The 57093-nt window shown below is 60.5% G+C and carries 55 protein-coding genes (2 of these 55 cut by a window edge); 13 read left to right on the top strand and 42 right to left on the bottom strand.

All coding sequences use genetic code 11. From position 1 onward, the window contains the following. The 3 genes in view from V1286_RS03855 to V1286_RS03845 are tightly spaced (at most 50 nt apart) and all read right to left on the bottom strand, a layout consistent with a single transcriptional unit that may run on beyond the window. On the bottom strand, positions 1 to 149 hold the 5' portion of the coding sequence (locus tag V1286_RS03855; RefSeq protein ID WP_334477696.1) for an acyl-CoA dehydrogenase family protein. 1033 nt of this gene lie to the left of the window's left edge; the window shows 149 of its 1182 coding nt (coding positions 1–149); it begins with the start codon at positions 147 to 149; the stop codon falls past the left edge of the window. 15 nt (positions 150 to 164) lie between these two features. Further along, entirely contained in the window at positions 165 to 902 is a 738-nt protein-coding gene (locus V1286_RS03850; protein WP_334477695.1) for an SDR family oxidoreductase, read from the bottom strand. Positions 903 to 952: 50 nt separating this feature from the next. Next, positions 953 to 1138, bottom strand: coding sequence for a hypothetical protein (locus tag V1286_RS03845; RefSeq protein ID WP_334477693.1), 186 nt, complete (start codon positions 1136 to 1138; stop codon positions 953 to 955). 235 nt (positions 1139 to 1373) lie between these two features. Here V1286_RS03845 and V1286_RS03840 point away from each other — a divergent pair, with 235 nt between their 5' ends. Continuing rightward, on the top strand, positions 1374 to 2117 hold the full coding sequence (locus V1286_RS03840; protein ID WP_334477692.1) for an SDR family NAD(P)-dependent oxidoreductase: 744 nt from the start codon (positions 1374 to 1376) through the stop codon (positions 2115 to 2117). Position 2118: 1 nt separating this feature from the next. Then, entirely contained in the window at positions 2119 to 2796 is a 678-nt protein-coding gene (locus V1286_RS03835) for a glutathione S-transferase family protein (protein WP_334477690.1), read from the top strand. 35 nt (positions 2797 to 2831) lie between these two features. Here V1286_RS03835 and V1286_RS03830 read toward each other — a convergent pair whose 3' ends face one another. Together V1286_RS03830 and V1286_RS03825 are read right to left on the bottom strand one after the other, a co-directional pair. Then, positions 2832 to 4031 (bottom strand): CaiB/BaiF CoA transferase family protein, encoded by a 1200-nt coding sequence (locus tag V1286_RS03830; RefSeq protein ID WP_334477688.1) that lies wholly within the window; start codon positions 4029 to 4031, stop codon positions 2832 to 2834. 80 nt (positions 4032 to 4111) lie between these two features. After that, complete coding sequence (locus tag V1286_RS03825) at positions 4112 to 4744, bottom strand: 2-hydroxychromene-2-carboxylate isomerase (protein WP_334477686.1); 633 nt, start codon at positions 4742 to 4744, stop codon at positions 4112 to 4114. A gap of 242 nt (positions 4745 to 4986) precedes the next feature. Here V1286_RS03825 and V1286_RS03820 point away from each other — a divergent pair, with 242 nt between their 5' ends. Then, the gene (locus V1286_RS03820; RefSeq protein ID WP_334477685.1) at positions 4987 to 5499 is read left to right on the top strand and encodes a winged helix-turn-helix transcriptional regulator; all 513 of its coding nucleotides are present in this window, start codon (positions 4987 to 4989) and stop codon (positions 5497 to 5499) included. Between the two features lie 129 nt (positions 5500 to 5628). Here V1286_RS03820 and V1286_RS03815 read toward each other — a convergent pair whose 3' ends face one another. The 4 genes from V1286_RS03815 to V1286_RS03800 all read right to left on the bottom strand — a co-directional run bounded on the left by V1286_RS03815 (position 5629) and on the right by V1286_RS03800 (position 13345). Beyond that, the gene (locus V1286_RS03815; RefSeq protein WP_334477684.1) at positions 5629 to 7431 is read right to left on the bottom strand and encodes an AMP-binding protein; all 1803 of its coding nucleotides are present in this window, start codon (positions 7429 to 7431) and stop codon (positions 5629 to 5631) included. A gap of 147 nt (positions 7432 to 7578) precedes the next feature. Continuing rightward, positions 7579 to 8778 (bottom strand): ABC transporter substrate-binding protein, encoded by a 1200-nt coding sequence (locus V1286_RS03810; protein ID WP_334477683.1) that lies wholly within the window; start codon positions 8776 to 8778, stop codon positions 7579 to 7581. 344 nt (positions 8779 to 9122) lie between these two features. After that, positions 9123 to 12233 (bottom strand): efflux RND transporter permease subunit, encoded by a 3111-nt coding sequence (locus V1286_RS03805; protein ID WP_334477682.1) that lies wholly within the window; start codon positions 12231 to 12233, stop codon positions 9123 to 9125. Next, positions 12233 to 13345: an efflux RND transporter periplasmic adaptor subunit gene (locus tag V1286_RS03800; RefSeq protein ID WP_334489523.1), complete on the bottom strand. Its 1113-nt coding sequence runs from the start codon at positions 13343 to 13345 to the stop codon at positions 12233 to 12235. Before V1286_RS03800 ends, V1286_RS03805 begins: the two co-directional genes overlap by 1 nt. A 216-nt stretch (positions 13346 to 13561) precedes the next feature. Here V1286_RS03800 and V1286_RS03795 point away from each other — a divergent pair, with 216 nt between their 5' ends. From V1286_RS03795 to fabF, 3 genes are all read left to right on the top strand, one after another. Continuing rightward, positions 13562 to 14140, top strand: a complete 579-nt coding sequence (locus V1286_RS03795; RefSeq protein ID WP_334477680.1) for a TetR/AcrR family transcriptional regulator — start codon at positions 13562 to 13564, stop codon at positions 14138 to 14140. A gap of 34 nt (positions 14141 to 14174) precedes the next feature. Then, positions 14175 to 15026, top strand: coding sequence for an alpha/beta fold hydrolase (locus V1286_RS03790; protein WP_334477678.1), 852 nt, complete (start codon positions 14175 to 14177; stop codon positions 15024 to 15026). Between the two features lie 227 nt (positions 15027 to 15253). Beyond that, positions 15254 to 16510, top strand: coding sequence for a beta-ketoacyl-ACP synthase II (gene fabF / locus V1286_RS03785; RefSeq protein ID WP_334477676.1), 1257 nt, complete (start codon positions 15254 to 15256; stop codon positions 16508 to 16510). Positions 16511 to 16738: 228 nt separating this feature from the next. On the opposite strand, the gene V1286_RS03780 is transcribed toward fabF, so the two are convergent. The 7 genes from V1286_RS03780 to V1286_RS03750 form a co-directional block, all read right to left on the bottom strand. Continuing rightward, positions 16739 to 17062, bottom strand: a complete 324-nt coding sequence (locus V1286_RS03780) for a DUF2149 domain-containing protein (RefSeq protein WP_247831473.1) — start codon at positions 17060 to 17062, stop codon at positions 16739 to 16741. Further along, positions 17062 to 17577, bottom strand: coding sequence for a MotA/TolQ/ExbB proton channel family protein (locus V1286_RS03775; protein ID WP_334477674.1), 516 nt, complete (start codon positions 17575 to 17577; stop codon positions 17062 to 17064). The genes V1286_RS03780 and V1286_RS03775 overlap by 1 nt, the downstream gene beginning before the upstream one ends. Further along, complete coding sequence (gene cobN / locus V1286_RS03770) at positions 17538 to 21422, bottom strand: cobaltochelatase subunit CobN (protein WP_334477672.1); 3885 nt, start codon at positions 21420 to 21422, stop codon at positions 17538 to 17540. Before cobN ends, V1286_RS03775 begins: the two co-directional genes overlap by 40 nt. Before the next feature lie 34 nt (positions 21423 to 21456). Beyond that, the gene (locus V1286_RS03765; protein WP_334477670.1) at positions 21457 to 23538 is read right to left on the bottom strand and encodes a TonB-dependent receptor family protein; all 2082 of its coding nucleotides are present in this window, start codon (positions 23536 to 23538) and stop codon (positions 21457 to 21459) included. Positions 23539 to 23987: 449 nt separating this feature from the next. Then, the gene (locus tag V1286_RS03760) at positions 23988 to 24350 is read right to left on the bottom strand and encodes a glutathione S-transferase N-terminal domain-containing protein (protein WP_334477668.1); all 363 of its coding nucleotides are present in this window, start codon (positions 24348 to 24350) and stop codon (positions 23988 to 23990) included. Continuing rightward, on the bottom strand, positions 24347 to 24772 hold the full coding sequence (locus tag V1286_RS03755; RefSeq protein ID WP_334477667.1) for a GlcG/HbpS family heme-binding protein: 426 nt from the start codon (positions 24770 to 24772) through the stop codon (positions 24347 to 24349). Before V1286_RS03755 ends, V1286_RS03760 begins: the two co-directional genes overlap by 4 nt. 130 nt (positions 24773 to 24902) lie before the next feature. After that, positions 24903 to 25247: a M20/M25/M40 family metallo-hydrolase gene (locus V1286_RS03750; RefSeq protein WP_334477665.1), complete on the bottom strand. Its 345-nt coding sequence runs from the start codon at positions 25245 to 25247 to the stop codon at positions 24903 to 24905. A gap of 287 nt (positions 25248 to 25534) precedes the next feature. On the opposite strand from V1286_RS03750, the gene V1286_RS03745 reads away from it, so the two are divergent. Next, a complete protein-coding gene (locus V1286_RS03745) occupies positions 25535 to 26188 on the top strand; it encodes a DUF1028 domain-containing protein (protein WP_334477663.1) in 654 nt (217 codons plus the stop codon). An 11-nt stretch (positions 26189 to 26199) separates the two neighbouring features. Here the strand turns inward: V1286_RS03745 and V1286_RS03740 are convergent, their stop codons facing one another. The 8 genes from V1286_RS03740 to V1286_RS03705 all read right to left on the bottom strand — a co-directional run bounded on the left by V1286_RS03740 (position 26200) and on the right by V1286_RS03705 (position 32668). Further along, a complete protein-coding gene (locus V1286_RS03740; RefSeq protein WP_334477662.1) occupies positions 26200 to 26460 on the bottom strand; it encodes a TOBE domain-containing protein in 261 nt (86 codons plus the stop codon). Positions 26461 to 26479: 19 nt separating this feature from the next. Continuing rightward, positions 26480 to 27349, bottom strand: coding sequence for an ABC transporter ATP-binding protein (locus tag V1286_RS03735; RefSeq protein ID WP_334477660.1), 870 nt, complete (start codon positions 27347 to 27349; stop codon positions 26480 to 26482). Beyond that, on the bottom strand, positions 27333 to 28148 hold the full coding sequence (locus tag V1286_RS03730) for an ABC transporter permease (RefSeq protein WP_334477658.1): 816 nt from the start codon (positions 28146 to 28148) through the stop codon (positions 27333 to 27335). Before V1286_RS03730 ends, V1286_RS03735 begins: the two co-directional genes overlap by 17 nt. Then, positions 28145 to 28999: an ABC transporter permease gene (locus tag V1286_RS03725; RefSeq protein ID WP_334477657.1), complete on the bottom strand. Its 855-nt coding sequence runs from the start codon at positions 28997 to 28999 to the stop codon at positions 28145 to 28147. The genes V1286_RS03730 and V1286_RS03725 overlap by 4 nt, the downstream gene beginning before the upstream one ends. 77 nt (positions 29000 to 29076) lie before the next feature. Beyond that, positions 29077 to 30102 (bottom strand): ABC transporter substrate-binding protein, encoded by a 1026-nt coding sequence (locus V1286_RS03720; RefSeq protein ID WP_334477656.1) that lies wholly within the window; start codon positions 30100 to 30102, stop codon positions 29077 to 29079. Positions 30103 to 30291: 189 nt separating this feature from the next. Then, the gene (locus V1286_RS03715; RefSeq protein WP_108517129.1) at positions 30292 to 30702 is read right to left on the bottom strand and encodes a RidA family protein; all 411 of its coding nucleotides are present in this window, start codon (positions 30700 to 30702) and stop codon (positions 30292 to 30294) included. An 11-nt stretch (positions 30703 to 30713) separates the two neighbouring features. Beyond that, positions 30714 to 31217 carry a flavin reductase family protein gene (locus V1286_RS03710; protein WP_334477655.1) on the bottom strand — a complete coding sequence of 168 codons (504 nt, stop codon included), beginning with the start codon at positions 31215 to 31217 and terminating at the stop codon, positions 30714 to 30716. Then, a complete protein-coding gene (locus V1286_RS03705; protein ID WP_334477653.1) occupies positions 31214 to 32668 on the bottom strand; it encodes a 4-hydroxyphenylacetate 3-hydroxylase family protein in 1455 nt (484 codons plus the stop codon). Before V1286_RS03705 ends, V1286_RS03710 begins: the two co-directional genes overlap by 4 nt. Before the next feature lie 91 nt (positions 32669 to 32759). Here V1286_RS03705 and V1286_RS03700 point away from each other — a divergent pair, with 91 nt between their 5' ends. After that, positions 32760 to 33707, top strand: a complete 948-nt coding sequence (locus V1286_RS03700; protein WP_334477652.1) for a LysR family transcriptional regulator — start codon at positions 32760 to 32762, stop codon at positions 33705 to 33707. On the opposite strand, the gene V1286_RS03695 is transcribed toward V1286_RS03700, so the two are convergent. From V1286_RS03695 to V1286_RS03620, 16 genes are all read right to left on the bottom strand, one after another. Continuing rightward, positions 33675 to 34604: a 2-hydroxyacid dehydrogenase gene (locus V1286_RS03695; RefSeq protein WP_334477651.1), complete on the bottom strand. Its 930-nt coding sequence runs from the start codon at positions 34602 to 34604 to the stop codon at positions 33675 to 33677. The two genes, V1286_RS03700 and V1286_RS03695, sit on opposite strands and share 33 nt — an antisense overlap. Beyond that, complete coding sequence (locus V1286_RS03690) at positions 34601 to 35056, bottom strand: type II 3-dehydroquinate dehydratase (protein ID WP_334477650.1); 456 nt, start codon at positions 35054 to 35056, stop codon at positions 34601 to 34603. The genes V1286_RS03695 and V1286_RS03690 overlap by 4 nt, the downstream gene beginning before the upstream one ends. A 693-nt stretch (positions 35057 to 35749) precedes the next feature. After that, on the bottom strand, positions 35750 to 36574 hold the full coding sequence (locus V1286_RS03685) for a VOC family protein (RefSeq protein ID WP_334477649.1): 825 nt from the start codon (positions 36572 to 36574) through the stop codon (positions 35750 to 35752). Next, positions 36552 to 37268 (bottom strand): aspartate/glutamate racemase family protein, encoded by a 717-nt coding sequence (locus tag V1286_RS03680; protein WP_334477647.1) that lies wholly within the window; start codon positions 37266 to 37268, stop codon positions 36552 to 36554. Before V1286_RS03680 ends, V1286_RS03685 begins: the two co-directional genes overlap by 23 nt. Then, complete coding sequence (locus V1286_RS03675; RefSeq protein ID WP_334477646.1) at positions 37265 to 38629, bottom strand: MmgE/PrpD family protein; 1365 nt, start codon at positions 38627 to 38629, stop codon at positions 37265 to 37267. The genes V1286_RS03680 and V1286_RS03675 overlap by 4 nt, the downstream gene beginning before the upstream one ends. Next, a complete protein-coding gene (locus V1286_RS03670; protein ID WP_334477645.1) occupies positions 38626 to 39603 on the bottom strand; it encodes a Bug family tripartite tricarboxylate transporter substrate binding protein in 978 nt (325 codons plus the stop codon). The genes V1286_RS03675 and V1286_RS03670 overlap by 4 nt, the downstream gene beginning before the upstream one ends. Before the next feature lie 72 nt (positions 39604 to 39675). Next, positions 39676 to 40674: an AraC family transcriptional regulator gene (locus V1286_RS03665; protein WP_334477644.1), complete on the bottom strand. Its 999-nt coding sequence runs from the start codon at positions 40672 to 40674 to the stop codon at positions 39676 to 39678. A 597-nt stretch (positions 40675 to 41271) separates the two neighbouring features. Further along, positions 41272 to 42123: a sugar phosphate isomerase/epimerase family protein gene (locus V1286_RS03660; protein ID WP_334477643.1), complete on the bottom strand. Its 852-nt coding sequence runs from the start codon at positions 42121 to 42123 to the stop codon at positions 41272 to 41274. A gap of 56 nt (positions 42124 to 42179) precedes the next feature. Beyond that, positions 42180 to 42926 (bottom strand): type 1 glutamine amidotransferase domain-containing protein, encoded by a 747-nt coding sequence (locus V1286_RS03655; RefSeq protein WP_334477642.1) that lies wholly within the window; start codon positions 42924 to 42926, stop codon positions 42180 to 42182. Positions 42927 to 43068: 142 nt separating this feature from the next. Then, positions 43069 to 43518, bottom strand: coding sequence for a hypothetical protein (locus tag V1286_RS03650; RefSeq protein WP_334477640.1), 450 nt, complete (start codon positions 43516 to 43518; stop codon positions 43069 to 43071). Beyond that, complete coding sequence (locus V1286_RS03645; protein ID WP_334477638.1) at positions 43515 to 44603, bottom strand: ABC transporter ATP-binding protein; 1089 nt, start codon at positions 44601 to 44603, stop codon at positions 43515 to 43517. The genes V1286_RS03650 and V1286_RS03645 overlap by 4 nt, the downstream gene beginning before the upstream one ends. A 2-nt stretch (positions 44604 to 44605) precedes the next feature. Further along, the gene (locus V1286_RS03640; protein WP_334477636.1) at positions 44606 to 45550 is read right to left on the bottom strand and encodes a carbohydrate ABC transporter permease; all 945 of its coding nucleotides are present in this window, start codon (positions 45548 to 45550) and stop codon (positions 44606 to 44608) included. A 3-nt stretch (positions 45551 to 45553) separates the two neighbouring features. Beyond that, entirely contained in the window at positions 45554 to 46624 is a 1071-nt protein-coding gene (locus tag V1286_RS03635; protein ID WP_334477635.1) for a carbohydrate ABC transporter permease, read from the bottom strand. 161 nt (positions 46625 to 46785) lie between these two features. After that, complete coding sequence (locus tag V1286_RS03630) at positions 46786 to 48216, bottom strand: ABC transporter substrate-binding protein (RefSeq protein ID WP_334477633.1); 1431 nt, start codon at positions 48214 to 48216, stop codon at positions 46786 to 46788. A 48-nt stretch (positions 48217 to 48264) separates the two neighbouring features. After that, complete coding sequence (locus tag V1286_RS03625) at positions 48265 to 49356, bottom strand: ABC transporter ATP-binding protein (RefSeq protein ID WP_334477631.1); 1092 nt, start codon at positions 49354 to 49356, stop codon at positions 48265 to 48267. A gap of 176 nt (positions 49357 to 49532) precedes the next feature. Next, a complete protein-coding gene (locus V1286_RS03620) occupies positions 49533 to 50225 on the bottom strand; it encodes a GntR family transcriptional regulator (protein WP_334477630.1) in 693 nt (230 codons plus the stop codon). A gap of 130 nt (positions 50226 to 50355) precedes the next feature. On the opposite strand from V1286_RS03620, the gene V1286_RS03615 reads away from it, so the two are divergent. The 5 genes from V1286_RS03615 (at position 50356) to V1286_RS03595 (ending at position 55837) form a co-directional block, all read left to right on the top strand. Further along, positions 50356 to 50769: a hypothetical protein gene (locus V1286_RS03615; RefSeq protein WP_334477629.1), complete on the top strand. Its 414-nt coding sequence runs from the start codon at positions 50356 to 50358 to the stop codon at positions 50767 to 50769. Next, positions 50766 to 51992: an iron-containing alcohol dehydrogenase gene (locus tag V1286_RS03610; RefSeq protein ID WP_334477628.1), complete on the top strand. Its 1227-nt coding sequence runs from the start codon at positions 50766 to 50768 to the stop codon at positions 51990 to 51992. The genes V1286_RS03615 and V1286_RS03610 overlap by 4 nt, the downstream gene beginning before the upstream one ends. A 23-nt stretch (positions 51993 to 52015) precedes the next feature. Beyond that, a complete protein-coding gene (locus tag V1286_RS03605) occupies positions 52016 to 53497 on the top strand; it encodes an NAD-dependent succinate-semialdehyde dehydrogenase (protein WP_417021236.1) in 1482 nt (493 codons plus the stop codon). 130 nt (positions 53498 to 53627) lie between these two features. After that, a complete protein-coding gene (locus V1286_RS03600) occupies positions 53628 to 54701 on the top strand; it encodes a sugar phosphate isomerase/epimerase family protein (RefSeq protein ID WP_334477626.1) in 1074 nt (357 codons plus the stop codon). Continuing rightward, complete coding sequence (locus V1286_RS03595) at positions 54698 to 55837, top strand: Gfo/Idh/MocA family protein (RefSeq protein WP_334477625.1); 1140 nt, start codon at positions 54698 to 54700, stop codon at positions 55835 to 55837. Before V1286_RS03600 ends, V1286_RS03595 begins: the two co-directional genes overlap by 4 nt. 131 nt (positions 55838 to 55968) lie before the next feature. Here V1286_RS03595 and dhaK read toward each other — a convergent pair whose 3' ends face one another. Further along, positions 55969 to 56958: a dihydroxyacetone kinase subunit DhaK gene (gene dhaK / locus V1286_RS03590; RefSeq protein WP_334477624.1), complete on the bottom strand. Its 990-nt coding sequence runs from the start codon at positions 56956 to 56958 to the stop codon at positions 55969 to 55971. A gap of 43 nt (positions 56959 to 57001) precedes the next feature. Further along, a protein-coding gene (locus tag V1286_RS03585; protein WP_334477622.1) for a hypothetical protein crosses the window boundary here: on the bottom strand, positions 57002 to 57093 show its 3' portion. 340 nt of this gene lie beyond the right edge of the window; only the last 92 of its 432 coding nucleotides appear in the window; its start codon lies off the right edge, out of view — the gene reads right to left on this strand; the stop codon is at positions 57002 to 57004.

Genomic DNA, 57093 nt, shown 5'->3' with positions numbered 1-57093 from the left:
TGCAGGATGCGGTGCCAGAGCAGCGACTGCTCCTTGGTCAAATCGGTCTCGGGGTTTGGAACGCGCATTTCCTGCGGATAGTTCTCCGCAATAAAGGCGCGCACCTCGTCACGAAACGCAGCATCTTCGCTGGAAAGATCGAGTTCCATCGTGAGAGGCTCCCGCTACCACTTCTCGCCGAAGGGACGAATCTCCAGTTCAAAGGTCCAAGCGCTTTTGGGCTGCTGATAGAGCAGCCAATAGGATTCTGCGACCGAGGATGGCGGCATCAACGCATCGGGGTCGTCCAGCGCGGTCGGGCCGAGCGCCTCGATCCGCCGCTGGCGCACCCATTCGGTATCGACGCCGGAATCAATGATGAGGTGGGCCACGTGGATGTTCTTGGGCCCCAGTTCGCGGGCGGTTGCCTGTGCGACGGCTCGCAGCCCGAACTTTGCGCTGGCGAAAGCCGCATAGCCGATTCCGCCGCGCAGGCTTGCCGTTGCTCCGGTGAAGAAGATATTGCCTTTGCCCCGGGGCAGCATCAGCCGGGCCGCTTCCCGGCCGGCGAGAAAGCCGGAATAGCAGGCCATTTCCCAGACCTTGCGGAACACGCGCTCGGTGGTTTCCAGAATCGGGAAGTTGACGTTGGCGCCGACGTTGAAGATGCAGACCTCGAGCGGTGCGTGCTTGTCGGCATCTCCAAGGAAGGAGATGATCTCCTCTTCCTTGCGCGCATCGAGCGAACGCGCGTGAATTTCGCCGCCCGCCTTCTCGATCTCCTTGACGAGCGGCTCGAGCTTGGCGCCGTTGCGGCGCCCGGCAAACACCGTGAAGCCCTCCGAGGCGAACTTCTTTGCGATCTCGCCACCGATAAAGTCCCCGGCACCGATCACGGCCACGGTTGCGTTTCTCTTTTGCAAAGGCGTTCTCCCGGTCAGGTTAAGTTAGTTCGTCGCTGGAATCTCGCCGCCTACCTGGCGGCAGCTCGGTCGCGATGCAAACAGGCCGCGATCTCATGCTCGCGTATCTTGCCGGTTCTCGACCAGCGCGATCCGGTCGGGGCTTCGGCAGCCTGTCTTGCCGTTACTTTATGGCTGCGGCCCGGCAAGCCGACAGCAATCTCGTCGAGATTGATCGCTTCCGAAAGCTCCGCCACGACCGACCTCCCGACCAAAGCATGCCCATTTCTGCAACGCGGCACATTCGTCGTTACCTAACGTTCTTTTTTAGAACTCGTCAATCACTAATTCATCATCCCTGTTTGATGAGGTCCCGAAAGGGGCAACTTGGCTGCCCTATTCAACCGCGCAGAATTGAAAACCCCCGTTTACAAGGCATCGATCCGACGCTACGTTAAAAGTATCAAATAGGAACTTAAAGGGAGCAATGTGATGGTGGAGCGCCGCGGCGTAGCGATACTTGTGGGCGCCGGCGACGCCATCGGCGCGGCCGTCGCCAGGCGTTTTGCGAAGGGCGGCTATACGGTTTGCATCTGCAGACGTGATGCGTCCAAGTCGCAGGGACTTGTGGGCGAGCTGAGGGCTGCGGGGCATAACATTCACGCGTTCAGTGTCGATGCCCGCCAGGAAAAAGAGGTCCAAGGCATATTCGCGCGAATCGAGAAAGAGTTCGGACCCATCGAGGTCTGCCTCTTCAACGCGGGATCGAACGTCAACAAGCCATTGCTGGAGACAACCGAGAAGCTGTTCTTCAAGGCCTGGGAATTGGCCTGCTATGGCGGCTTCCTGGTCGGACGTGAGGCTGCGCGCGTCATGCTTCCGCGCGGACACGGCACCATCTTCTTTACGGGTGCGACGGCCAGCGTGCGTGGCGGCCAGGGGTTTGCGGCCTTTTCATCGGCGAAGTTCGGACTTCGAGCAGTGGCCCAGGCGATGGCGCGCGAGCTGGGGCCGAAGAACATCCACGTCGTACATCTCCTGATCGACGCCGGCGTGGACAGCGAGGCCATTCACCAGCGCATGAAAGCAGCGAAAGGGATCGAGGCAAGCGAAATTCCCCCAGACAGCCTGACCAAGACATCTTCCATTGCCGAAGCCTACTGGTTCACCCATCGGCAAAGCAGGGATGGCTGGACCCACGAGCTCGATCTCCGTCCCTCTATGGAGAAGTGGTGACATGAACGCGACACCAAACCTGACCCTGTGGGGCGTTGGGACAAGCCGCACTGTTCGTCCGCATTGGGCCATGCACGAACTGGGCTTGGCCTACGAGACAAAGCCCATCGGGCCGCGAACGGGCGAGACCAAGACCGCTGAATACACCAAGCTCAACCCGCGCCAGAAGATTCCGCTTCTTCAGGACGGCGACTTCTGCATCGGCGAGAGCGCCGCGATCGTTGCCTACCTGTCGCGAATGTATTCCACGAAGGAATGCTCGCTGATTCCTGAAACCACCCGCGACTATGCCGCATGGCTGGAGTGGTGTTTCTTTATCGTCGCGGAGCTGGACTCAACCAGCCTTTACGTGATGCGCCGCCATCGGGCCGACGCGCTCGGTCCGATCTACGGTATTGCGCCCGAGGTCGTTGCCCAGGCCGGCGAATATTTCCGCCAGCAGTTGCGCCATGTCGAAGTCGCGCTCGCAGACGGACGGCAATTCCTCATGGGCGACAGGTTTACTAGCGCTGACATCCTGCTCACGACCTGCCTTGAGTGGGCCGTCGCCTATGGCGTCGGCATTTGCGACAATGCGCAGCCCTATCTCGAACGCATCAAGAAACGGGACGCCTATCAGCAAGCCGTCGCGGCGAACGTCCCGATGGCACCGATCACGCCTGTGCCGGCGAAAGCTTAGAAACCGACCACCCCCTCGCGCGGGACGGATTGGCGTCAGACCGCCACGCGCACGCTGCGTTCGGCGATCATCTTGTCGATGGCGCTATCGTCGTAGCCCAGTTCGCGCAACACGTTGAGCGAGTGCTCGCCAACCCGGGGAGCAGGCCCGCCGATCGCGGCTTCATTGATCTCAAAGCGGGCCGCCGGCTTGGGCTGCCGCACTCGCCCGACCTTCGGCTGATCGAATTCCGCGATTATGCCGCGCGCGATCACCTGTTCATTGTGGATGATTTCGCCCCGTCGCAGGATCGGCGCGCACGGCACGTCGGCAGCATCGAGGCGCTCCAGCCATTCGGCGGTCGTGTGCAGGCTGATGTATTCCGCCATCTTGTTGATGCGGGCCGTGGCATTGACCGAACGCGCCGATGGCGTCGCAAAGCGGGGATCCTTGGCAAGCTCGGGATCGCCAGAGGCCCGGCAAAAGCCCTGCCATTCGGAATCCGAAATGGTACCGGCCGTGATGTAGCCATCGCTGGTCTTGAACACGAGATCCGGCCGGTCGTTGGGATCGGCGGCGGTGGCCTCGGCTCCTACCACCGTGTACTGCATCATGCCTTCCGGCCACAGGTAGGAAATCATCGCATCCAGCATCGCGACCTGAATATGATCGCCCTGCCCGGTTTTCTCGCGGGCGTAGAGCGCCGCCGCCACCGCCTGTGCGGTGAACACGGCCGTGGTCTTGTCGCAAACGATGGTGCGGATCATCTGCGGACGGTTGGTGACCGGCTGCGACTGGATATCGGCGAAGCCGGACAGGCCCTGAATGATCGGGTCATAGACGCGCTTCTTCACGTACGGGCCGGTATCGCCGACGCCGCTGATCGAGACGTAGATCAGGCGCGGATGCCGCTGCCGCAACTCTTCTACACCGAGTCCGAGGCGCTCCATGGTGCCGGGCCGGAAGTTCTGTACCAGCACATCAGTCCGCGAGACCAGCTTGGCGAGCACATCGCGGCCAGCCGCGCTCTTGACGTCGATCGACAGCGAACGCTTGCCGCGGTTCGAAGAGATGAACAGCGCGGAGAACTCGCCGTCCTTGTCGATGGTGGCACGGCTGCGGCGGGTGATGTCGCCGCCGATCGGCTCGATCTTCAGGACGTCGGCGCCCTGATCGGCCAGAAACATGGTGGCGAACGGGCCCGACACAACGCCAGTCAAATCGAGGACACGAACACCGCTAAGCGGGCCAGGCATGGGAATTCTCCCTCAGTTTACTTTTGCTTTGGGTCCGAGAGATTTGGCTTTCGCCACTTAACCCGGGACAGTCGCCGCTGTCAGGCCGTCTTGGGAACAGGTTGCCTGATCTGTTCGACGATCGACTCCTCGACGTCACGAAGCTGATCCTTGCCGAAGAACATTTCCTTTCCAACGAAGAAAGTCGGCGAGCCGAATGCTCCCCGGCTGACTGCATCGTTGGTCAGGTCGATCAGCCTCTTCTTGACATCATCCTGTTGTGCGCGCGCGGTCAACCGGTCGATATCGATCCCCGAGGAGATGAATGCGTTCCGGAAGATTTCGAGGTCGTCCATCTTCTTCGGCTCTTCCCACATATGATGGTAGGCGGCGCGGAAATAGGGCTCGAACACGCCCTCGAACTGGGCGGCGACGGCGCCACGCATCAGCATCAGCGTATTGACCGGAAAGAAGGGATTCTGACGGAATTTCGTGACGTTGTGGCGTCGGATAAACCGTTGGGTCTCGAGTGCCTGGTATTCCGGCTTGTTCTTGATGCCGCGAAGCGATTCGAACGGCGACATGTTGCCGGTCGCCTTGTAGATGCCGCCGAGCAAAACCGGGACATACTCGAACTTCACGCCGGTACGCCGCTCGATCCCCGGAATGGCAACTTCCGCCAGATAGGCGTTGGGGCTGCCGAAATCGAACTGGAATTCTACCTTCAGGGGCATGTCGGCTTCTCCCGGAGCGCGCATTGGATGATCAGGTTTGATGTAGAATAGCCGAATTCCGGCTGCCGCCCACCTTTACAGTTCTAAAAACGAACTGTCAAACTTTTGCGAATTTCTGCTGATTTTTGCGTCCCCAATAGGGGATTGTTTGGAGCTGAGTACCTATCTAGAATGGTAGCAAAGCGGAGGTTCCCTGGACGATTCGAGCGGAATCGGGCGCCGGATGACTGGAGAGCAGGAAAATGCGATGGGATGCCCTTGAAGAAGAACCGTGTTCGATGGCCCGCACCATCGGCGTGATCGGTGACCGTTGGACCCTCCTTATTCTGCGCGAATGCTTCCTGCGCACCCGCCGCTTCGAAGGATTTCAGTCCGCGCTCGGGATTACACGGCATTTGCTCGCCGAACGGCTGAAGAAACTGGTCCGGCAAGGCGTGCTGCGCCGCATTCCCTATCAGGAATCGCCCAAGCGGCATGAATATATTCTCACCCAGAAAGGACTCGATCTCTATCCGATCATGATGGCGATTGTGCATTGGGGCGACACGCACATGGTCGACGAACGCGGGCGACCTTTGCTGCACCAGCACCGCAAATGCGGCAAGGACTTCGATCCGGTCATGGTGTGCTCCGAATGCGGCGAGCCGCTTTCGGCCAAGGAGGTTCATACCCACCCCGGCCCCGGTGCCCGAAGCACCCCGGCGGCAAAGGTGCCAGAGAAGCCGAAGGCAAAGCCGCGCCGCCAAGTCGCTTGAGGTGGCCGCTCACCCGGCTGCTGCATCGAAGGTCTCGCTCGGTAGATCGCACCGCGAGCGAAATGTCCGCAGGCGCCACCTGGCGAACACGAGATGTCCGGCAACGGTCGCGGACGGTTGAACTCGCCCTCAGATCTGGATCACATCTCGATTTGCTTCGTTGCAGTAGAGACGTTCCACCTGGTCAGAGCGATGTTTCAGCACAGCACGTTGATTGACGTAGGCCTTGTCGGTGATTTCTCCTGCCGCCAATGACGGCGGATCCTTTAGCAGGGAGAACGAACAAATTAATTCGCTGCTTCCAACAGTTTCGTTGTATTCCTGAAAACGATCCTTCAGAAATTGAATCACGAAAGGGTCGCAGGTCAAATCCGCGGCTGGCGCCTTGGAAATCCGCGCTGCCTCGGTCGGGTTCAGCCAGCAGAGCAGCGCGCACGATTCACGATTTTCCCCCGCGACGACAATGTCCAGCAATACGCCGCGCGTTGCCGCCAAAATCGCCGCACGCATATTCCCGATCGAGACCCATGTGCCGTTCGCGAGCTTGAAGTTCTCGGAAATTCTGCCTGTAAAGCGCAGCCCAAGCTCCGGCTTCTGAGGATCCAGAAACGAGACGGTGTCGCCGATGCGATAGAAGCCTTCCTCATCGAAGGCCTTTTCCGTCAAATCCGGCCTTCCGAGATAACCTGGAGTAACGTTGGGTCCCTTGACCCTTGCTTCGTAAGTATCGGAAACAGGGATCAGTTTTAGCCGCAGACCGGGTGCGGGAAGACCGATCTCGCCCGGCTGGTCGGTCGCCCAATGGGTCGTACTGATTGTCGGGGCCGTTTCGGTGGTGCCGTAGCCTGACATGACCGGAATTCGCCGGCCGGTGATCGACGATGTCAGCCGATTGAGCTTTTCAAGCGTGCCCTGCGAGATTGCAGCCCCGGCATAGCTCAATCGATCCAGCCGCTTGAACACGCTGGCGCCAAGATCGAGGTCGTTCTCGATCGCGTCACACAAGAGATTATAGCCGGCAGGCACGTTGAACATGGCAGTCGGCGAAATCTCCTTGAGATTCGCGATCGTCTTGTGGAAGAGCTGAGGCAGCGGCCGGCCATCGTCGATGTAGAGCGTCCCGCCATTCTTGAGAATGCTGTGAAGTATTACGTTACTGCCCATCGTATGATGCCAGGGCAGCCACTCAACCTGTACCGGTGCGTCCGGGGGAGACACCAGCAGACTCCCCATTTGCAGGGAGCTCGCCATCATGCGGTGCGTGTTGAGCACGCCTTTGGGGAAGCCGGTCGAACCGGACGTGAAGAGAATCTTTGCGACGTCATCGCAAGATACCGCACGTGATGCACCCGCGAAACTTTCACTCTCCGTTCGCGTTGTCAGTGCGCCGAAAGGCACGGTGTCCGGCGCCCCATCGACACTGATCCAGGTTGCGGCTGCCAGTTCGGGAATCGAGCGCCCCGCGGAAAAGTCGCGTCCGCTCTGGACGAAAACGAACTTCGGGCGCAGCGCTTCCGCGATATCCTGGAGACGAGCCAGCCCGCCGGGCATCAGCGTGTAGTTTGGCGATATCGGCGCCAGGATTACCCCCATCGACATCGCGGCAAACGAGATCACCGCGTTCTCAATCGAGTTTCCTGAAAGTACCGCCAGCTTGTCAGCCGGCTTTGCGCCCATATCGATCAGGCTTTGGCCGACCGCCTGAACCTGCAACCATGCTTCGCTATAGGTGATCTCGTCCCACCCCCCATTCGCATTGCGTTGCGCGAGAAAAATTCTATCCGGAACGGAACCTGCCCAGCTCGGAAGAAAATCCGTGATGCGCCAGTCACACTTCCCCAATTCGAGGGGCGAGCTCAACACGAGCGTTCCGTCGGTTCGACACTCGATGGAAAGCTCCCTCGCCGCGAACGTCAGTGCCTTCGTCGACATCGAAAACGACCTCCTGAATTGCTGTGATGGTCCGATGAGCGCGCGAGACGCGGTTCAACCCTGATGCCCATCGCTGCTGTGCCCGGCCGGACCGGTCGGCAGTTCGCCCCGGCTAACTACCGCGCCCGTCGCTTCGCTAATGCGAGGTCACTCGGACCTGGCGTCCAGCACTTCCCCGAAGCCTTCCCAACTTGTGCCCGTCCATCGCTGCAACCGCATCTGCGTCCAGATCATGTTCTCGGTGTCGCTTGTGTTGACCTTGATGCCGGGCAGTGCCGTTGGAACGACGAAATCCTTCAGGTTCTTGGCCTGCACCAGAATATTTTTGCGAGACAGGTCGTTGCCGCACTGCTTCAGAATCTGCTCGAGCAGGATGCCTTGCTGATAGCCGGTCAGATAGCTGCCATTGGTGATATCGACACCCGGCAAATACTTGTCCAGAAATGACCGGTAGGCCTGCATGGCAGGGTCGTCTTTCCAGGTCGGATCCAGAATATCCTTGTTGGTCGTGCCAACAATCGCGCCGACCGATTTGTCGAGGCCGGCCGGTGCGAGCGTGCCTCCGACAGACCCGGATGGGAAATTGAGGATTACGGTCGCCTTCCAGCCGATCACCGCGGCTTGCCGGATGGCCTGGGCTGCGAACTTCGGCGTGCCGGCGATCACAAGAGCGTCGGCACCGGAACTCTTCAGGTTGACGACCTGGGAATCAACCGTCGGTTCGGTGACCTCATAGGAAGCAGTCACGACCTTTCGGTCGAAATCCTTTCCGAGAAACGCCTTGAAGGCGCTGACATAGTCTTTGCCAAGGTCGTCGTTCTGATAGAGGATCGCATACTTGGCGTTTGGCAGTGCCTTCGTCAGATACTTTGCATAGATTTTGCCTTCGGTGTCGTAACTGACAAGACCTGTCGTGGTCATCGGGTAATTGGCGACGTCCGTGAACTTGGATGACCCGCTGATAATTGCGATGCTAGGCACCCCTTTCGACCGCAGGTATTTTGCCGTAGCCGAGATGCCCGGGGTGCCGAGCTGGCCGAACATGAACGACACTTCATCGCTCTCGACCAGTTTGCGAACGTGCTCAACCGCCTTGGGAGGGCTGTATGCATCGTCGTATGCGATGTAGTTGATCTTGCGTCCGTTAATGCCGCCGCGGTCGTTCACCAACTGAATGTAGGCGATAAGCCCCTTCCCTACGAGACCGATCGATGACGCCGGTCCGCTGAAGGGAAAAACGCCGCCGACCTTAATCTCCGTCGCTGAAATCCCGGGCTCTTCAGCCGCGAATGCAGGCCCGCTCAAAAGTAAAGCCAGAGCCGCCACGGCCTTCCATTTCATCAACATTGCTCGTCCTCCCAAACGCGCACCTTCCGGGGTACGTCGCTGCTGCAGCCTACAGTTCTTTTTCAGAACTCGTCAAGCGCTTTAGATTATCGCTCCCCGGCCCGCTCGCGCGGTCTCGCGGGTGCGGGCTGAAACTTAAGAGTTAAACTATTCCGGAGAATCTGCGTCTTGCGGGCCATCGCCGCCACATGGAGACCACGCGCGATCGCACGCCGAATGCCAGCCAGGCAAGTCACGGAACACCGTCTCGGCCAGCGCGCACATCCATTCTGTTATCGAACTAACTTTGACGCATCTGGGAGCTGGTGGGCGAGAACCAGAGGTGTCTCGTCCGCCAACAGGCCCTACTCGGCGGCCATTGCTGTTCGCAATTCCGGTTCCGCCGTCGAATCCTCGTGGCTCTCATCTTCAGTCGGCTTGATCCGAAACCACGCGGCATAAAGCGCAGGAAGGAACAGCAGGATCAGCACCGTGCCGACCGCCGTGCCGCCGATCAGCGTATAGGCCATCGATCCCCAGAAGACGGAGTGAGTGAGAGGGATGAAGGCCAGCACGGCGGCAAGTGCGGTCAGGATCACTGGCCTCGTGCGTTGCACCGTGGCCTCGATGACGGCGTGATAGTCATCAAGGCCGGCAGCACGGTTCTCCTTGATTTGTTCGGTCAGGATCAGAGTATTGCGCATCAGGATGCCCGCCAGTCCTATCAGGCCCAGAATGGCGTTGAATCCGAAGGGCTGGTTAAAGGCGAGCAACATCGGCACGACGCCGACGAGGCCAAGCGGTGCCGTTAGCATGACCATGGCCATCGTCGAGAACGATCGCACCTGCAGCATGATGACGATCAGCATGGCGGCGATCATGGCGGGAAAGACCGTCGCCAACGCGTCATTGGCCTTGGTTGCCTCCTCGATCGATCCGCCCAATTCGATGCGATAGCCGGCCGGAAGCGATGCGATCAGCGGCCGAAGGGCTGTCTTGATCTCCTTGGAGACCTCTGGAGGCTGGGTCGCCTCATTGATGTCCGAGCGAATCGTCACGACGGGTGTGCGATCGCGGCGCTTCATAATCGGCTCTTCCAGACGGATTTCCGAATGGCCGATCTGGTCGAGCGGAATCGGGCGGCCGTCCCGGCTCATCAGTGAGAAATCCGCCAAACGCGTCGGATCCAGCCGCTCGCCGCCGGCGCTGCGTGCCACGATGGGGACATTGCGGATGTCCTCGCGGACCTGCGTAACGGCGATGCCCGTGAGGAGGAACTGCAGCTGCCGGCCCACCTCCGATGGCGAAAGGCCGATGAGGTTCAGTCGATCCTGATCCGGGATGAAGCGGAGCACGGGTGTGCGATTGCCCCAATCGCGGTTCGCTTGCCGCACATCGGGAACGCCACGCATGATATCGAGGGCTTTTTCAGATATGGCGTACAATTGCGCAGGATCAGGACCCATGACGCGAAACTCGACCGGGAACGGCGTGTAGGGGCCGAACACGAGCTGAGTGACGCGCACATTGGCCTCAGGTGCAAGCCCATTTGACACCGCCTGTCGCAGACGGTGCTTCAAAGTCTCGCGCGCCTCCGCGTCCGGCGTGAGCACGACGATCTTGGCGAAGGCCGGATCGGGCAGCTCCGGCGCCATCGCGAAGAAAAAGCGAGGAGCGCCCTGACCGACATAGCTCGTGACGATCTTGGCCTCCGACTGGTGGTCCAGCCAGTGCTCGAGCTTCTCGACTGTGGCGGTCGTCGTCTCGATGCTGGTGCCTTCCGGCAGGCGAACCTCCACCAGCACTTCGGGGCGGTCGGACGTCGGGAAGAACTGCTGCTTGACGGCGCCCATGCCGACGACCGAAAGCGCGAAAGCGATGGCGACGATGCCGCTGGTCACGAACTTGTGGCGCACGGCGAAGGTGATGAGGCTTCGCAGGCGCCGATAGTTCGGTGTGCCGTAGATCGCGTGGTGACCGCCTTCGACCGGCTTGATCGCGGGCAGCATCTTGACGCCAAGGTAGGGCGTGAAGATCACCGCGACGATCCAGGAGACGATGAGGGCGAACCCCACGACCCAGAAGATGTTGCCGGCGTATTCGCCGGCCGTCGAGCGCGCGAAGCCCACCGGCAGGAACCCGGCGACTGTCACGAGCGTGCCCGACAACATTGGCGCCGCTGTGTGGCTCCACGCGTAGGCCGCCGCCTTGATGCGGTCCATGCCCTCTTCCATTTTCACCACCATCACCTCGATGGCGATGATGGCGTCGTCCACGAGAAGACCAAGCGCCAAGATGAGGGCGCCGAGCGTGATGCGGTCGAAGAACCGACCGGTTTCCAGCATGATGAGGAACACGACGGCAAGCGTCAGAGGGACGGCAGCCGCCACGACGATGCCGACGCGCCAGCCGAGGCTGAGCAGGCTCACCAGCAGCACCACGCCGAGCGCCATCGCAAACTTCATCATGAATTCGTCAACCGCCGAGGTGATGTTGACGGCCTGGTCGCTGACTTTGGCCAGACTCATCCCGAGCGGCAGCGTCCGGGCGATAGCTGCGGACCTCTCCTCCAGCGCCTTGCCGAGCGCGAGGCCATCCCAGCCCTCTTGCATAACCGCCGCGAGCATGACGGAGGGCTCACCCTGGTGGCGGATGAGGTAGGTGGGAGGATCCTCGTAGCCGCGGCGGACTTCGGCGATGTCGGAGAGTTTCAGCGTCCTCCCCGCAGCGACGATCGGCGTGTCGGCGATTGCCTGAACGCTGTCATAAGCGCCGTCGACCCGGATGAAGACCTGCGGCCCCTTGGTGTCGATCGAGCCTGCCGGCGTGACGGTGTTCTGCCGCTGCAAGGCGGCAACAATGTCCTGTGCCGACACGCCGAGGGTTGCCAGTTTGGCATAGGAAAATTCGATGAATATCTGTTCGGGACGTTCACCGAGGATGTTGATCTTCTTGACGCCGGGCACGTGCAGGAGATCCTGGCGAATAGTCTCGGCTTGCCTGGCGAGTTCCCGCATCGGCATGCCCTTCGCCTTGAGGGCATAAAGGGCGAAGCTCACGTCGGAGTATTCGTCGTTGACGAACGGGCCGAGCACACCAGAGGGCAGCTTGCGCGCTTCATCCGCAAGCTTCTTGCGGGCCTGATAGAACTCCTCCTGCACGCTGGATGGCGGTGTGCTGTCCTTCAGCGTAACCGTCATGTACGCATAACCTGGCCGTGTGGTCGTCTCCACCCGGTCGTACCAGGTCAGCTCCTGAATCCGCTTCTCCAAGGGTTCGGCGACCTGGTCCTGCATCTCGCGCGCCGTCGCGCCTGGCCATACCGTCGTGACCGTCAGGGTCTTGATGGTGAAGGACGGGTCCTCCGCACGCCCGAGCATGAGGAAGGCGTAGGCGCCTGCGGCCGCCAGCAGGACGATGAAGAACAGGGTGACCGCCCGTTCGCGAACGGCGATCGCGGAAAGATTGAGGCTCATCAGTTGCTCCCGCTTTCAGAGGCAGTTCTGACGCGCGCACCCTCGTGCAGGAGATGAGCGCCAAGGGAAACAATCGAGTCACCAGAGCTCAATCCAGAAATCACGGCGGTTTCGTCGCTCACCCGAACAAGTTTGACCGGCTGAAAGCGTACGGTTGAGGTGGCGCTATTCAGGACCCACACACCGGTCTTCCGGCCGTCATCGAGCACGGCTCCCAGCGGCACCTGAACTTCCGGCTGAATAGCCTGGCTTGCGAGCCGAATGGTTACCGTCGCGCCAAGCGGTGCTGCCGCGGCCTCACCGTCGAGCACGTAACGGGCCTCATAGGTACGGGTCTGAGCATCGGCGGAATCCGACAACTGCCGCAGATGCGCCGTATAGCGTCGCCCATCGGCCGCCCCATACACGCTGGCCTCAGCCACGGAGCCGATTGCGGGCCGGATCGTTTCGGGAAGCGCGACCACAGCTTCGCGGGGACCGGCCTTTGCGATCCGAACGACTGTCTGGCCGGCAGAGACGACCTGTCCGGGCTCGCCAAGCGTTTCAACCACCGTTCCGTCCGCATCCGCGACGAGGACCGAGTAGGTCGCCTCATTCTCGGCGACCCGCGCATCAGCTTCGGCGGTGGCGAGTTGCGCCTCGGCCGTGTCCAACGCGGCCTTCGCTTGCTCGTAGCGCTGTCGCGAAGCCCATCCGTTGCTGACCAGTTTGGCGTATCGCTGTTCATCCGCATCGGTCTGAACGACAGATGCACGCGCCGCTGCAACGGCATTGCGCTTTGCCGTGACCGCAAGGCGAAGGTCGGTTTCGTCGATCCGCATCAGCGGCTCACCGGCTTTGACCTGCTGACCGCTATTAACAAGCCGTTCCACGATCTTGCCGGCGACGCGAAACCCGAGGTTGCTCTGCACCCTCGCCCCGATGATGCCCGTGAAACCGCGTTCGGATCCATTCACCCGCGCTGCCGTCGCCAGTCTGACCATCGGCGGTTCCTGCCTCGGGTCACGCGCCGCGGAAGCTTCTTGGGCGGGAATAGCAAGAGTAGCGAAGACGGCCGCTCCGGACGCCGCGATCAGGACACCTGCCAAGACCAAAAGTCTGCTCTTTCTCATTGCCATCTCCAAGCCACTTAGATTTCATTCGAACTCTATAACCACATTAGAGTTCGATCGCAATCTAAATTGGAGCGCTGACGAAAACGTGATCCCGCGAAATAGGCCACTTCGACCTCCGGGGGGCCTCAGATTCCGCCATGCCCCACTTGATAGATTGCGTTCGAACTCTATCTGAGTTATAGAGTTCGACCAAAATCCAAATGGAGGTCCAAGATGCGGGTGAGTCGCATTCAAGCCGCGGAGAACCGCCAAACCGTGATCAATGTGGCGAGTCGCCTCTTCAGGGAGCGCGGCTTTGATGGCATCGGGCTCAAGGATCTGATGAAGGCGGCCGGCCTAACCCAAGGTGCCTTCTACAAGCAGTTCGCCTCAAAAGAGGATCTGGCGGTAGAGGCGTCCAAGCGCGCATTGGAGAGTGCTTCCGGCCGATGGTCGGATGCGGCCGAGAAAAATCCTGATGATCCGCTCGGCGCGGTGATTGCGTTTTACCTCAGTGGTGACCATCGCGAAGAAAAGATGGACGGCTGCCCGATTGTGGCGCTCGGCGCGGATGCCGCCAGACAGGGATCCGACGTGAAGGCGGCATTCGAAGCCGGAATCAAGGCGCATCTCGAAGTGCTCGGCCGGTTCATTGCCGAGACCGGCGGCGAGGAGTCCAGTGGCAAGGCCATGGCCATTCTCACGACGATGGTCGGTGCGGTGACGCTATCGCGAGTGGTCAACGATCCGGATTTGGCTCGGGCGATTCTGGATGCAGCAGTCAAACAGGTCCGAGAAGCCGCCGCCGCTTGAAAGATCGCGCCCCTCAAAGCACAGGAGAGATCGAATGCTTAGCGTGACAAAAGCCAAACCAAGTTTGCTCAAAATATCGGATACGCTTAGCCTGCGTTTCCAAAAGATCGGCAGCGGGCCTCCGCTACTTCTCATACATACGATCCGGACGCAGCTCGAATATTTCCGCAGTCTGGCGCCCCTGCTCGCGGGATCGCACACGGTGTACGCCATTGACCTCCCAGGCCACGGACACTCACCAATAGATCCAGGTGCGAGCTTCGACGAACCCTACTTCAGGCAGGCCGTCATTCGCTTCATCGAGGAGCTAAACCTCTCGGCCGTCACGGTTGTTGGCGAGTCGATCGGCGGGACATTGGCCCTTACAGTGTCGGCGTCGCTTCCGCAGCGGGTGAAACGGGTCTATGCGATCAACCCCTACGACTACGAGACCCGCTACGGGGACGGCATTCGACGCGGCAACTGGTTCGCGAATTTTATCATCGGAAGTTTGCAGATCCCGGTGCTCGGCGCGATAAATGCATCGCTCGAAAACAAGATGGTCCTCGGCAAGATCATGGGCGGCGGATATCACGACCCGCGCAAACTGCCGACCGATTTGCTAGCCGAGTTCGATGAAGTAGCTCACCGCCCGGGATACAAGCGGATCGCACGCAAAGTGCTGGCAGGCTGGCGATCCTGGAGCAAGGCACGCGATTACTATCGGCAAATCTCGGCGCCTGTGACCCTCATTTATGGCGATAGCGATTGGTCTCGGCCAAATGAACGCGAACGCACACGGTCGCTGATTCCTGCCTCGCAGATGGTTACGCTCAAGAATACCGGCCACTTCTCAGCTGTTGAAAATCCGTCGGAGCTGGCCCGCGTGATAATGGAGACAGAATGACCGCAATGATCAGCACAAGAGTGTGCCATCACGTTCAAGCCCCTGAGAGCTTGAATCACCGGGCTGAAGTCCAGGCATAATGATCCGCGCGGCGAATACATGTTTGAGCTGGAATAGCGTGTTGCGAACGTCGTTCGTCCCTGAACGGATGTTCGACAAGAGCCTTCGCAAGCAGATGAGATTGCCGGCTTAACCGGTCGCCAAGCCGAATTCGAAAGTCACTGATCATGCGTCGCGTCGTCGTTACTGGATTGGGATTGGTATCACCGCTGGGTTGCGGCAGCGAATTGGCATGGTCCCGGCTGCTCTCGGCCCGCTCAGGACTTGCCGCACTCCCGGAGTGGGCGGCCACCCTTCCCGCACGAGTTGCCGGAATCGTCCCAATGAAAGCCGACGACCCGTACGGTGGTTTCGATCCGGATATGATCGTTGCCCCCAAAGATCAACGAAGGATGGATCGCTTCATCCTGTTCGCACTGGCCGCCACGGCCGAGGCCATAGCGCAAGCGGCATGGACGCCTTCCGACGCACACTCGCTCGAGCGCACGGCGACCGTGATCGCATCGGGCATCGGAGGCTTTCCCGCCATCGTCGAGGCGGTTCGCACCACCGATCAGCGCGGAGTTAAGCGCCTCTCGCCCTTCACCGTGCCGTCCTTTCTGGCAAATCTCGCGGCCGGTCATATCTCCATCCGCTACGGCTTCAAGGGTCCCATCGGTACGCCGGTTACCGCTTGCGCTGCGAGCGTGCAGGCGATCGGCGATGCCGCACGCCTCATCCGAACCGAAGAAGCGGACGTTGCAATTTGCGGTGGCTCGGAAGCCTGCATCGATCTCGTGAGCCTCGGCGGCTTCGCCGCCGCCCGTGCCCTTTCGACGAGCTTCAACGAAACGCCGGCGCGAGCGTCCCGGCCCTTTGATCGCGACCGCGACGGCTTCGTCATGGGCGAAGGTGCCGGTATCCTCGTCATTGAAGAGTTGGAACACGCGATCCGCCGCGGCGCCGAGCCGATCGCCGAAATCGTCGGCTATGGGACGACCGCTGATGCCTACCACATCACGTCAGGGCCCGAGGACGGCGACGGCGCGCGACGTGCGATGGAAGGCGCCTTGAGGCAGGCCGGCCTCAAGCCCGGCGACATCCAGCATCTCAACGCCCATTCAACTTCGACGCCAGTCGGCGACGTTTCCGAACTGGAAGCGATCAAATCCGTGTTCGGCCGCGACCGAAAAATTGCCGTGAGCGCCACCAAATCAGCGACCGGTCATCTGCTCGGCGCAGCCGGGGGAGCGGAAGCGATCTTCACGATCCTCGCGTTACGCGACCAGGTCGCGCCGCCCACTCTCAATCTTGAGAATAGCGACGCGGCCGCCGAAGGCGTCGACCTCGTCTCTCGTGAGGCCAGGCGCATGACGATAGAGCATGCGATTTCGAATGGATTCGGCTTCGGAGGCGTCAACGCCAGCATCATCTTTCGACGTTAGCAATGAAGAACTGCCGGTAGCTCCACGCCAACGCCCCTTTCGAACGCTTGGGACGAGTATCTTTCGCATCGCTTGCCTGTCGGTCGGCCACTCGCTCATTCCATATCGCTCATTTCGCGAATTGAATCTCCGACAAGTGATCGGCGCAAATTTGTAGCTTGCCTCGTTCAAGGGCAGCTATCGAGCAATGCGCCGCGGACGCGTGGCCAGACTGGATGCCTCCCCGCCTCAACGCATGTCATCCTTACCTTCCGGTACATAAATCATACGGCCATCCGGCAGCCGGTAGGTGATGCCGGCGCGGATGCCCTCGCCCTCGCCGATGGAGCCGTTGGTTTGGTAGCGGGTCAGCTCGCGACCCTCCTTCACAGTTATCTTCATGTCGGCCTTGCCAGGGTTCTCGACGACAACGACGCTCTGGTTCGAGAACGGATTGAGCGGATTGCGGACGATGATAATCATCAGCATCGCCACGACGACGAGAAAGACGTCGATCAGGTTGACCAGCGAGAGGATCGGATCGTCGCTTTCGCCCTCTTCAAGGAAACGCATTAAGACATTCCCTTCTCGCGCTCGAAAGCACGCAACTCCTCGAGCAGCCAGCGGCGGCGCACCGTCAGGATAAAATAGGTTATGGAGGCGCTGATGAGCGCCAGGATGACCGCAGAGAAGGCCACCACGAAATTCTCGCCGACGCCTCGCGCATCGTTCCGCGTCAGCGCCAGCAGCGCAGGCCCCATCGGGATCATGGTCGCGACAAGTCCGAGCATGGGCGCACTTCGGGACACCACGCGCAGCCATTCCAGCCGCCGGAGAATCCAGATTTCGAGATCGTCGCTGACGGCGTTCGTCTTGCTCTGGTGCGCCGCAAGCTGCGACCGGTAAGTGCCGCGCCACCGTTGCCACGCTTCCATGACGAACGCGCCCAGCGCGACCAAGGCGTAAAGCAGCGCGCTGACGATCAAGACTAGAACGGGAAAGAGGAAGAGCTTCGCGATCTCATAAAGAGCGGATTCAAACGTCGACATCAGGCATTTCCTAAAGCTGCCAAGCTGTTCCGGCGCCATTGCACGTAGAGGCCTGCGCCGAAGCAAGCCAGCATCATGAGAAGCGCCATAGCACTGTGCCACCATGATCGGCTCTCCCCGGCCCCGGCGACGACCGGCTCAAGTACAGGACCGGTCACGGTCTGTGGGGGATTGATCTCGGCCTGCTTGGCAGCGGCCGGCGGCGGTTGTTGTGACGGGCGCGCGATACCAAACCCGGCCCCCATCTGGTCGACGAAGGCTTTTGTCGGCTTCTCGCCCATGAGGACATTCTTCTGGGCCAACTCGTCGACGCGCGCGACCAACTCGCGGCGAGTGTGTTCCGGTGCATCCCAATAGCCTTTCCGAATAGCTTCGATCATGCGTTCTATGATCTGGAGCTGCGCCGTCGGATTGTGTTGTTCAAACCACGCTCCGAGCTTGAGATCGCGAATGTCGCGTATGAACGTGTCGTGTACGGTTTGCCATTGATCGGCGCGCACCATAGTGGGGTCGACGACTTGCCAACCCCAGAGATTGTTCACGGCATTGAGGATTTCGAGCGTGCCGGCATAGCCTTCTTTCTGCATCGTCGAGATCCAGTGCGGGTTGAAATACCGCGAACGGGTTTCATCGGAGAGAAAACGTGCCGCCGATGTGATGCGCGTGGTCTTTTCGCGAAGGTCCGCGATGTAGAGCGACGGTGAAGCGCCATCGAGGTGCCGGATCGCCAGCGACAAGCCACCGAGAAATTCGAACGGATGGTCTGTCGCGAGAATGCCGTGCAGTTTGGAGGAACGCGACAGAACGGCGGCCTGAACGCCTTTGAGCTGCTCGGCGAACAGGTTGGTTTCCCCATCTCCACGGATGCCCCAGAGCTTCGAGCCGTAGGCGTATTGCGTGCGGCCAAGAAACGCTTCGGCGAGGCTTGAATCCTTCTCCCACGACGCCGATTTCAACACGGCCTCCGGCAGGCCCGTGCCGTAGTCGCCCATGGCGTTGCTGAACATGCGCAGCCTGGCCAGTTGAAGCGCCCGTTCCCTGGGCTGGCCTTGAGCGACCAGGCGCTCAGCCGATGCGCGGGTGTTCTGGAACAAGGGATTGTCGCCCTCGTCGAGTTGCGCGAGCTGTTCGATCGCGTCCGCCAGCTTCCGCATGAAACTGTCAAACTGGTCGCGATAGACGCTGGTGATCTGCATCACGACGTCAATGCGCGGACGTCCGAGCTCCTGCCGCGGGATGATGGCGAGCGCCGTCAGGCGGCCACCGCTATTCCAGACCGGCCTGAGCCCAAGCGCGTGAAGTATCTGGCTCTCGACGATGCCGAGATGCCGCATCGTCTCGGAGCCCCACATGCTGAAGGCGAGTTTGCGCGGTGTCTCGCCTTGGTGATCCTTGCGATAGGCTTCGATTAGCTGCTGCAAGGCTTTCGCCCCGGCTTCGTGGGCCACACGGGTCGGCACCTTGTCAGGCTCGAAGGCAAACAGGTTGCGTCCGCTTGCCATATCGGGATTGCGGATTGGGTCGCCGCCCGCACCGGGAGGAACAAAGCCGCCGCCAAGCGCCAGGAGGAGTCCTTCGATCTCCCCGGGATGCTGAAGATTGAGATCGAGGCCGACCGCTCGTTTGATGGCGTCGGCAAGCTCCGGGTCGGCGAGGGTTTCGACCGGCACCCCTTCGCGAAGGTGGCGGCGGAGGAGCTTGTAAGGCGCGCTATCTTGCAGCGCCTTGAAGTCGACGGCGAAAAACTCTTCAGGCTCCGTGCCGAGCTTTTTGTAGAAGGGCTGCCCGAGTTGCTGCATGACCGTCGAAAGACGCTCATCCGGCGAAGACGGCTCGCCGAAGGTGTGAAGCCCGAGCGGCATGGCGTGTTGGGCCAATTCGTGCAGATGATCGTGTAGTTCCGACAGGAATTTCGGGAAGTCACCGTCGACGGCTTTCTCGTCCCAGCCCATGTCGCGATGATAGTTATGTTTGACGACGGCCTTTCGGATGTCTTCGCCGGTCTGCTCTTTCACCGCGCCGTTCTCGAGCTGCATGAATTCGTGGATCTTCGTATGCAGGTCGCGCAGCTCGTCATAGAGGCCAGCGGGCGCGAAGGCCGGCGTCTGGTGACTGACCGTGACGGCGCGGCCGCGGCGTTTGGCCTGGATGGCTTCGGCAACATTGTCTTGAATGTAGGGATAGATCACCGGCATGTTGCCGACGGCCAGCATGGGATAATCGTGAACCGAAAGACCGCGATCTTTCCCGGGTGTCCATTCCTGCGTTCCATGAGTACCGAGATGGATAAGCGCGTCCGCGCCCAGCGTCTCTCGCACATAGAGATACGTCGCGAGATAGGCGTGATCGGGCGGCTGCTTCGTGTCGTGATAATTTTCGCCTGGCCTTCCGCCGCGCGGCGGCTGCGGCATGATGGTGAGCTTCCCCATCTCGAAGCGCGGAATGACGAACTGCTCTTCGCCCCCGATATCGCGCACGGCGGAGTGCTGCTCGGGCTCTCCCCATTTTGCCAAGAGCTCTGATTTCCGCTGTGCGGGCAGCGCGTCCAGCCACGAACGGTAGGCTCGAACGGGCAACGTTCCGGTCAACCCACGCTCGCGCAAGGCATCCAGGGTCTCGGGCCGGTAGTAGCCTGCCAGCATGGCTTGCCCGGCTTCGATCAAATCGGCCTCACTTGTCGGTTTGACGGCATAACCCGCCTTCGCAAGCGCAGCCGTTACCTTCTCAAGGCTCCTTGGAATATTGAGGTTGGAGGCGGAGAAGTTCTTCTCTCCCGGCGGGTAGTTCCAGAACATGGCCGCGAGCTTCTTTTGATCAGCCGGCGTGTGACGCAGGGCGACAAGCCGTTCGAGTTTGCCGAGAAGCGCTTCGATCTGCTTTTGAATGGGAGCGGGCTCGCCATTGTGTAGCGCGTCGACCACCAGCGGATCGCTCGCACCCCATCCTTCGGGAACGGCAAGGAACGCTGCGACGAGCGGCGCGGCCATGCCGCTTTCGGCACGATCCCACGCGTCAGCGTCGCCTTCGCGGTAATTTACGACCTGGACGACGGGAATTCCGAGCTTGAGGAATTCCGCACTGCGCGCTGAGCCGTTTTGCATGTGGGTTGCGATGACAAGCGTGTCGGCCTTTGCGGGGACGAGCAGCTTTTCCAGTCCTTGCGGGTCGGCCGCCTCGAACCAGAACGCCATCGGCACCAATCCGCGACTCTCACTCTGGCGGATCATCGCATCGACGACTTTCGTTTCCATGTTCGCGATCAAGCCCGGATAGATCGCGATACCGATACGCCCTTTGGGTCTGGTGACCCGGCCTTCTGCCCAACGCAGGTAATCTGCGACGGACATAAAGGCCGCAGGCGCATCGGGGTGATAAATGCCGGTCGAAGGAAGAGGGGTCGGCGACGCAATATGCGTAGGATCGCGGCCATCGCGTAAGGCGGCCCAGAATTCGAAAAGCGCTTTGAGATTGTCCTCCCCGCCGTGGCTGTAATAGGCCATCAGGCGACGCGCGATCAGCGGGGGGAGATTGCCGAAGGCCGGAGGTCCTCCACCGACCCGTATCCACGGTACCGTCGTGTCTTTCAATGCTGAGCCGACGCTTTCCTGGACGCGCGCCAGGTCCATCGGGCGCGGCGTGTCGAGAATGACCAGACCCGCGCCGCCGATCCAATCGGCGGGCGAACCCGGTGTGCGGGCGACAAAGACACTTTCCAGCGTCAGTCCCTGCGCCCCCGCGAAACCCGCCAGTTTGTCGAGCTTTCCGGGAAGCACAAAGTCATCGGTGATGATGCGCACCACGTTCGTGCGTGCTGAAGCGTTCGGACGTACATCCTGCGAAAAGGCCTCTCCCGCCCCGGCGACGAGGACAAAGGCCAGGAGCAACGCTGAAGCGAAATGGCGTCCCACGGGAATACCCTCAATAGAAACGCTTGGTGAAGCCTGCGTAGAAGGCGCGACCGGTGCCCGGATAAACCGACGGTGTTCCGGCGGCGATGTCTGCTGCCCGCAAGCTCGGTGTGAAGTCGCCCACATAGGCCACATCGGTGAGATTGCGTGCCTCGAACCATAGCGTGAGCGAATTATCGGGCGCTTTCCATCCCAGCTTCGCGCCATAGAGCGCATAAGCCGGCACGATGAAGGCATTGCCGCCCGAATTGTCGAAGGTGGTGTAGCGCTCACCGATGTAGCGGATGTTGCCCGATACATAGAATCCGGAGGGGTGACGGTAGCCTAATTCGCCGAAGGCCTGTTGCTTCGGAATGACGGGAAGCGCGCTGCTCCCGAACAGCGCATCATTGTCGAAACGGAAGTGGTTGAAGTTGTAGACGGCATTCAGGAAGACGTGGTCGCCGGGATTGAAGACATCCACGAACGGGCGGGTGCGGAAAGCTGTCTCGATCCCGTCGTGGATGGTGCGGTCGGCGTTGAAGGCCGCCTGACTTCCCGAGAGGCCGCAAGCGTATTGTCCGTTCACTTGCGCTCGCTGGCCGGGGGTCAGGCGGGAAAGCGGGATGAGGCCAAGCGCGCATTGCGACAGAATCTCGTCGCGCAGCTGCATGTGATAGAGTGTTACGTCGTAATTGAAGCGGTCCCACCCGCCGCGCACACCGACCTCCGTCGTCCACGCTTTCTGCATGCGAAGCCGATCCGTCAGGGCGAGTTGCACCTTCGGATTGTTGAATCCGTTCACGGTCTGCTCGATGCCGAGCAGCGAGAAGATGTCACCGCTGTTAGGCACCTCGGTGCTTCGCGAGATATTGCCGTAAAGGAAATGGTTGGAGAGGTACTCCCAGTTTGCGCCAAACTTCGGATTGACGGCCTCAAATTCGCGATCGTAGTTGCGGCGGCCGTTCGAACTGCCCGGGCCAAACAGGCCACCGGCGATGACAGGACCGCTGTACTCGTCCTTCAGCGTGCGATTGGTCCAGAAGGCCTGCAAACCGGTGAAGAGGCGCACGCGCGGCAAGACTTCGAGTGCTGCTTCCGCGTAACTTTCGTGCAGCCATGACGTGAAGGCGTCGTTGTAGACGAGCGCGGCCTTCTGATTGCCCGACGATCCGGGCACCCACTGGAAGTCCCGATATCGGGCGGTTTCATAGGTCGGGCGGTAGCCAGCAACCAACTCCAGCGGCTTGCCGGCGATTTCCCCCTTCTGTTCCAGGCGGAACGAGACACCATGATCCTTCCACGCCACATCGACGATGCCGGCGCGCGGCGACGGCAGATGATCGAAGGCTGTTGCGATGTAGTACGGCGCGATCTCGAAGGACGTCGATCCGACCCGAAACACGGTCTTGTTGACTATGCGGGCGTAATCGAAATCGGCGCGCAAATTGTAAGGGAACGACGTGTTGCCGGGGTCGTATCCGCTTTGGCGATAGGTCGACAGTTGATTGAGTGGAATACTGGTCGGCAATTCCTGCTTGTTGCTTCCGATCGCAACATAGGTGCGGCTGTCGACGATGTCGTTGGGACGCCAGCCAATGTTGCCGCTGAAGCGCTTCGAATCGTTCTGAGAAAAGTACTCGTATCCCCTGTTGTGATAGGCGTTCGTCTGAAGATAGTAGTCGAAATTGTCTTTGGCTCCACCGTATTCAAGCTGGCCCTGCAGATTTCCGTAGCTTCCGAACGCGCCGGAGATCGCTGCACCTGGAGCAGTGAGGCCCGTCTTGGAGACGAGATTGATCGCGCCGCCGGTGGCGAGCGCGCCATAGCGCAGGCTGTTCGCGCCACGATAGACCTCGATGTAATCCGCCGCCTTGAGATCGAAGATCGACGGTGTATTGCCGCTTTCGATGCGGCCTAGCGGTACGCCGTCGATGAAGGCGCGCACGCCGCGACCGCTGCGCGGGCCCGTTTGCGACGAGTCACTGCCACGCATCGAAATCGTGCCCTGCCCGTTTTCGCCCTTGTCGGTGACATAGACTCCAGGCGTTTGCTCGAGCGCTTCGCGAATGTCCGCCTGATTGCCGGGGTCCTGTCGTGTAACGGAAACCACCGCCTCGGCGCCCGGCCTGCGCAGGAAGCGCTCGCGCTGGGCTTCGAAAGGGGCCGGATTGTTCGGGATCTCACCCCGCGGAATTGGCAGTGCGGAGTCAGCCGCGCGGCCGGCGGGGCGGCTGCGAGCCGCAGTCGTCGGGGGCGCGGGACGTCGCGCGGGCGCCTGTACGGTGATCGTCTCAAGAAGAACAGTATTTGCGGGGGGAGCGGCCGCCTCTTGTGCCTGAATGGAACCGGCACCAAAACCCACCAAATGTGCAACCAAACCCGCACTAAATCGACCCGCCCGCCCGTTTTTTGGCCGACGCCCCCTCAAATCGCCCCACAACTTCAAGATCAGTCCCCAGCATTGTAATGTTATAACATAACGTTCCTGTATCGGGCGACGATGTCAAGGTCAACGTACATTGTTACACATCAGGGAGTGGGACGATGGGCTATGAAGGTCTAGGAAGCATCGCGCGGTATAGCGCGTGAGCAGCGCAGCATCGAGCAGGCCGTCACCGAGGGCCTGCTCGGTGAGAACCTGCCAGCGCTCCGGCCCGCGGGAAACAGCGCGCCATGCGCGAGATCGTCAAGATATTCACAGATCACACGGCTATCGAACAGCAAGGCACCGTCCGCGAGCTTAGCCGCCGGTACCTTCGCCAGCGGGTTGAAGGCTGCGATGCGTTCGTCACGCTTCAACGGATGTGCCGCACTCGGCAGTTTGACGATACGGTCGGCAATGCCGAGCTCAATCGCACAGGCCATGACTTTGCGGACATAAGGCGACGTCGGCGCATAGAACAGTTCGATCTTGTCACTCATGGCTTCTGATCCTCCGCTTCGATGGCCGCCAGCGCCGCGCGCGCTACTTCGACATCTTGCGCGCCGGTGCCCGACCCGACGCCGACCGCTCCGACGCATTGGCCTGCAATCACGATCGGCAGTCCGCCTTCGAGGTTGGTGAACCGGCCTCCACCCGCGATGGCAAGTTTGATCTCGTTGGTTGGATCGAGCCGCGAAGTCGGTTGACGGTGCGACGCGGCAGTGACGGCCTTAGACATCGATGTTTCGCGCGACAGCAATTTGGCGCCGTCCATCCAAACAAAAGCCAGAAGATTGCCGCCGTCGTCGACGATCGTGATGTTCTGTGCCACACTCAGCTCTTCCGCTTTGGCTATGGCACCAGCCAGCGCCTTGAGCGCACCCTCGTGTGTCAGTTTGAGAGACGGGTTAGTCGTCGCCATTGGACAGCTCCAGTATCGAAGTGCAGCGCTTGAATTCGACGTTGCCGCTCACGAGGTAGCACCGGCCGGCAGTAGCAGGACTTTGCCGATATTCTCATTGGCTTCCAGAATGCGATGGGCTTGCGGCGCGTCACTGAGTGGTAACTGGCGCCAGATCGGGGGGCCTCACCGCACCGGACGCGACCAGTGGCAGCACCTCGGCACGGAGTGCAACAGCGATCGCCGTCTTTTCCCCGTCGCCGACGATGGCGAGTGCCGTCGGCGCGACCGATTGCATGAGCACACGCACGAGATCCGGGGCGCCGCGGCATCCCACCTCTTCGTCATAGGAGAATGCCAGATGCACCGGCGCGACAGACGCCACCTCTTTGAGACGCGGCACGTTGGCGAGCACCACCGCCAGAAAGCCCTTCATATCGGTGGCGCCGCGGCCATAGATGCGTTGATTGCGAATGACGCCCGCGAATGGCGGCACGGTCCAGCCTGGCCCTCCACCGGCACCACATCCGTATGCGCTGAGAGAACAAGTCCCGGCCTATCCGCCTGACCAATGGTCGCGAGCAACGACGCCTTGCGTCCATCGGACGATAGCACACACCGCGCGGAGACACCGGACGACGCAAGTATCTTCTCGATATATGCGATGATATCGAGATTCGAATTCGCACTTATACTTTCAATACTGATCAGCTCGCAAAGTATTTGAGCTACCTTATTGATCATCTATAGTTCCAGTACTTTTACAATTGCGGGAGCATCACGATGACCTATTCCATCTCGGCGCGCTGTCCGGAGACCGGCGCGTTCGGCATTGCCATCACCTCGTCCAGCATTGCCGTGCCGGCGCGTTGCGCCTGGGTAGGACCTCTGGGCCTCGTGGTGTCGCAGAATGCGACCGACCCGGCGCTTGGCCCGACCGGTCTCGCGCAGTTGCGTCAGGGTTTTGGTGCGGCTGCAGTGCTCAACAACTTGACGCTCGGTACGCCGCAGCCGACGTGGCGGCAGGTCGGCGTGATCGACCGCTATGGTCAGGTGGCATGGCATTCCGGCACACAGGCGCTGCCAACCGCAGCGATCGCACAAGGCACCGGCTGCCTCGCGCTCGGCAATCTGCTTGTTGATGAGAAGGTGCCCAGCGTGATGATCGCACGTTTTGAGGAGACCGCCGGCCAGTCGCTGGCGGAGCGATTGATGTCGGCGCTGGAAGCCGGCCTCGATGCCGGCGGCGAAACCGACGACGAACATGCCGCAGGCCTGCATGTGGCTCACATCTTCGATTGGCCGGTGGTCGATCTGCGTGTCGACTGGCACGATACGCCGATCGGCGAATTGCGCGCACTGTGGGAACGCTACCGGCCGCAGCAGAAAGACTATATCGCACGCGCGATGAATCCGGGCGCAGCGCCATCTTTCTAAACGGGCTCGCCTCACGGCGCCTCGCCCGGGGGAAACGCCACGATATCGTCGGAACCAATCGTCAATCCGATCTCGGCTCCGACAGGACATGACGACAGCGCGGCAATTCCCGGCACGCGCACCAGAATGCGATCATGCGCGCTTCCCGGCGCGTCGATATAGAGATCCACATGACCGCCCTGAAAGACCTGCGTCATCACTGTACCAGGCAGCGAACCGGAGGCTCCGCGCGACGTCACGGAAAGATGTTCCGGCCGTACGAAGACGTCCACGACATCGCCAACAGATATTTCAGCAATGGACGGCTGCAGGAACACTGGCGCGCACATCACCAATCGAGACCATCGCGACATCGCCGCGCCGCTCAACGAGCCGACCGTTGAGAAGATTAGCATCACCGACGAAGGAGGCGACGAAGCGATCGGCGGGCCGACGATAGATATCGTCCGGTGCGGCGATCTGACGAATGCGCCCGGCCGACATCACCGCGATGCGATCTGACATCGACAGCGCCTCGCCCTGATCGTGGGTGACGAAGATCGTAGTGACGCCGAGCTCGCGCTGGATCTGCTTGAGCTCGACCTGCATGGAACCGCGAAGGTTCTTGTCGAGCGCCGAGAACGGTTCATCAAGCAGCAGGACTTTCGGCTTGATCACGAGCGCGCGTGCGAGCGCGACACGCTGCTGCTGGCCGCCAGACAGCTGTCTTGGCTTGCGGTCGGCGAAGCCTGTGAGCTTGACGAGCGCAAGCGCCTCGTCGACCCGGCGCGCGATTTCCTTCTTCTCGATGCCGCGGGTCTTCAAGCCGTAAGCGACGTTGTGGGCGACGCTCATATGCGGAAACAGCGCATAGTTCTGGAAAACAATGCCGATCTCGCGCATATGCGCGGGGGTCTCGGTCACCAGAGCGCCTTCGATGAAGATCTCGCCATTGTCGGCTCCAAGAAAACCAGCGACGAGATTGAGCAGCGTCGTCTTTCCGCAGCCGGATGGTCCCAGCAAGGTCATGAACTCGCTCGGTTGGATCTTGAGCCAGGCCTCATGCAGCGCGACGGAATCGCCGAAGCGCTTGGTGACGCCATCGAGCTGCACGGCCGGCCGGATCTTGTCGCTTGCCGGGGCTGGCGTGCTCGCAGTCATCTGATCAGTGCGCATCAACATTCAGAATTTTTCCGAGGCCCAGGAAGGAATTGGCAATCGTGAGCAAAGTTGCGGTCACAACGATGTAAATGACCGACAGTGCGGCGAGGGTCGGATCCGCGAATTCGCGGACGTAATTATACATGGCGACCGGCAGCGTCTGGGTGGCCTGGCTGCTTACGAACAAAGTTGCCGTGAATTCGTTGAACGACAGAATTGCCGCGAACAGCCAGCCGCTCAGCAGGCCCGGAATCAGGAGCGGAATCGTCACGGTGAACAGGATCCGCAGCGGCGTCGCGCCAAGGCTGGACGCCGCCAGTTCGAGCCGGGTGTCGAGATTCTCCAGTGAAATATACGTGCTGCGCATCACGAAGGGCAGCACCATTACCACGTGGGCGAAGATGACGAGCGGAAAGCCACGTCCGATACCCGTCTGCGAGGCGAGGATGAGCACGCCGAGACCGATCGTGTAATGCGGAATGATCAGCGGAGACAGCAGAATGCCTTCGAGAAAATCCCTGAGCGCGAATTTGTAGCGATGAATGGCGAAGGCAAAGGCCGAGCCCACCACGACGGCAATGCTGGACGCCCACACAGTCACCGTCAGGCCGTTCCAGAAGCCCTTGGCGAAATCGGCATAGGAGAAGGCGCGCCAGAACCAGCGCAGCGACCAGGACTGCGGCGGAAATTGCAGGATCGCCCGATCGTTGAAGGCCGAGATCGCCACCACGACGCCCGGCAGCAGAACGAACAGAAGAATGGCGGCGACGAGGACGCGTCCCGACCATCGCAACAGCAAGGCACCGGGCGAGCGCTTCATTTCGTGCCCGCCATGCGCTCGAGTGGGCTCGCGGCCTTCTTCAGCAGCGCGATCACGGCCAGCGACAGCGCGAGGCCGATGATGGAGAGGCTGGCGGCGAAGGGGAAATTGAACGACGAGAAGCCGAGCTGATAGATCAGCGTCGACACCGTACTGACGCGGCCACCGCCAATCAGCTGCGGTGTCGCGAAGGCGCTGAAGGTCCAGGCGAATGCCGTCGAGAAGCCGGCAACAATTCCGGGCATCGATAGCGGCAGCGTGATGGTCATGAAGATGCGGATCGGGCCGGCGCCGAGACTTTCGGCGGCCTTCTCGTAGTTGCGGTCGATATGCGACAGCGCCGCAGCCAGCATGATAACCATGATCGGCATCGTCACATGCACCAGCGCGGCGACCACGCCGCCGCCGGTGAACATCATCTGCACCGGGCGATCCAGTACGCCGAGCTTGAGCAGCAGCGTATTCAAGAAGCCGTTATTGCCGAGCACGATCATCCAGGAATAGGTCCGCACCACCTCTCCCAGAAACAGCGGCGTGACTGACACGATCAGGATGAAGGAGCGCAGCGCCGAGTTGCTGGTGCGCGTCAACGCATAGGCCAGCGGATAGGCCAGAAGCAGTGTGAACACCGCCGTTTCGAAACAGATGAGCACCGTATTCCAGAATGCCAGGGCATAGAGCGGCCGCAGCATGGCCTCGAAATTCGCCCAAGTGTACCCACCGACCTCCAGCGTACCAGGGATATAAGCCCGCACGCTGTACTGGAACACGGCAAGCATCGCCGCGAGCAGCCCCACGGCGACGAGGCCGGCCGGCGAAACGAACCATCCCAGGAATGGACGCGCGTTCATGGACAAACTCGAGTTGGGAAAACCTGGCGCAATCGAGCGCGATCCGGCGGTATCGACCGGATCGCGACCCGACTATGTTACGGAGCCATGATGTTCTCGGTGAACCACTTGCGCCAGGTGCCGGTCTTCTCGGCCCGCAGCTTGGCGTCGATCACCAGAGACTGCTTCGCCCACTGATGCGGCGTGGAGAAGACGCCAGGCAATGCTGCAATCTCGGGCTTGAGCTTGGCGTTGTCGACCACCGGGCTACCCTTCTTCAGTTCAGCGATCTCCGCCTGTACGTCCGGATCGAGGGCCATGTTCATGAACTTGTAGGCCAGTTCGGCCTTGGTCGAGCCCTTGGTGATACCCATCGTATCGACACCGAGCACCGCGCCCTCCTTCGGGATGACGAGCTTGATCGGCACGCCCTGAGCCTGCATGTAATAGGCGTTCATTGACAGCACGACCTGAACCGGCGTTTCACCGGTGGCGAACAGCTGCTGACTGTTGGCGTCGTTGGTGTAGAACGCCTTGTAGTTCGCCTTCAGCGCCTTCAGCTTGGCTTCGCCGACTTCCCAATTCGCAGCGTCGCCACCGGACAGCTTGGCGGCCACGACCATGACATGGCTCGGATCGAAATCGGGCGACGAGATCATGCCCTTGAGCGCGGGGTTCCACAGGCCTTCCCAGCTGTCGAAGCTGACGCCCTTGGGCAGACGATCGGGCAGATAGCCGATGGTGTAGACATAAGCCCAGGCGCCAATGTGATACTGGCTGATCTTGGCCTGCTCGACCAGATGGCTGGCGTTCGGAATCTTCGCCATGTCGAGCTTCTCGAACAGATTGTCGTTGGCATAGAGCCAACCAACATGGGCCGTCGTGAAGGTGACGTCGCTTTCGGGCTTGGCGGCGGCAAGCTTGGCCTGATTGAGGCGATCAATCGTGCCGCCGGTGATGTACTCGACTTTCACGCCCGTCTCGGCGGTGAACTTCTTCGCGATCGCTTCATCGATCAGATCGCGGAAACTTCCACCCCAGGTGCTGACGACCAGCTTCCCCTGGGCAGATGCCTGCCCGCCGATCGCAAGCGTCGACAGCAACATCAAGGCAGTAAACTTCAAGGCGCGCTTCATCTCGAAACCTCACAAGGATTATGACACCGAAAGAAAAGCAAACATCATGCCAAGCGGACGAATTTAGCGATATTTTTCAAGTATTTACAGCACATGAAGCTTCATTGACCTTCCGTTCGAAAGGTCTGACTCCAGAATGATCGCAGCTAACCTTCGACGTCGAAAGCCGGCGCGGTATTACGCCGGAATTTCTGCGATGATGTCGATTTCCATCATGTATTCAGGCTTGGCGAGCCCTTGAACGATGATCCCGGTCGAAACCGGATAGACGCCCTTCAACCATTTGCCGACCACACGATAGACGGGCTCGCGATAGGCGCGGTCAGTGATGTAGATGACGATCTTCACCACATCCTGCAGGGATGAACCTGCCTCTTCTAAGAGCACCTTGGCGCAAGCCATGGCATTTTCAGTCTGCGCGGCGGCATCGCCGATGCCGACGATTTTGCCCTCGAGATCCATCGCCGTCTGGCCGCGCACATAAACGGTGTTGTTGGCGCGCACGACCATGCAGACGTCGTTGTCGAGCGACTGCTCGGGATAGGCATCCTTGGTGTTGAACTTGCGGAAACGCTGGTGGGTGATCATAGAGCAGATCCTCAGGCGGCGAGACGACGGAATGTGCGATCCGAGAAGATCAAGGGCAGTGCAGCTTGGTTGCGAACATTCAGCACCTCTCCCGCGACAATGCGATGCGAGCCGAAATCGAACACGCTGGCGACACGGCAATCGAAATTGCACAGCGCGCCGTCGAGCGCCGGCGCGCCGGTGAGCAGTTCCGACCAGTCGCCGGCGAGAAAGCGGTTGTCACGCAATTCGGGGATCAGCCCGGCGAAGCTGCTGGCGACACGCTCCTGCGCATCGGACAGGACGTTGGCGACGAACACGCCATTGGCGAGCAGCTTTTCGAGCCCGCGATTGTCGCGGTGAACGCTGAACACCACCGATGGCGGCTCCATCGACAGTGAACACAGCGACGACACCGTGATGCCCGCGCGCCCCGCCTCGCCATCCGTGGTCACCACCGCCACGCCCGAGGCCGTCATCCGCATGGCGTCGCGGAAGGTATCGACCTCGACCAGGGGAAGCGCCGCTGTGCTCACGACTTCGCCCCGTCGATACGATCCGACAATCCGGCCGACTTCTTCACAAAGTCCAGCGGGCCGGCAAAGTCGAAGCTGTTATAGACGGCGGCCAGATGATTGAAGTGCGGCGCCTGTGCGAACTGCACGAAGGTCAGGCGATGACCAGCATAATCAGAGTTCAACAAATCGCGCGCAAATGCGAGCAGCTTGCGGCGATCGTCGGCCTGCCACTGGTCATTGAGCGAATAGAACTTGTTCAGCCATTTGCCGCTGCCCTCGGCATCAAATGCATCCGCGTTCGGCGTAATGCAGATCTGGCCGCCGCAGAGTTCGCGGGCGATATGCATCATCGCAGGAAGCTGCGAACAGGCGAACACGCGACCGGCATAAAGCATCGACTGTTGCGGCATCAGAAGGCCGCCCGGGCTCTTCTCCGCCATAGCGATTGAGGCGGTGAGATGTGCGTTGATGCCTTCGCGGTAGCAAACGAGATCGGCGAGCTTCTCACGCACCGACTGCAGCTTATCTAGACCGGTCTGCTTGGCGTTCCACATCGCCGCGCCGATCATCATGTCCGCGGTGTAGAGCAGACGCAGAACGTAAGGGAATGCCGAATAGCGATGCAGCGTCGAGCGCACGAATTGTGCCGCGCGGGTATGGCGATAGAAGAACACGTCTTCCCAAGGGATCAGAACGTCGTCGAACACGACGAGCGCCTCGACTTCGTCGAAGCGGTTTGCGAGCGGATAATCCCTGGCACTGCTGCGGTTGGCGAAGCCACCACGGCAGATATGTTTGACGCCGCGCGCGCCCATCTTGACGATGCAGCCCACCGCATAGTCGGACAATTTTTCATTGGCCCAGGCGCCGACGGTTGGCTTCAGATAGGCCTGATCGGCGTAAGCCGCCGCGGTCTCATATTTTGCGCCACGGATGATGATGCCGGCATCGGTCTCACGGGTGACGTGGACCATCAGGTCGGGATCCTGCTGCTGCGGCGGCAGCGAGCGATCGCCCTTCGGGTCGGTATTGGCCGACACGTGGAAGATGTCCTTCTCGATCACGGCGCGGATATGCCGGTCGATATTGGCGGCGAAGCGCGGATCGATCTCCGCCAGCACGTCGCGACCATCGGTGAGCGACCACATCTCCCCGATGGTCTCGTCGCCCACGCGGGTGACGACGCCACCGATATCCTTCATCACCTGATCGACGGCCTTGATCTTGTCGTGCCAGTCCTTCTGTTCCTGCGGCGGCCGATAGAAGGTCGAATGCCGCTCATTGCCTTCGACATAGGTTAGATCGCCGCTGTAGCGCTCTTCATGCGCCATGTCGTAAATGCGGGCCCTGATATCGATGATCGGCTTCAGCGCCGGGTGACTGGTCACGTCCTTGACGCGCTCGCCATCGACCCAAACCTCGCGGCCATCGCGAATGCCCTGTTTGTACTCTTCACCCGTGCGGATCATTCATTGGCTCCTGTTCGACTGGACGACAGGGTGCCGGAGCGCCTATCATAAGGAAAATATTTTTATGTTTGGAGATACATAGGAAAATGCGATGAGGTTCTCGCTCCGGGCGTTGCGTTACGTGGTTGAGACGGCCGACGCGGGCAGCGTGACGGAGGCGGCCAAGCGGCTGAATGTCTCCCAGCCCTCGATCTCGGCCGCGCTCAGCCAGATAGAGGCAGAACTTGGTATCCAGATCTTCATCCGCCATCTCGCCAAAGGCGTGACGCTGTCCCCGGCCGGCCAGCGGCTGGTGAATGACGCGAGACTGCTGCTCAACCATGCCCGCGATTTCGCCCAAAGCGCCCAGTCGCTCGGCAGCACCTTGCACGGCGAGATCGTGGTTGGCAGCTTCCTGACGCTTGCCACGCGCTTCATGCCGGGGCTGCTGTCAGGCTTTCGCGAGCGCCAACCGGGCATCTCAGTAAAACTGGAAGAAGGCGACCAGCAGGAGATCATCGACGCCTTGATTTCCGGGCGCACGGAACTGGCACTGTCCTATTCCTTTGCCGTCCCTGACGAGATCGTCGGTGAAAAGTTCTGCGAACTGCCGCCCTATATCTTGCTGTCGGCCGATCATCCTTTGGCGACCCGGTCTTCGATCAGCCTGACCGAAATGCGCGACGAACCATTCATCCTGCTGGATTTGCCGCATTCGCGCGATTACTTCTCCAGCCTTTTCACGGCATCCGGCATCGAGCCGCGCATCTCGTTCCGCACCCGGTCATCCGAAATGATCCGCGGGCTGATCGGGCATAGGCAGGGATACTCCATCCATAATGCCGTTCCGCGCACCACCATCGGCTATGACGGAAGCCGCGTCGCCGTGGTTCCCATCACCGAACAGCTGCCGCCAACGCATGTCATGGCGCTCCGCCTGAAGCGCCATGCGCTGCGGCCGGCGGTGCAGACATTTGCCGATTACGCGCGCGAGGCCTTTGCCGTTGGCGGTCAGTTCGCGCCCGGCTCAATAGCCCCGGCCGGGATCGACGCAGCTTAGCAGCGGCTGCCCGGCACGAAGCCGGCGCACATTCTCGCCGATCTGTCGCGCCGCAGATCCCGGTAGCGCGACCGAGGCCAGATGCGGCGTCACCAGAACATTGTCCATCGCCCATAAGGGACTCTCCGGCGACAAAGGTTCGGAGGCAAACACATCCAGCGTCGCTTCCGCGATATGACCCGAGCGGAGCGCTTCGATCAAAGCCGGTTCATCGATGATGCTGCCGCGGGAGACATTGATGAAGGCCGCGCCCCGCTTCATCTGCGCCAGGCGCTCGGCATCGAGCAGGCCACAGGTCTGCGGCGTCTGCGGCAGCATGCAGACGAGAATATCGCTCCCACCCAGGATCTCCGCTAATGCCGGCAGGCCGGCAGAGGTCTCGATGCCATCCACTGACTTCAATGTGTTGGACCAGCCGCGCACCCGATAGCCCTGCCGCGCGCATTCCAGCGCCGCGGTCAACCCCAACTCACCGAGACCGAGCACGCCGACCCGGATGGTCTCGGGATCGCGCGGATGGATATAGTGCCAGCGGCGTTCACGCTGCGCGCGCTCGAAGGCCGGAATATCGCGGGCGTGACGCGTCACCGCGAACAGCACATAGCCGGCCATCATCCGCGCCATCTTCGGATCGGACAGGCGGGTGATCGGCACGTCCGGCAGATCATCGCGTCCGACCAGCGCATCGACGCCGGCGCCGAGATTGACGACGAGCCCGAGATTTGAGTAGCGCGCGAAAAACCCATGGGGCGGCTTCCAGACCAGCGCATGCCGCACGATATCCGGATCGCCGATGTCATCCGCCTGGCGAAGATCGATCCCCTCGACTGCAAGGGCAGCGCGCCACGTCTCGTGGTCATCGAAGGCGCTATAGAACGCCATGACCTCCGACGTCATTGAGCGGCCCGTTCAGAGATCAGACGCGACACCGCTGTCAACGCGAGTTCGTAGCCGAGCGCGCCGAGACCTGCGACCACGCCCGTGGCTGCCCGCGAGACGTAAGAGTGATGGCGAAACGGCTCGCGCTTCCAGATATTGCTCATGTGCGCCTCAATGATCGGCCCCTCGAAAGCGAGTAGCGCGTCGAGGATCGCAATGGAAGTGTAAGTGAGCCCGGCAGCATTGATGACGATCCCCTCCGCCTTCTCCCTCGCCTCCTGTATCCAGTCAACCAGAACACCTTCATGATTGGACTGACGGAATTCAATCACCAGCCCGAGCGACGCAGCGTGATCCTCACAGCGCTTCTTGATCGAGACAAAACTCTCGCGGCCATAGGTGCCGCTCTTGTCGAGCCCGTAGAGATTGGCATTGGGGCCGTTCAGGAAATAGATGGTGGGAGACGTCATGGCCGCGCTTTCATATCTGTTCGCAGAGAGTCAGGCATCGCATCGAAACCAATCAGCACCGTCCGAAGTATCGCACGGATGGAATGCCCTCAATGATCCCAGATGTGCAGATTTTCCCCGAAGTGAAGTACACGCAACCCTGCATAACGCCGCCCCCCGCGCGCGACCAAAGTTTAAAGAGCCTTTCCTCGGAGCAGAAATCAAAAGAAACTATGCGCTTCGACGGATTTCGATATGGTTCAAGGATTGATCTTGTCCCGAGCGAAACGCCTGAAAGGTACCGCCCAACCCAGAACCAACAATCGCCGCAGGAGAGGTACGAGACAAGCAATCGAAGAAGATCGGCGGCAAACACCCAAGTGGACCGAACCATTTGCAGCCAGAAGTGCAAGCTGCTCCGAGCTACTAGCTGCACTGCATATGGTCCGCCTCTAGCTAGTGCATTGGCGCATGCTTTACGGAGTCCCTTATTTCGCGCCAGACTTTCGCACACCAATTGCTCACACGGTGGATCAGAACGTTCTTCAAGTTCAGCCCTCGCTATCTGCCTTTATCGTTTCCGTGTCACGAGCAAAAGTTGTGCCACCACCCTGCTGAGCGCTGAGTCAGCCGGTGCTTTCCGTCGAGTGGGTTTGTCGAGGGCTAAAGTCAGTCCTATCGCGGAGGTCTCCCTTTGCTACCGAGAGTCGCGGCTCATGACGCGCGTGGCGCTTGGGATGAAAGCTCGATTGTTTGCCCGAAAGCCGTGACCTGATTTACTTGCCCGATGTCGCGGTGGGTACTCAGTGCTTGCGCCAGATAATTTTCGTTGAGCCCGGTTACGCGATATCCCGCGATACGGATCGGCCAGGTCGCGGCGGCACCATCGCGGCGGATATCTATCGTCATGTCGCGATGCGCAACGGTACCGCCGGTCGCCGTCGTACCGAGAACATTCGCCAAGCGGGACGCGGCCGTTTGCGGATCCGCAGCAGCGCAGTCGACCCGGTCGAACGCACGAGCGCCGTTGCGATGCGTAGTCCAAGCAGGAAGGCGGTACAGCTCGACATTGTAGTATCGGCAACCGTTGAAGGTTACGACATCGTCGACCGGCAGCAACACGTCGAATTCCGGCCAGACGGACTCGGTGGCGGAGAGCTTCCACTCGCGCCGGACATGCATGGGCGGGCCGAACGGACAGCCGAGCTCGACGAAATGAGCGCGGGCCCCCTCGACATCACCGAGCGAAAGAACCATCGACTTGATTCCTTCGTCACCGGACAGCAGCGCGGCCATAGCCGGAGGCAGCCGGTCCGTATCGAATACACTCATCAACTCAATGAAGTTCGCCGACCCTTCGCTCGCGTCGGGAAACAGGATTAGCCGGTTGACGATGCCCATGGCATCAATTCGGCTCTCGGGCGTCAACGTGAAGCCAAGCCGATCATAAAAGCGGGCGGCCTCATCCAGATCGCGGACGAAAGTGAGCAGATGATCGATGGCTTTGACGGGGTTTTCAGTCACGGTGTCCTCGATCATGATCCAGAAGCGCATCAACGTGCAGGGTGACGGCATCGACAACATCGTTCGGCATGTTGCCGTTAGGGTAGAGCAATGGCAGCTCCGTGCATGCCAGGAGCAGTGCGTCGGCACCGCGACGCCGCAGACCGTCGGCTATATCGTCAATCTTGCGGCGTGCGGCGGGCGTGATCAGGCCGTGCGCGAGCTGATCCTCGATAATCGCATCGACCGCGGCCTGGCCGGCGGCATCGGGCCGCAAGACACCGGTCACGCCGGCCCGCTCAAGACGCGCGTCGATGAAATCCTGGCTGGCAGCGAAACGCGTTGCCAACACGCCGATGCGTTTCACTCCGCGTCGCTGCAGAAGCACCCCGGCCGGATCGAGGACGTGAATACACGGAAGGCTCGTGCTGGCAGCGATGGATGCAAACACCCGGTGCGCGGTCACGGCTGTGAGCGCGACTAGGCCCGCACCGCCAGCGGCAAGCGTTGCGACAGCGCCCACGAGCCGGTCTCCGATCGCCTGCCATTCGTCCTTCAGGGCCATCTGAAACAACGGCGCAAAATCGAGTGTCACGACAAGACTTTCCGGCGTCGAGCGTGCGCCCCGCAAGGCCTCGCCCCGCTCATTCAGCATACGATAATATCGAGCGGTCGAATGCCACGTCATGCCGCCGACGAGGCCGATCAGCTCAGTGCGATGGGCTCTCATGCAGCAAAAGCCGCGATAAGCGGTTCGACGGACGCTGCCGAGCGCAGAGTCTTGATCGCCGCAATCAGGGCGTCACCGTCACGCCAGCCAGGCCTTCCTGAAAAGGCCGCACACTGGAGAAATTTCGCAATGAGATCGTCCTGTGTTGGCGGGTTCTCAGGCCAGCCTCGTCCGAACTGTGCCGGGATGACGCGCCTGGCGCCGTCCTTGTTGGAGATGATTGCCTCACACTGGTCGAAATGACCGAAAGCAGGTTCTTCTGCGACATCGATGCGCTGCGCGAAGGCTACAATGTCTGGCGCAGTCGCAGCGCTTGCAGTGAACTCGTCCAGCGTTGCGCGGCCGCGTAATATGGCATTGGCGGCGACGTAGCGGACGTTGAACTGCGCATCGACTTCGGGTGTCTCCGCCGGCGCGTAGGGGCCGCCGCAGATTACGTTCATGGCCGGCGAGATGCGCAGCGACAGGCCGGCGATCTGATCGAACGGGATCTCGCCGCGCCCTCGTGCGGCGAGCAACGCCTCGGTCAGCGCCAGGGTCACTCCGCAACTCGGGTAGAGTTTGACGCAGGTGGCCTCCTCACCAAGGAACCTCTCTCCGAGGTTTTCGCCGAGAACCGCCAGATCCGGCGCAGCAGGCCCGTAGAGCCGAAAGAAGCCGCATTCACCCGCAAGAGTCCGCTTCGGTCCGCTGATCCCCGCTCGAGCCAGGAACACGGCCTCAAGCGCGTGGCGGGCCACGAGTCCTTGGCTGATCCTCACGGCAAGCACCTTGTCTTGATAGTGCTGGAAGGTGCCGATACCGAAATCGAAGGCAAGCCCGATGGCGTCGCTCATCTGCGCGCGTGTCAGCCCAAGGAGCCGGCTCGCGATGATGGCGCCCGAAAACAGCCCAAGCACGTTGCTGTCGAAGCCTCGATAAAAGAAGCCGTTTGCCTGCGCGGCCCGATTGATCCTCTGGCCCACATCCTGTCCGACGGCCAGGGCGGCAAGCACTGCTTCGCCGCCGGCACCGGACATTTCCGCCGCAGCGAGAGCGACCGGCACATCCGACGAACTCGGATGCCATCCGGGCGACAGCACATCGCAGAAATCAAGGGCTCGCGCCCTCACCGCATTGACAAAAGCCGCCTGGGGCGCGGCAAGCTTTTCGATCGATCCAATTACCGTGGCCTCCTGCGCACCGCTCCAGCGCCGCGCGAGCGATAACGCCATGCTTGTGCCAGCTTGATCATAGCCTGCGACGAGACAGCCAAGATTGTCGAGAACGCGACGCAGTTGGAAATTCATCGTCTCCGTCGGGATTTTTGTTGCCTCGACGAAAAACGCGTGATCCAGAAGCGCATCGAGCGGATCGTTCACTGCTGTTCGATCCCGAGGTCGCGGAAGACGGCCTTGATCGTGGCAATCTCGGTTTCCAGACTGCGGGCAAATTCCTCCGGGGTCGACGCGACAGGCTCGAAGCCGAGCCGTACCATTCTGTCCGAGACTTCGGGGCTGCGGACGACCGCCCGCATCTCCTGCGATAGCCGGTCGACGATTGGCGGCGGCGTTTGTCCAGGGGCGAACGCGCCGAGCCAGACGCCGATCTTGAACACCGGATCGGTGAAGCCAAGCTCGGTCAAGGTCGGCAGGTCAGGCAGCGCCGACGATCTCTTGGTACCGGAGACAGCTAGCGACCTCAGCGCGCCGGTCTCGATATGCTGCCGCGTATTGGCGATGGATGCGAACGATACCGGAATCTGACCGCTGAGCAGATCGTTGACGATCGGCGCCTCACCTCGATAAGGAACGTGCGTCATCCCAAGCCTGAAATGCCGGTTCCATAATGCTTCGCCGGCGAGATGGGCCGATCCGCCGATGCCCCACGACCCGTAAGCGAGCGGCTGACCTGAGGTCTTGACCTGTTCGGCAAATTGTTGAGGCGTGCGCGCACTGAACTTCGCGCCTGCCACCAAAATCATCGGCGCCAGGAAGGCCTGGGTTATTGGTGCAAAATCCTTCACGGGATCATAGGCGATGGTCTTGAACAGCGCGACATTGTTGACTTGCGTGTCGATGACCGTGAACAGGAGCGTGTAGCCGTCGGGCTGCGCTTTGGCGACCGCGTTCGCGCCAAGCATGCCGCTCGCGCCGGTCCGATTCTCCACGACCACGGCCTGCCCGACGCGTCGGGACAATCCTTCGCCGACCAAACGCGCGGTCGCGTCCAGCGGCCCGCCGGCTGAATAGGGAACGATGAAGGTGATCGGACGGGCTGGATAGGTCTGGGCCCGCGCCGCCGGTCCCGCGGCGACCGAGCCGATCATCGCAGCGACGAATTGACGGCGGTTCATCATACCCTCCTTACGATGAGGGAAAGCTTAGCGTCCGCCGAAGCCGCTCGCGGTGCCGAACGTTGCGAACGTTCAGGCCTTTTGTTGCACAGCCAGAGCACGTCGCGTCGCACCGGGCGACCGCCCGAACTGCCGGCGGAACGCGGCGGCAAATTTGGACGGGCAGGCCCATCCCGCATCGAGGGCAATGGCAGCGACCGTGTCATCGGTCGATTGCAGGGCCAGGAATGCCCGATCGAGCCGCCGGTTGCGCATTATTCGTGCCGGCGACTCTCCATGCCGGGCCTTGCTGGCCCGCCACAAGGTCGAGCGCGCAAGTCCGGTCTTATCCTCCACGGCCTTGAGACGAGCGGGAACGGCAGAAGCGGATCGCCCCGCGAGAATACGCTGGAACAACTCGGCGGATCCCGGACGCGTGTCAGCAACGATATCGTGAAAGGTGTGGCGCATGAACGCGCAGGCGAGTTCGGCGCCGCGGCCGGCAAGCGCGCGGAGCATCATCCGTTCACTGGCTTCCCAAGGCGCGAAGCCCTCCAGGATCGACTGCTCCCGCCCCGACCACGGCGCATTGACGATGACGCTCCCATCATGCGCACCCAGGGCGGGCGGCCGTTCACTGTCGAGGTCGAGCTGCAGGTCACGGGCAACACGCATCAAGGCGTCCGGCGTCAGCCTGATCTGAAAGAACGAGGCTGGACCTGCCGGTAGCCCAACGAGGAATCCCCCTCGTTGGTTGGACGCGCGCAGGTGCGCGTATCCCGTTCTGAGGTCCAGCGGCTTCGAACGTCGGCCGATCGCCTCGCCGGCTATGTTGCCGGCCAGATAGAATGTCAGAAGGAAGCGTGAGCCGGGCTGAAGGTGGACGACCGCCGGTCGATCGAGTTTGAACCTTCCATATACCGCAGAGATTTCGTCATCGATAGTGGTGCGCAGAAAGATGTTCTGTCGGTCTTCCGAACGGTAGACGAACTCGTCCGTCACGAGCGGCAAGGACGGCGCATGAGCCGTCCGCCGACCGGACAATCGCTGGATGAAGGCCGCTTCGCCGACCGCTTGCTTCGATAGCTGCATCACGCTCTCCTTCGTAAGCGAGCCTGCAACCTATCAGCTTCTTGCCGCTCATGGTATCGGCGCCGAACGAATGACGACAGCCCGCCGCTTCGCGCGGGACGTCTGCTTGCTTCGACCCCACGGGAGCCGCCACCCGCCAGAAAAGATAATTCGATGCGATCGAACAACTCTTCGCCTCGTTGCACCAGATCATAGGGCCGTCGGTAGAACAGCCAAACCGCGGTGAGGTGACACATCCCACCCATCAGCAGCCGATTGGCGGGATCAGGCGGCCTGCAGCTGTGAAACGAGAAGGTCGAAGCGGCCGAACAGGAGGTTGCCGTGCAGCAGATGGCGTTCGGCGCCATCGCCGGCGGCGGGACTCGATGCATTGGTCACCGGCGCACCACTGACAGGCGGCGGGCTATCCCTGGTCTCCCGAGCAGCGGTTAGCCTGCTGAGACTTGCTTCAAGTTACGCCTTCTCGGATTCGAGTCTCGGAAACGCCGACGCGTCGTCCGGATTGCTGAGAAAATGGTCCGCCCGAGAGATTCAGCGAAGCTGACGTTTCGGGCTTTTGTCAGCGGTAACAGGTGCCGATGAGGTAGACCTTGACATTCAGGACCCGGCCTCGGCCCAGCCTTGCCGCATGCCCTTGAGCCCGAACTCATAAACCTCCTCCTCATTGGGGGAGAAGTCGCGCCACACGCGGGTGGCGGCGGCGAGCGCCGGAACGGCGCGGCCGAAGGCTTCGATCGTCAACCTGCCATCATATTCTGCGGCCCTCAGCGCCTTATAGGTGGGACCCCACGGCACATGGCCCTTCCCCGGGGTGCCGCGGTCATTCTCCGAGATATGGACATGGATCATGTGCCGCTTGATTGTATTTATGGCGGCGACCGGGTCCTTCTCCTCGATATTGGCATGGAATGTATCGTACATCCCTTTGATTGCGGGATGATCGACTTCGTCCAGATAGCTGGCCAACTGATCCATCGTGTTGAGGAAGTAGCATTCGAATCGATTCACCGCCTCAAGGGCAAAGCTCATGCCGTGCTTTCCAGCATGATCGCCAGCGCGGCGATGAAATTCGATCCCGCGCTTGCGCTCATCCGCCGTGGGTCCCCTTCCAGTGAAGCGACCGAGTTCGGAGTGCATCGGGCCGGCGATGATCGATCCTCCAAGCGCCTTGGTGCAGTCGATGACCCAATTGGTCCGTTCGACCGCAGCCTGCCGCTCCATCTTGTCGTCCGAGAGTGGATCGTGCCCCGCCCCCAGCACGCTCACGGTTGTGACGTCGAGGTCCATCTTGGCAAGTTGCTCTCCGAGCCTTGCGTAGGAATCGATCGTGCCTTCGAAGATCGGAACCTCCACGCTGTCGTAACCCGTCCTCTTGAGCGCCTTCAGCACAGGCGCGTGTTCGTCGGTGACATGCCCTGTCCAGAGCAGCAGATTGAATCCGTACTTCATCCGCGCCTTCCCATTGAGCTCTCCTACAGCTGGCGATCCGGGGCCAGTTCCGCAGCTTAGCCCCTTGCAGGCACCAGCTGCTTCACCATCGCGTTAATCAGGCGCGGCAGGTCATAAGGGAAACGGGCCGTAATCAGATTGCCGTCGACCACGCAGGGTTCGTCCAGGACCGTAGCGCCAGCGTTTTCGAGGTCGATCTGTATGTTCCACACAGCCGTGGCGCGCTTGCCTTTGAGGATCTTGGCGCTCACCATAACCCATTGGCCATGACAGATGGCGCATGTGGGTTTGCCCGCTTCATACATGGCGCTCACAAACGCGCGCGCATGCTGGTCCATGCGCAGCGCGTCAGGGTTCCAGCATCCGCCCGGCAGAAGCATGGCGTCGTAATCCTCCGCCCTGGCTTCGTCCGTGTAGCGGTCGATCTTGAGCCAACCTGCGTTTTCCATGAGACGGATGGCGAGGACATGGGTGGCGCATTGCGGCGGGAAGCGGAGGCCGAGCGTGGGATGAAACTCACCTATGCGGGGCGAGACAACATGAACAGTGGCGCCGTGTTCGGTGAGCCAGCGATGAGCACCCAGAATCTCCACTTCCTCCACGCCATTGGTGCAGCAGATGGCGATGCGCTTGTCCTTGAGCAGACCTGGATTTGTGGGCGGATCAAGCAGGAAGCTCTTGAGCTCTCGGTTCAAGTCGCCGTCAGCCGTGACCAACAATTCAGTCGAAATAGATGGGACCGGCGAAGAAGACATTAGCTGCTGCATGCGGTTGAAGGCAGTGGCTTGGGGAGACGTGCTCATCTTTCATGCTCCTGAACGAGGTTGATTGGCACATTCGCGACTAAAGGTATCAGAAAACGATCCGCCCTAAATGCACGGGTCTGTTGATTGAAAGCGTTTTATCCGCAGGCATAGAATCCGTGGAAGTCTTGAAGGTGCAGGTTCACTCCTTGCGGCGACTCTGCAGCGTGATGAGGCCAGCTAAAGCAGCAGCGATAACCGCAACAGTCCAAGTGAAGCCATGCATGTACCAAGGCGTTGCGTTGAGTTGAACTCTGCCCAGCACGGTGTTGGGATCCGGCGGCTTGAGGAAGAATGCGCCGTAGAGATGTGCGACAACGATGGAAGCGAGCAGCACAATGCAGAAGATCATGGCGACGATCATGGCCACCGTTACCAGCGAGCGCTTGGGTACGCCAGGTTGCGCCAGAGGCAGGAGGTTGTTGACAAGCCCCGCCAGAACGATCAGCGCGCAGCCAACTGTGAAAAGCGAGATGTTGAACGGCTGAAAAATCATCAGAAGCGCGAATACGCCAAGCCCGATGATGCTGTATTCCAACGTCCGCGCCGCCGTCGGCGTCAGTCCGCCATTGCCTTGCTCGCTATTTTTCATGCGCGCACCGCCTTTCCGTCGTCTGCGAACACGTGGGTTTGCGCGGGATCTGGAACGAGGTGGAGCGCCTCGCCAATCTTCACCCTTTTGTCACGCGGCACGACGACCCGGATGTCGCTGCCCGTCTTGGTGCGCGCGTGAATAAGCGTCTCGGCACCCATCGGCTCAATGAGCTCGGCCATGGCGTCGATCGTGTCCCTGGTGTCCTTGGAGACAACAGTGAAAGCTCGCGGGCGAATTCCCACGGTGACCTTTCCAGCCTTCAGGTTTGCGACCGCGGGATGGACGCTCAGATCGACATCCTGCTCGTCGAAGACCACTTTCGCCTTACCGTTGCCGTAGCTCTTGAATTGTGCGTCGATCAGGTTCATCTGCGGCGTGCCGATGAAGCTCGCAACAAAGACGTTGGCGGGTTTTGCGAAGACCTCATGTGGGCTCCCCACCTGCTCGATGAGCCCGTCGCGCATGATGGCAATACGGTCTGCCATGGTCAGGGCCTCAAGCTGGTCGTGGGTGACTATGACAGTGGCTTTCGTGAGATTTGACAGCACGGCCTTGATCTGGCCGCGCATGGAGTGACGCAGCTCCACATCGAGCCGCGAGAGAGGTTCGTCGAACAGAAAGCATTTGGGGTCCCGAACAATGGCGCGGGCAACGGCGGCGCGTTGCTTCTCGCCCTCCGAAATCTGTCCCGGCAGTCGGTCCAGGATATCGCGAAGATGCAAGATGTCAGCCACCTTCCTGACGCGAGTTGCCACTTCCGCGCTCCCGATTGCTTCGCGGTGAAGAGGCATTGCAATGTTCTGCCCAACACTCAGCGCCGGATAGAGAGCATAGAACTGGAAGACCATTGCGATGTCGCGCTTCTCCGGCGGCAGGTGGTTCACGCGCTGCCCCGCAATGACGACGTCCCCTGCCGTGGCGCGTTCGAGGCCGGCAATCGTGCGCAGCGTAGTCGTCTTGCCACAGCCCGAAGGACCGAGCAGACAAACAATTTCACCCGCGGCCACGGACAGGTTGGCATCCTTGACGGCAACAAATGTGCCGAACTTCTTGGTGAGGTCACGTATTTCGATGGTCGACATGATCACTTCCTGACCGTGCCGAACGTGACGCCACGCAGCAGGTGATCCTGCAAAAAGAAGGTGGCAAGGAAAATGGGAACAAGAAACAAGGTTTCAATGGCAGCCAGCAGCGTCCAGTCGGTTCCGCGCCCGCCGGAAGACACGGCCTGGTTCATGGCTACAGGCACGGTGCGTGTATCAGGACCCGTCAGGAGCAGCGCGAACAGGAACTCGTTCCAGGTGAGGATGAGGCCGAAAACGAATGTTGCGGCAAGACCCGCAATAACCTGCGGCAGACAGATCTTGAAAAACACTTTGATTTCTGACGACCCATCGATACGGGCTGCATCCTCGACGTCTGTCGACAACTCATCGAAGAAGCTCTTCATCATCCAGACGGTAAATGCGAGATTGAAGGCCGTATAGAGCATGATGATGCCGAGATAGGATCCAGAAAGGCCCACGGCGCGGAACATCAAGATCACCGGAATGATGACGACGATCGCAGGCAGCATACGGGTCGTCAAAATGATGAAGAGATAGGTATCGTTGCCCTTGAGCGGATAGCGCGAGAAGCCATAGGCGGCCAACGTGCCGATAACGAGGGCAAGCAGGACAGATGCCGACGCGATCACGATGGAGTTGAAGAAGAATCGGTCAAACCCGGTGGACTCCGGCTGGCCACCCGCCGTCATGACGCGGGAAAAGACCGAGGCAAAGTTGTCCAATGTCGGCGTGAAGACAAACTGATCGGGGATGAGACCAAAGAATGAGGTAGGCGAAAGCGTTGGCGGTACTGAAAGCGCCAGCCCCTGCGGCTTGATCGCCGTGAAGATGATGAAGAGGACCGGCAGGAAGTAGATGAAGCTGACAACCGCCACGACGAGCGTGCGGCCCCAACCCGCCTCCGCGATGCCGCCGACGCTACGAAAGCCAATCCGCTCCCAGAAAGAAACTCTGTCTGTCATGGCTCAGGCCTCCCTGTTCTTGGGATTGGCAACGTAGAGATAAAGGTTCGTGAGCACGATTACTATGAAGAGGATGATGTAGGAGATGGCGGCTCCCTCGCTTGTCTTGTTCTGTTCATTGGCAATGCGGATCAAGTGGTAGGAGATCGTCATTGTGTCGTTTCCGCCCTTGGTCAGCACGATCACAAGGTCTGCCAGCTTGAAAGCTTCGATGGTGCGGAACAGCAGCGCCAGCATCAGGAGCCCGCGGATATAGGGGAAGGTGATGCTCCAGAAGCGCCGCCAGGCGGAAACCCTGTCGATGGCGGCTGCCTCGTAGAGATATCTCGGCACGGACACGAGGCCCGCCAACACGAGCAGCATGACGAAAGGCGACCACATCCAGGCGTCGGCAAAAACGATACCGGCCACAGCGCCCGCCTTGCTGTCCATGACAATGAACTGGCCGCCCGCGAGGCTATTGATCACATAGCTCAGGATGCCGAAGGTAGGGTCATAATAGTAGGTGAAGAAGACACCTGAGGCCACGACCGACAGCATCATCGGTGTGAGAACCAGAATCAGCAGATATTTCCGCAGCGGGAACTGCTTGGCAAAAAGCATCGCCAGCAGAAACCCCACGATCATCTGTACAGAAACTGTGCACACCGCGAACATGGCGGTGTTGATGAGGGCGTTCCAGTTGGCCGGAGCCGCGACCTCGTCGGTCAGAACCTTGATGTAGTTGTTGAGGCCGACGAAGCGGATGGACTGCAGGTTCGACTGGTAGGCAAAAAATGAAAGCCCAAGAGACCAAAGCAGCGGGAAGATGTTCATCACGAATAGAACGGCGATGGCGGGCGCGACCAGGAGCCCGCCATAATAGCGACGGCGGTAGGCATTCACCGCGAATGCCGCGGCGACCAAAGCCGACATGGCGCCAACGACCCAGAAGGAACCGGACGCTGGCAGCGCCACCACCGCAAGTGCGGAGACAACAAGCCCCACGAGAACTGCAAGCCGCCAATTGCCGGCCGAAAGCTCAAGAAGAGCCGGTGCAGTCTTGGCAGATTGTATGGTTGACATCAGTTGCATGAAGCTTCCGTGGAAAAGCAATTCCTGTGCGTTGCTGAGCGGCTTCGTGCGACCGCGGTCGGCGTCTGGCCATGTCTTTCAATTGGCCGGGGAAGGAGGACGAAGTCTCTTCCCCGGCCAAGCCTCGCCATTGGCGCCGCTCGCAGAGCTCACGCGTCATGTCACTTGATCAGCCCCACCTCCTTGAGCAGGCGCTGCTGGAACTTGGCGATATTGTCCTGAGTCGTCTTGGCATCCTGCCTGCCAGTAATGGCGAGATCATACTGGTCTTGCTGCTGGGTCAGTAACTCGAAGAACTGCGGCACGTGCCACACGTCCTTCTGCCAATCCAGCGAAGGAGCCCAAGCCCTGTTCCAGGGGCGGTAAGTTACGTACTTCGGATCCGAGTACACGGACTTAATGGCAGACTGACCGCCGGCCGCCGCAAACTGGTGCTGGATGTTCGACGACAGCCACCACTTCACGAATTCCACGGCCTCCTTGATCTGTGCGTCGGTCGTCCAGGTGGTCAGCACGAAGGGCTGGCCGCCAATATTGGACCAGCGGACCAGCTTGCCGTCAGCACCTTTGGTTCCCGGCATCATGCCGAACACCAGGCTGTCTGAGACCCTCGAAGTTTTCGGATCAAGCGAGGCTTCGGCAAGGCCGATCCAGTTGACGCTCATGGCCACCTTACCTTGGCGGAACAGCTCATCCGACTTGAAGATATCCATCGTGCCCGTCTTGGCGAGAGGTGGCATGTATGCGATCAGGCTCAGATACTTCTCCAGCGCCTTCACGGCCGCCGGCGAGTTCACAACACCCTCCGCTTTGCTGGTGGGTGCCTGGGTCTCATCCCAGATGTCACCACCCATTTGCCAAATAAAGCCGTTGATCTGCATAGACGAGAAGTCGTAGCTCTTGCCCGCCTGAAACGCGATGCCGTAAAAATCGTCTTCGGCGGGCTTGCCGGCCAGCATCTCGCCCTTCTTGCGGCGAAAGAATTCGCCGACGTTCTTGAAGTCGTCCCAGGTCATGGCGTCGAGCTCTTCGCTCGTGCAGGGAAGTTTCTGGTTGAATTTCGCCATGAAGTTCTTCTGTTCTGCTTCGTGGCAGATAATGTCCTTTCGCGCGAAGTTCACCAGCACATCGGGAAACTGCGGAAAGCCGTAGTAATTTTCCGACTTGTGCGGATAAGTTGAGTAGGAGTTCAGTGCGTTCGGATGGATGTCCTTGAACGTCTTCATGAACTCGGGATCTGCGTTGAGCAGATCGTTGATCTTCCGGAAATAGCCGCCCTCGACGAACGCGCCCAGCCACTGCGAGTCCGACACGATGAAGTTATACTTCTTCTCGCCTGATGTGAGCGACGCATTCACGCGGGTATAGAAGTCTGGCCACGGAATGAAATCCACCTGGAGCTTCACCGTGTTGCCGGACTTTGGCTTGTACTGCTCGTCGAAGAACTTCTTCATGATGCGTGTTGGTGGCCAATCCGGCACAGCCATCGTCAGCGTCACATCACCGGCGAAAGCAACCGTCGCTCCCAGCACCAGCGAAGCGGCAAGCCCGGCCGCCATCACTATCCTGTTGATCTCCCTTGTCGCGGTCATCCTGGTCTCCTCCGTTTGGGTTTCATTTTTTCTTTTAAATCGCTCGCCTCAGGCCATCGTCCGTCCACTCGAAGCGCGGAAGATGTAGAATTTGCTTGGATCGAGAATAACTGCCGCCTGTTGGCCGGGCTGCAAACCCGAGGCGGCAGATTCCGGCAACACCATGCGCAGCGTTTCGCCGCCGGTTTCCACGGACACGATCGTGACGTCCCCCAGCGGCTCAAGCATGGAAATATTGGTCTTGAGGCCTTGCTCGCCCTTCCCGGCAAAGCGCACGTCGCTCGGGCGGATGCCGACCACGGCCGCTTCGCCTGCTTCTGCGGCTTGCAGCTTTTTCACGAAAGGTAGTGGCCCAATTGCGGATTCGAGGGCGGCGTTGTCTGTGGCCAGCCTGCCTTTGATCATGTTCATGTGGGGCGAGCCGATCTTGCTTGCCACATAAAGATCACACGGCGCTTCGAAGAGCTCGTCCGGCGTTCCGATCTGCACCACGCCGCCGTCGCGCATCACTGCGATTTCCTCACCCATCGAGAGGGCTTCGAGCTCATCGGGCGTGGCGTAGACGATGGTGAGACCAAACTGGCGGTGAAGGCGCTTCAGTTCCGCCCGCATCTCATGGCGGAGCTTCGCGTCGAGATTGGTCAAAGGCTCATCCAGCAACAGGATCCTGGGGCGGCGTATTAAGGAGCGACCCAAGGCCACGCGCTGCTGTTCGCCACCCGAAAGCGTATTGGGCTTTCGATAGACCTTCGTGTCGAGCCGGAGCATCGCCGCCGTCTCCTTCACGCGGCGATCGATCTCCTCACGCGGGCGCTTTTCTTCGATCAGCGGATAGGCGAGGTTGTCGTAAACGGTGAGGTGCGGATAGAGCGCGAAGGACTGGAACACCATTGACACGCCCCGGCCCGCAATCGGCTCATGCGTCCAATCCTTGCCAAAAATCTCGACGTGCCCGCGTTCGGGAGCGATGAGACCAGCGATCGTGCGAAGCGTCGTCGTCTTGCCAACTGAGCTCGGCCCAAACAATACGAAGAAACGACCTTCCGCCACCCTGAAGGACAGGTTTTCAAGGGCCCGCACGCGGCCGTATGACTTGCTTACATTTGTCAAACGCAGTGCAGATTTCTCAGACTGCCCCATTGCCATCTCCCAGACCACCGCCGAGCGTGACCTCCGCAAGCACGGTCACTGAGCCGTGTTGCTTCGAGAGGTTCGTCGCCTGCAGGACAGGCTCAACTGCCTTCGCTTCGCCGCTTCCGAGCCGCATGACCACTTTTACTCTGTCCGTTGTGACATTCATCGACATCGGGGGCGGCTCAATCGAACGCTAACAGCAGGCGATCGCGAGAGCGTTCTATATGAACGCGCATCGCTTCTTCGGCGGCCAAGGGGTCCGCAGCCGCGAAGGCTGCCAGTATGGCTTCGTGCTCGTCGAGAGCCTCTTCGGTGACACGCGAATGGAACATGAGCCGAAAAATGTGAAAGTGGGTGTGCTGGAAAGCGATGGCTTGACGAATGAGTTCGTTCTCAGCGCAGGCCAAGATCTTGTCGTGAAAGGCAGCGTCCTGCCGCGCGAAGTTCGAATACCGCAGGCGTTCGTCCTTGCCTTCCCGGCGGGCCATCATGCCGGCCGCTTCGCGAAGCATCGCCAGCTTCGTGTCGTCCATACGCGCCGCCGCCTTCGCGGCGCCGTAGGGCTCGAGACGCAATCGAAGCTCATAAATTTCGTCAAGCTGGCGCTTCGTGATCTGCGGCGCCGCGCGATACCCGATCAAGTGCGTCTTCAGCACCAACCCTTCACCCTCGAGCCGACCTAGCGCCTCACGGATAGGCGTTTGCGACACATTGAATTCGCGGACCAGGCTATCGACCGTGATGCGGGCGCCTGGCGCGATCTTGAGCGACATGAGCTGTGCAAAAATCGCCTCATACACGTCGTCCGCCAGACTGGTCGGGCGATGAATCTGCCCGCTGGCGGCCCCGGTTTGAGAGGGATTGGTGACGTTCATCGATTTCGGCCCGCCTCTTGACACAAGTCGGTTCTAGCAGGATCTTGCGCAATATTCAATCCTATATCATATAGGATTTAATCGACGAAGATTGAACGGTGCAAACTCGGGCGCAGGCGTGGGCTTGCTCATGGAGCGTGATGCTTTGGAAGAAAATGAATTTCACCAAGCCGACGTGCTCTTTGATGCCGAATTGACGGGGCACCCGTCGCATGGCCTGCAACAACTCCATCGTGTTCAACGCGGTTCGACCGAATCCCACACGCGCAGCGTCGGGCGCTGGCGATCCGACGCCACCTGCAAGGGCGACGTCATCCTTGCGATAGATCTGGGCTCCGCTCCGGAATCGGTACCGAGACTCTCCGGCTACATGGATCTGGTTCGCGCTGCGCTGCCCATGCAGGCCGGCGCGCCTGTCAGCAGTCCCGGCGACAGCGCGGGCCGCCTTCGCGCCGAGAACGGCTCTGAGATTGAACCTCGCCTCTGGAGCGAACTCGGTCGCGCACAATCCAATTCGTCCGTCGCCAGAGGATATGCATTATGACCCTGTTCGCCGCCCTGAGGCTGCCCCGCGAGATTTTATTTGGCAAGGGTCAGCGCCACGCGCTTTCCACCGTCGCAGCCAAACATGGGCGTCGAGCGCTCCTATGCACCGACGAGCGGTTCGCCGGCACGGCCGTTTTTTCCGAAATCGTCGCGGGCTTAAGAGCGTCGTCGGTTGAGATTTTCGTTCATGATCGCGTGCAGCCGGACGTGCCGGTCGACACGGTCGGCGTCTGCGTTGAGGAGGCTCGCAGCTTCATGCCCGATATGGTGATCGGCATCGGCGGCGGCAGCTGTCTCGATCTTGCGAAATGCGCAGCCTTGCTGCTCAGCCATGGCGGCAAGCTTCAGGACTACTATGGTGAGTTCAAGGTGCCGGGTCCGATCCTGCCAGTGATCGCCGCGCCGACCACAGCGGGCACCGGTTCGGAAGTGACGCCGGTCGCGGTGATCTCCGATTCTGATCGACTTTTAAAGGTCGGCATTTCGAGCCCCCACCTGATTGCCACCGCTGCGATCTGCGACCCGGAACTGACGATGACGTGTCCGCCGTCCCTGACGGCAATCGCAGGGGCCGACGCCTTGACCCACGCGATCGAGGCCTTCACTGCGGTTAGACGCGATGTCGCTTCCGACCTGCCGCAGAAACATGTTTTCATCGGCAAGACGGCGCTTACCGATCACTTCGCTCTGCTCGCCATCAAGCTACTGGGACGCAGTCTCGAGAAGGCCTGCCGCGATGGTGCCGACGAGGACGCGCGGGCGGATGTGATGATGGGAGCTCTGGCGGCCGGCTGCGCGTTCGGAACCGCGGGAACAGCGGCCGCGCACGCGGTGCAATATCCGATCGGCGCCTTAACCCACACGCCGCACGGGCTCGGCGTCGCGACCATGCTGCCTTATGTGATGAATTATAATTGCTCCGCGGCGACAACCGAAATCGCCAAAGTCGGAGTCGCTCTCGGCCTCGAGCGCTCGAGTCGGAGCGACGGCGAGATGGCCCGCACGACGATTGAAGAAATCAGCCGCATGTTCGCGGCGATTGGGATCACTCCGACATTGGCCGGTCTTGGACTTCCCGCCGACAAGATTGATTGGACCGCAGAACTCGCCCTCGGCATCGATCGCCTGATCAAGAACAATCCCCGCCCGTTCGACCTTCCCGCGATGAAACGACTGGTGAAAGCCGCCTACGACGGCGATCTCGCCGGCAGCGCCATCTGAGCTGACAGGACCCCGTCATGAGCATGCCCCAGCACACGTTCAAGACCGACCACGAAACCCTCGACCTCCGCGCTTATTCGCGCGGCCTCTATATCGACGGCCAATGGCGGCAGGCCGCTGACGGCCGGCTTATCGAGGTGGTCGATCCGTCCACCGAGCGCGTGATCGCCGAGGTTCCCGATGCGGCCATGGTCGACGTCGAGGCAGCGGTGGAGGCCGCCGCCCGGGCAGCGGCCGGCTGGAGGGAGACGCCGCCGCGCAAGCGATCCGAGATTTTGAGGCGCTGCTTCGAATTGATGACCCAGCGTTCGGAAACGCTCGCCGAGCTGATATCAATCGAGAACGGCAAGGCTTTGCGCGATGCGCGCGGCGAGGTCGCCTATGCCGCCGAGTTCTTCCGCTGGAACGCCGAGGAAGCCGTGCGAATTATCGGCGAGTTCGGCCTCGCTCCTTCGGGCGCGAACCGCATCATCGTCGACTATCAGCCGATCGGCGTCTGCGTTTTGATCACGCCCTGGAACTTCCCGGCGGCCATGGCGACGCGCAAGATCGCTCCCGCCCTGGCAGCGGGCTGCACAGTTGTGCTCAAGCCCGCGAGCGAGACGCCTCTCACAGCCTACGCGCTCGCTGCGCTGTATGAAGAAGCCGGCGTTCCCCCGGGCGTCGTCAACGTCCTTACGGTTTCCAATCCTGCTCCGGCCACCGCCGCCATGCTGGCGGATCCACGGGTGCGGAAACTGTCGTTCACCGGCTCGACGGGAGTTGGCCGCCTCCTCCTCGCCGAAGCGGCCAAGCACGTCATCTCGTGCTCGATGGAACTCGGCGGCAACGCGCCGTTCATCGTCTTCGACGACGCCGATCTCGAGGCCGCGCTCGACGGCGCGATGGTAGCGAAAATGCGCAACGCCGGCGAAGCCTGCACCGCCGCAAACCGCATCTATGTGCAATCCGGCATCCACGACGCCTTCGCCGAAGGGCTTCGAAAGCGCATGACGGCGCTCAAAGTGGGCGCGGGCGTCGAAGCCGCCACCGAATGCGGTCCTATGATCACGAAAAAGGCCGTCGATAAGATCGATCGGCTGGTTCAGAACGCCGTCGCGCGTGGCGCGCGCGTTCTGTGCGGGGGCTCGGTCGGGAGCGGGACGGGATTTTACTATCCTCCGACAGTCCTCTGCGACGTGCCGGCCGACGCCGCGATGGCGCAAGAGGAAATCTTCGGTCCTGTGGCGCCGATCTCGCGCTTCGAACAGGAGAGCGAGGCGATCGAGCGGGCGAACGACACGGAATACGGGCTCGCTGCCTACATCTACACCCGCGATCTTGCCCGCGGCATGCGTGTAGCCGCGAAGATTGAAACGGGTATGATCGCGCTCAATCGCGGCCTCATGTCGGATCCGGCCGCTCCGTTCGGCGGCGTCAAGCAGAGCGGCATTGGACGCGAAGGCGGACGGGGGCACGGCATCGCCGAGTTCATGGAGGCGAAATATCTCGCCGTCACGATGTAGACGGAGGACAGGTGCAGCGCGATCCCTTCAACCGTGACCATGTCGCGCCGTGGCGTAAGAAGCAGAACTGCGGTGGGGTCCAGAGCCGTCAGGCTGAGGCCCTTCGAAGACAAGAGAGAGGAGATTAATTGTGCGCACCATCAAGGGACCGGCAATATTCCTGGCTCAGTTCGCCGCTGAAGCTGCTCCGTTTGATACCTTGGATAACATATGCGCCTGGGCAGCGGGTCTTGGATACAAGGGCGTGCAGATACCTAGCTGGGTCTCCAGCTTTATTGACCTGGAAAAGGCTGCGACGTCGAAAACATATGCGGATGAACTGCGTGGCACAGTCAATCGTCATGGACTCGAGATTTCTGAATTGTCGACGCACCTTCAGGGGCAACTGGTGGCAGTGCATCCAGCCTACTCCAGTGCTTTTGATGGTTTCGCGCCGGTTGCAGTCCATGGCAATTGCTCCGCCCGGACGGCGTGGGCAGTTCAACAATTGAAATGGGCCGCAAGGGCTTCGAGCAACCTTGGTCTGAATGCCCATGCAACTTTTTCGGGCGCGTTTGCGTGGCCTTTCATCTACCCCTGGCCCCAACGCCCCGAGGGCCTGGTCGACGATGCCTTTGGTGAACTTGGCCGCCGATGGTTACCAATTCTGGATGAGTTCGATCACTACGGCGTAGACGTTTGCTATGAGTTACATCCGGGCGAGGATCTGCATGACGGTGCAACTTTCGAAATGTTCCTCGATCAAGTGAAGAACCACGTTCGCGCCAATATTCTTTACGACCCAAGTCATTTTGTGCTGCAGCAACTCAAGTATCTCGATTTCATCGATATCTATCACCAGCGCATCAAGGCATTCCACGTCAAGGATGCCGAATTCAATCCAACCGGCAGGCAGGGTGTCTACGGAGGTTTTCAGTCGTGGGTCAACCGCGCCGGACGTTTCCGATCGATTGGAGACGGTCAGGTTGATTTTCGATCGATCTTTTCGAAGCTCACGGCCTACGATTACGCGGGGTGGGCCGTGCTGGAGTGGGAGTGCGCACTAAAGCATCCGGAAGATGGCGCTCGGGAAGGAGCCCGGTTGATCTCCGATTACATCATACGGGTAACCGAGCGAGCTTTTGACGACTTTGCGGGCTCCGGTACAAATAGGGAAGCAAATCTGAGAATGCTTGGTCTGCGGTCAGATGAGGGCATGTCATGAGAGACAGCGAGGCGTCGCGCATCCGATTGGGAATGGTCGGTGGTGGGATCGGGGCCTTCATTGGCTACGTGCACCGAATTGCATCGCGAATTGACGACGATTATGAACTGGTTGCGGGAGCGCTGTCCTCCGATCCTGCCCTGGCTCAGGAATCCGGTAGAAAGATTGGGCTGGCCGAAGACCGGATATATACCAGCTTTGCCGAGATGGCGGCTAAAGAGGCTGCCCGCGAAGACGGCATTCAGGCCGTCTCAATCGTCACGCCAAATAACCTGCATTTTGCGCCGGCCAAGGCATTTCTTGAGGCTGGAATTCACGTGATTTGCGACAAGCCCCTTACGTCAACGCTCGATGAGGCTCGTGCGCTGGCCAAAATCAAGCCCAAGAATGGCGCGAAGTTTCTGTTGACGCACAATTACACGGGTTATCCCTTGGTACGACAGGCGCGTGCCATGGTGGCGAATGGTGATCTGGGCAAGATTCGGGTGGTTCAAGTCGAGTATCCGCAAGATTGGCTAACTCGCCCTCTTTCAAACAAGCAGGCGGATTGGCGCACGGATCCCGCTCGTTCAGGACCAGGCGGTGCTATCGGAGACATCGGTACGCACGCCTATAACCTTGCACGATTTGTCACGGGCTTAAAAACGGCGGCCGTAAGTGCGGACCTGTCGACTTTCGTGGAGGGCAGACGGCTCGACGACAACGTGCACATACTGCTGCGGTTTGAAGGCAATGCACGCGGGATGCTGTGGGCCAGCCAAGTTGCCGTAGGCTGCGAAAATGGTCTGCAGCTTCGCGTTTACGGCGAAAAGGCCGGGCTTGAGTGGCGCCAGGAGAATCCAAACCAGATGTGGTTCACCGAATTTGGCAGGCCCAAGCAACTTCTTACGCGAGGCGGCGCGATTTCCGGTGACGCCCCTCCGATTCAGGTTCGACTGCCGAGCGGGCACCCCGAAGGTTATCTCGAGGCGTTCGCCACACTTTACAGTCAGTTTGCTCAACTGATCCGCTCCGGAGACACTGCCTGTCCCGACCTGCCATCGCTCGCTGACGGGATTGAAGGAATGGAATTCATCGCCGCCGCGGTCCGATCAAGTGACAATCAGAGCATGTGGACAAGCCTCAGCGACGTGTAAGGCGCGCGGCTAGAGCGTTTTCCAGCGAAGTGGAAACCGGTTCGCGTTAAGAAAACGCGTCAAAACAAAAATCTAGAGCCCCGTTCCGATTCTATCGGAACGGAAAAGGCTCTAGATGCCGCGAGAGGTGATCATGTGCCCCAGCGCAGCGCCGCCGTGTGGACGGGAGCACCCCACAATTCCATTGCTTGGCCATCGAGCACGGACACGGTGATCGACACGCCAGCCATGTCGAGGGATGTGACGTAGGATCCGGTCAGGAACCGCGTTGCGGTGATCCCCGCACCTTCCAGAATTCGCTTGGCGCTGTTGACCATCAAATAAAGCTCGATCAGCGGCGTTGCGCCGAACCCGTTGACGAGAAGCAGAACTTCACTGCCCGGCTCCGGCGCAAGGTCCTTGAGGATCGCGCCAACGAGTTCCTCGGCAATCGCATCGGCGGAAGCCAGCCGTACCCGGCGTCGGCCAGGCTCGCCATGAATACCGACCCCCATTTCCATTTCGTCGTCGGCCAGCGTAAAATTGGGCCGCCCCGCCGCCGGCACGGTGCACGGCAACAGCGCCACGCCCATCGAGCGCGTGCGCCGGTTGATTTCATCGCCGAGCGCCTTGAGGGCCGCAAGCGGCATTCCGTTTTCGGCCGCGGCGCCGACCATCTTTTCCACGATCAGCGTTCCCGCGACACCGCGGCGGCCGGTCGTATAGGTCGATTTCTCCACCGCCACGTCGTCGTTGGTCACCACGCTCGCCACTTCCCGCCCGGCCATCTCGGCGGCCATAGTGAAGTTCATGACATCGCCTTCGTAGTTCTTGACGATGAAGAGCACGCCGGCGCCGGTGTCGACGGCCTCGGCGGCCTCGATCATCTGGTCCGGTGTCGGCGAGGTGAAGACCTGGCCGGGACAGGCGGCATCGAGCATGCCGTGGCCGACAAAGCCCGCATGCAATGGCTCATGCCCTGAACCGCCGCCCGAAATCAGGGCAACCTTGCCGGACTTCAACGTGCGTCGGCGCACGAATTTGCGTTCGGCACCAAGAAGCAGAATATCCGCATGCGCGGCGGCAAAGCCGTCGAGACTTTCCTCGAGTACTGTCTCGGCGCCGTTGATCAGCTTTTTCATAAACGCCCTCCCGTGCCTCATTTTTTCGGTCCGGATCAATCCGTCAGCCGACGCTCTCGGCGTAGCGCGCGAGTTGCGCCGCAAAATCGATGATGAGTTGTTCGAGCGCGCGGTTCTTCTTGTCGTCGCCGAGAT

This window comes from Bradyrhizobium algeriense, from assembly GCF_036924595.1.
In the GTDB taxonomy this organism is placed as follows: Bacteria; Pseudomonadota; Alphaproteobacteria; order Rhizobiales; family Xanthobacteraceae; genus Bradyrhizobium; species Bradyrhizobium algeriense.
The sequence above is the reverse complement of the archived record's forward strand: the minus strand, read 5'-3'. Positions and strand labels throughout refer to the sequence as shown.

Excerpts from the sequence above, each read along its gene's own strand:
- V1286_RS03840 (WP_334477692.1), top strand. The coding sequence starts at position 1,374 with ATGGTGGAGCGCCGCGGCGTAGCGATACTTGTGGGCGCCGGCGACGCC.
- V1286_RS03835 (WP_334477690.1), top strand. The coding sequence starts at position 2,119 with ATGAACGCGACACCAAACCTGACCCTGTGGGGCGTTGGGACAAGCCGC.
- V1286_RS03830 (WP_334477688.1), bottom strand. The coding sequence starts at position 4,031 with ATGCCTGGCCCGCTTAGCGGTGTTCGTGTCCTCGATTTGACTGGCGTT.
- V1286_RS03825 (WP_334477686.1), bottom strand. The coding sequence starts at position 4,744 with ATGCCCCTGAAGGTAGAATTCCAGTTCGATTTCGGCAGCCCCAACGCC.
- V1286_RS03820 (WP_334477685.1), top strand. The coding sequence starts at position 4,987 with ATGCGATGGGATGCCCTTGAAGAAGAACCGTGTTCGATGGCCCGCACC.
- V1286_RS03815 (WP_334477684.1), bottom strand. The coding sequence starts at position 7,431 with ATGTCGACGAAGGCACTGACGTTCGCGGCGAGGGAGCTTTCCATCGAG.
- V1286_RS03810 (WP_334477683.1), bottom strand. The coding sequence starts at position 8,778 with ATGTTGATGAAATGGAAGGCCGTGGCGGCTCTGGCTTTACTTTTGAGC.
- V1286_RS03805 (WP_334477682.1), bottom strand. The coding sequence starts at position 12,233 with ATGAGCCTCAATCTTTCCGCGATCGCCGTTCGCGAACGGGCGGTCACC.
- V1286_RS03800 (WP_334489523.1), bottom strand. The coding sequence starts at position 13,345 with ATGAGAAAGAGCAGACTTTTGGTCTTGGCAGGTGTCCTGATCGCGGCG.
- V1286_RS03795 (WP_334477680.1), top strand. The coding sequence starts at position 13,562 with ATGCGGGTGAGTCGCATTCAAGCCGCGGAGAACCGCCAAACCGTGATC.
- V1286_RS03790 (WP_334477678.1), top strand. The coding sequence starts at position 14,175 with ATGCTTAGCGTGACAAAAGCCAAACCAAGTTTGCTCAAAATATCGGAT.
- fabF (WP_334477676.1), top strand. The coding sequence starts at position 15,254 with ATGCGTCGCGTCGTCGTTACTGGATTGGGATTGGTATCACCGCTGGGT.
- V1286_RS03780 (WP_247831473.1), bottom strand. The coding sequence starts at position 17,062 with ATGCGTTTCCTTGAAGAGGGCGAAAGCGACGATCCGATCCTCTCGCTG.
- V1286_RS03775 (WP_334477674.1), bottom strand. The coding sequence starts at position 17,577 with ATGGCGCCGGAACAGCTTGGCAGCTTTAGGAAATGCCTGATGTCGACG.
- V1286_RS03760 (WP_334477668.1), bottom strand. The coding sequence starts at position 24,350 with ATGAGTGACAAGATCGAACTGTTCTATGCGCCGACGTCGCCTTATGTC.
- V1286_RS03755 (WP_334477667.1), bottom strand. The coding sequence starts at position 24,772 with ATGGCGACGACTAACCCGTCTCTCAAACTGACACACGAGGGTGCGCTC.
- V1286_RS03745 (WP_334477663.1), top strand. The coding sequence starts at position 25,535 with ATGACCTATTCCATCTCGGCGCGCTGTCCGGAGACCGGCGCGTTCGGC.
- V1286_RS03735 (WP_334477660.1), bottom strand. The coding sequence starts at position 27,349 with ATGTTGATGCGCACTGATCAGATGACTGCGAGCACGCCAGCCCCGGCA.
- V1286_RS03730 (WP_334477658.1), bottom strand. The coding sequence starts at position 28,148 with ATGAAGCGCTCGCCCGGTGCCTTGCTGTTGCGATGGTCGGGACGCGTC.
- V1286_RS03725 (WP_334477657.1), bottom strand. The coding sequence starts at position 28,999 with ATGAACGCGCGTCCATTCCTGGGATGGTTCGTTTCGCCGGCCGGCCTC.
- V1286_RS03715 (WP_108517129.1), bottom strand. The coding sequence starts at position 30,702 with ATGATCACCCACCAGCGTTTCCGCAAGTTCAACACCAAGGATGCCTAT.
- V1286_RS03705 (WP_334477653.1), bottom strand. The coding sequence starts at position 32,668 with ATGATCCGCACGGGTGAAGAGTACAAACAGGGCATTCGCGATGGCCGC.
- V1286_RS03700 (WP_334477652.1), top strand. The coding sequence starts at position 32,760 with ATGAGGTTCTCGCTCCGGGCGTTGCGTTACGTGGTTGAGACGGCCGAC.
- V1286_RS03695 (WP_334477651.1), bottom strand. The coding sequence starts at position 34,604 with ATGACGTCGGAGGTCATGGCGTTCTATAGCGCCTTCGATGACCACGAG.
- V1286_RS03690 (WP_334477650.1), bottom strand. The coding sequence starts at position 35,056 with ATGACGTCTCCCACCATCTATTTCCTGAACGGCCCCAATGCCAATCTC.
- V1286_RS03685 (WP_334477649.1), bottom strand. The coding sequence starts at position 36,574 with ATGATCGAGGACACCGTGACTGAAAACCCCGTCAAAGCCATCGATCAT.
- V1286_RS03680 (WP_334477647.1), bottom strand. The coding sequence starts at position 37,268 with ATGAGAGCCCATCGCACTGAGCTGATCGGCCTCGTCGGCGGCATGACG.
- V1286_RS03670 (WP_334477645.1), bottom strand. The coding sequence starts at position 39,603 with ATGAACCGCCGTCAATTCGTCGCTGCGATGATCGGCTCGGTCGCCGCG.
- V1286_RS03665 (WP_334477644.1), bottom strand. The coding sequence starts at position 40,674 with ATGCAGCTATCGAAGCAAGCGGTCGGCGAAGCGGCCTTCATCCAGCGA.
- V1286_RS03660 (WP_334477643.1), bottom strand. The coding sequence starts at position 42,123 with ATGAAGTACGGATTCAATCTGCTGCTCTGGACAGGGCATGTCACCGAC.
- V1286_RS03655 (WP_334477642.1), bottom strand. The coding sequence starts at position 42,926 with ATGAGCACGTCTCCCCAAGCCACTGCCTTCAACCGCATGCAGCAGCTA.
- V1286_RS03650 (WP_334477640.1), bottom strand. The coding sequence starts at position 43,518 with ATGAAAAATAGCGAGCAAGGCAATGGCGGACTGACGCCGACGGCGGCG.
- V1286_RS03645 (WP_334477638.1), bottom strand. The coding sequence starts at position 44,603 with ATGTCGACCATCGAAATACGTGACCTCACCAAGAAGTTCGGCACATTT.
- V1286_RS03640 (WP_334477636.1), bottom strand. The coding sequence starts at position 45,550 with ATGACAGACAGAGTTTCTTTCTGGGAGCGGATTGGCTTTCGTAGCGTC.
- V1286_RS03635 (WP_334477635.1), bottom strand. The coding sequence starts at position 46,624 with ATGCAACTGATGTCAACCATACAATCTGCCAAGACTGCACCGGCTCTT.
- V1286_RS03630 (WP_334477633.1), bottom strand. The coding sequence starts at position 48,216 with ATGACCGCGACAAGGGAGATCAACAGGATAGTGATGGCGGCCGGGCTT.
- V1286_RS03625 (WP_334477631.1), bottom strand. The coding sequence starts at position 49,356 with ATGGGGCAGTCTGAGAAATCTGCACTGCGTTTGACAAATGTAAGCAAG.
- V1286_RS03620 (WP_334477630.1), bottom strand. The coding sequence starts at position 50,225 with ATGAACGTCACCAATCCCTCTCAAACCGGGGCCGCCAGCGGGCAGATT.
- V1286_RS03615 (WP_334477629.1), top strand. The coding sequence starts at position 50,356 with ATGGAGCGTGATGCTTTGGAAGAAAATGAATTTCACCAAGCCGACGTG.
- V1286_RS03610 (WP_334477628.1), top strand. The coding sequence starts at position 50,766 with ATGACCCTGTTCGCCGCCCTGAGGCTGCCCCGCGAGATTTTATTTGGC.
- V1286_RS03605 (WP_417021236.1), top strand. The coding sequence starts at position 52,016 with ATGCCCCAGCACACGTTCAAGACCGACCACGAAACCCTCGACCTCCGC.
- V1286_RS03595 (WP_334477625.1), top strand. The coding sequence starts at position 54,698 with ATGAGAGACAGCGAGGCGTCGCGCATCCGATTGGGAATGGTCGGTGGT.
- dhaK (WP_334477624.1), bottom strand. The coding sequence starts at position 56,958 with ATGAAAAAGCTGATCAACGGCGCCGAGACAGTACTCGAGGAAAGTCTC.